The 56495-nt window shown below is 65.8% G+C and carries 52 protein-coding genes and 1 tRNA gene (2 of these 53 only partly in view); 34 read left to right on the forward strand and 19 right to left on the reverse strand.

The annotated features are described in order from the left end of the window. The 3 genes in view from ACOHWE_RS04250 to ACOHWE_RS04260 are tightly spaced (at most 4 nt apart) and all read right to left on the reverse strand, a layout consistent with a single transcriptional unit that may run on beyond the window. Positions 1-1181, reverse strand: the 5' portion of a protein-coding gene (locus ACOHWE_RS04250; RefSeq protein WP_420664363.1) for a phosphopentomutase. 31 nt of this gene lie to the left of the window's left edge; 1181 of the gene's 1212 nt are visible here — the first part of the coding sequence; it begins with the start codon at positions 1179-1181; the stop codon falls past the left edge of the window. Then, positions 1181-2482: a thymidine phosphorylase gene (locus ACOHWE_RS04255; protein ID WP_420664365.1), complete on the reverse strand. Its 1302-nt coding sequence runs from the start codon at positions 2480-2482 to the stop codon at positions 1181-1183. Before ACOHWE_RS04255 ends, ACOHWE_RS04250 begins: the two co-directional genes overlap by 1 nt. A gap of 4 nt (positions 2483-2486) precedes the next feature. Then, the gene (locus tag ACOHWE_RS04260) at positions 2487-2879 is read right to left on the reverse strand and encodes a cytidine deaminase (RefSeq protein WP_420664367.1); all 393 of its coding nucleotides are present in this window, start codon (positions 2877-2879) and stop codon (positions 2487-2489) included. A 217-nt stretch (positions 2880-3096) separates the two neighbouring features. Here ACOHWE_RS04260 and ACOHWE_RS04265 point away from each other — a divergent pair, with 217 nt between their 5' ends. The 4 genes from ACOHWE_RS04265 (at position 3097) to ACOHWE_RS04280 (ending at position 9569) form a co-directional block, all read left to right on the forward strand. Then, positions 3097-5370 carry an NADP-dependent malic enzyme gene (locus tag ACOHWE_RS04265; protein WP_420664369.1) on the forward strand — a complete coding sequence of 758 codons (2274 nt, stop codon included), beginning with the start codon at positions 3097-3099 and terminating at the stop codon, positions 5368-5370. Between the two features lie 64 nt (positions 5371-5434). Further along, positions 5435-5824 carry a GFA family protein gene (locus ACOHWE_RS04270; RefSeq protein ID WP_420664371.1) on the forward strand — a complete coding sequence of 130 codons (390 nt, stop codon included), beginning with the start codon at positions 5435-5437 and terminating at the stop codon, positions 5822-5824. A 288-nt stretch (positions 5825-6112) separates the two neighbouring features. Continuing rightward, the gene (gene prpE / locus ACOHWE_RS04275) at positions 6113-8002 is read left to right on the forward strand and encodes a propionate-CoA ligase PrpE (protein ID WP_420664373.1); all 1890 of its coding nucleotides are present in this window, start codon (positions 6113-6115) and stop codon (positions 8000-8002) included. Positions 8003-8138: 136 nt separating this feature from the next. Next, entirely contained in the window at positions 8139-9569 is a 1431-nt protein-coding gene (locus tag ACOHWE_RS04280) for an amidase family protein (protein ID WP_420664375.1), read from the forward strand. 833 nt (positions 9570-10402) lie between these two features. Here ACOHWE_RS04280 and ACOHWE_RS04285 read toward each other — a convergent pair. After that, positions 10403-11164: an NAD kinase gene (locus ACOHWE_RS04285; RefSeq protein WP_420664376.1), complete on the reverse strand. Its 762-nt coding sequence runs from the start codon at positions 11162-11164 to the stop codon at positions 10403-10405. A gap of 170 nt (positions 11165-11334) precedes the next feature. Between ACOHWE_RS04285 and glyA the strand changes: the two genes are divergently transcribed. Next, entirely contained in the window at positions 11335-12630 is a 1296-nt protein-coding gene (gene glyA / locus ACOHWE_RS04290; protein ID WP_420664378.1) for a serine hydroxymethyltransferase, read from the forward strand. Between the two features lie 154 nt (positions 12631-12784). Here the strand turns inward: glyA and ACOHWE_RS04295 are convergent, their stop codons facing one another. Further along, entirely contained in the window at positions 12785-13150 is a 366-nt protein-coding gene (locus ACOHWE_RS04295; RefSeq protein ID WP_420664379.1) for a hypothetical protein, read from the reverse strand. 116 nt (positions 13151-13266) lie between these two features. Here ACOHWE_RS04295 and ACOHWE_RS04300 point away from each other — a divergent pair, with 116 nt between their 5' ends. After that, positions 13267-14025: an alpha/beta fold hydrolase gene (locus ACOHWE_RS04300; RefSeq protein ID WP_420664381.1), complete on the forward strand. Its 759-nt coding sequence runs from the start codon at positions 13267-13269 to the stop codon at positions 14023-14025. A gap of 35 nt (positions 14026-14060) precedes the next feature. On the opposite strand, the gene ACOHWE_RS04305 is transcribed toward ACOHWE_RS04300, so the two are convergent. The 3 genes from ACOHWE_RS04305 to ACOHWE_RS04315 form a co-directional block, all read right to left on the reverse strand. Beyond that, the gene (locus tag ACOHWE_RS04305) at positions 14061-14249 is read right to left on the reverse strand and encodes a hypothetical protein (protein WP_420664382.1); all 189 of its coding nucleotides are present in this window, start codon (positions 14247-14249) and stop codon (positions 14061-14063) included. 111 nt (positions 14250-14360) lie between these two features. Beyond that, positions 14361-15389 (reverse strand): sterol desaturase family protein, encoded by a 1029-nt coding sequence (locus ACOHWE_RS04310; RefSeq protein ID WP_420664384.1) that lies wholly within the window; start codon positions 15387-15389, stop codon positions 14361-14363. Positions 15390-15424: 35 nt separating this feature from the next. After that, positions 15425-16183, reverse strand: coding sequence for a class II aldolase and adducin N-terminal domain-containing protein (locus ACOHWE_RS04315; protein ID WP_420664386.1), 759 nt, complete (start codon positions 16181-16183; stop codon positions 15425-15427). Positions 16184-16276: 93 nt separating this feature from the next. On the opposite strand from ACOHWE_RS04315, the gene ACOHWE_RS04320 reads away from it, so the two are divergent. The 5 genes from ACOHWE_RS04320 (at position 16277) to queF (ending at position 19852) form a co-directional block, all read left to right on the forward strand. Then, positions 16277-17167 carry a LysR family transcriptional regulator gene (locus tag ACOHWE_RS04320; RefSeq protein WP_420664388.1) on the forward strand — a complete coding sequence of 297 codons (891 nt, stop codon included), beginning with the start codon at positions 16277-16279 and terminating at the stop codon, positions 17165-17167. Between the two features lie 434 nt (positions 17168-17601). Then, positions 17602-18303, forward strand: coding sequence for a 7-cyano-7-deazaguanine synthase QueC (queC, locus tag ACOHWE_RS04325; protein WP_420664389.1), 702 nt, complete (start codon positions 17602-17604; stop codon positions 18301-18303). Further along, complete coding sequence (gene queD, locus ACOHWE_RS04330) at positions 18303-18668, forward strand: 6-carboxytetrahydropterin synthase QueD (RefSeq protein ID WP_420664391.1); 366 nt, start codon at positions 18303-18305, stop codon at positions 18666-18668. The genes queC and queD overlap by 1 nt, the downstream gene beginning before the upstream one ends. Continuing rightward, positions 18665-19372, forward strand: a complete 708-nt coding sequence (gene queE, locus ACOHWE_RS04335; protein WP_420664393.1) for a 7-carboxy-7-deazaguanine synthase QueE — start codon at positions 18665-18667, stop codon at positions 19370-19372. The genes queD and queE overlap by 4 nt, the downstream gene beginning before the upstream one ends. 15 nt (positions 19373-19387) lie before the next feature. Then, a complete protein-coding gene (gene queF / locus ACOHWE_RS04340) occupies positions 19388-19852 on the forward strand; it encodes a preQ(1) synthase (RefSeq protein WP_420664395.1) in 465 nt (154 codons plus the stop codon). 111 nt (positions 19853-19963) lie between these two features. Here queF and ACOHWE_RS04345 read toward each other — a convergent pair. From ACOHWE_RS04345 to ACOHWE_RS04355, 3 genes are all read right to left on the reverse strand, one after another. Continuing rightward, positions 19964-20048, reverse strand: a tRNA-Leu gene (locus ACOHWE_RS04345). 96 nt (positions 20049-20144) lie between these two features. After that, entirely contained in the window at positions 20145-20741 is a 597-nt protein-coding gene (locus ACOHWE_RS04350) for a tetratricopeptide repeat protein (RefSeq protein ID WP_420664397.1), read from the reverse strand. A gap of 67 nt (positions 20742-20808) precedes the next feature. Beyond that, on the reverse strand, positions 20809-21279 hold the full coding sequence (locus ACOHWE_RS04355; RefSeq protein WP_420664683.1) for an Lrp/AsnC family transcriptional regulator: 471 nt from the start codon (positions 21277-21279) through the stop codon (positions 20809-20811). 124 nt (positions 21280-21403) lie between these two features. Between ACOHWE_RS04355 and putA the strand changes: the two genes are divergently transcribed. The 3 genes from putA to ACOHWE_RS04370 are packed head-to-tail and all read left to right on the forward strand — an operon-like array spanning position 21404 to position 26048. After that, on the forward strand, positions 21404-24835 hold the full coding sequence (gene putA / locus ACOHWE_RS04360; protein WP_420664399.1) for a bifunctional proline dehydrogenase/L-glutamate gamma-semialdehyde dehydrogenase PutA: 3432 nt from the start codon (positions 21404-21406) through the stop codon (positions 24833-24835). Positions 24836-24883: 48 nt separating this feature from the next. After that, on the forward strand, positions 24884-25648 hold the full coding sequence (locus ACOHWE_RS04365; protein ID WP_420664401.1) for a rhomboid family intramembrane serine protease: 765 nt from the start codon (positions 24884-24886) through the stop codon (positions 25646-25648). Between the two features lie 22 nt (positions 25649-25670). Continuing rightward, entirely contained in the window at positions 25671-26048 is a 378-nt protein-coding gene (locus ACOHWE_RS04370; protein WP_420664403.1) for a GFA family protein, read from the forward strand. 257 nt (positions 26049-26305) lie between these two features. Here ACOHWE_RS04370 and ACOHWE_RS04375 read toward each other — a convergent pair whose 3' ends face one another. Further along, positions 26306-27091 (reverse strand): inositol monophosphatase family protein, encoded by a 786-nt coding sequence (locus ACOHWE_RS04375; protein WP_420664405.1) that lies wholly within the window; start codon positions 27089-27091, stop codon positions 26306-26308. Between the two features lie 198 nt (positions 27092-27289). Between ACOHWE_RS04375 and ACOHWE_RS04380 the strand changes: the two genes are divergently transcribed. Beyond that, positions 27290-28309, forward strand: a complete 1020-nt coding sequence (locus ACOHWE_RS04380; protein ID WP_420664407.1) for an NADP-dependent oxidoreductase — start codon at positions 27290-27292, stop codon at positions 28307-28309. Positions 28310-28354: 45 nt separating this feature from the next. On the opposite strand, the gene ACOHWE_RS04385 is transcribed toward ACOHWE_RS04380, so the two are convergent. Continuing rightward, positions 28355-29260 (reverse strand): LysR family transcriptional regulator, encoded by a 906-nt coding sequence (locus ACOHWE_RS04385; RefSeq protein WP_420664409.1) that lies wholly within the window; start codon positions 29258-29260, stop codon positions 28355-28357. Between the two features lie 98 nt (positions 29261-29358). Here ACOHWE_RS04385 and ACOHWE_RS04390 point away from each other — a divergent pair, with 98 nt between their 5' ends. The 3 genes from ACOHWE_RS04390 to ACOHWE_RS04400 all read left to right on the forward strand — a co-directional run bounded on the left by ACOHWE_RS04390 (position 29359) and on the right by ACOHWE_RS04400 (position 31386). After that, on the forward strand, positions 29359-30228 hold the full coding sequence (locus ACOHWE_RS04390; protein ID WP_420664411.1) for a methylenetetrahydrofolate reductase: 870 nt from the start codon (positions 29359-29361) through the stop codon (positions 30226-30228). A gap of 66 nt (positions 30229-30294) precedes the next feature. Next, positions 30295-30780 (forward strand): PaaI family thioesterase, encoded by a 486-nt coding sequence (locus ACOHWE_RS04395; protein WP_420664412.1) that lies wholly within the window; start codon positions 30295-30297, stop codon positions 30778-30780. Between the two features lie 84 nt (positions 30781-30864). Then, positions 30865-31386 (forward strand): DUF2867 domain-containing protein, encoded by a 522-nt coding sequence (locus tag ACOHWE_RS04400; RefSeq protein WP_420664413.1) that lies wholly within the window; start codon positions 30865-30867, stop codon positions 31384-31386. A 146-nt stretch (positions 31387-31532) separates the two neighbouring features. Here ACOHWE_RS04400 and ACOHWE_RS04405 read toward each other — a convergent pair whose 3' ends face one another. From ACOHWE_RS04405 to ACOHWE_RS04415, 3 genes are read right to left on the reverse strand one after another with little or no spacing between them, the layout of a single operon-like run. Then, entirely contained in the window at positions 31533-32630 is a 1098-nt protein-coding gene (locus ACOHWE_RS04405; protein WP_420664415.1) for a DUF2235 domain-containing protein, read from the reverse strand. Then, the gene (locus ACOHWE_RS04410) at positions 32608-34905 is read right to left on the reverse strand and encodes a xanthine dehydrogenase family protein molybdopterin-binding subunit (RefSeq protein WP_420664416.1); all 2298 of its coding nucleotides are present in this window, start codon (positions 34903-34905) and stop codon (positions 32608-32610) included. Before ACOHWE_RS04410 ends, ACOHWE_RS04405 begins: the two co-directional genes overlap by 23 nt. A gap of 49 nt (positions 34906-34954) precedes the next feature. Continuing rightward, positions 34955-36106, reverse strand: a complete 1152-nt coding sequence (locus tag ACOHWE_RS04415; protein ID WP_420664417.1) for a type III PLP-dependent enzyme — start codon at positions 36104-36106, stop codon at positions 34955-34957. A gap of 106 nt (positions 36107-36212) precedes the next feature. Between ACOHWE_RS04415 and ACOHWE_RS04420 the strand changes: the two genes are divergently transcribed. The 15 genes from ACOHWE_RS04420 (at position 36213) to ACOHWE_RS04490 (ending at position 52502) form a co-directional block, all read left to right on the forward strand. Next, positions 36213-36650 (forward strand): Lrp/AsnC family transcriptional regulator, encoded by a 438-nt coding sequence (locus ACOHWE_RS04420; protein WP_420664418.1) that lies wholly within the window; start codon positions 36213-36215, stop codon positions 36648-36650. A 552-nt stretch (positions 36651-37202) separates the two neighbouring features. Then, a complete protein-coding gene (locus ACOHWE_RS04425) occupies positions 37203-40271 on the forward strand; it encodes a valine--tRNA ligase (RefSeq protein WP_420664419.1) in 3069 nt (1022 codons plus the stop codon). Positions 40272-40557: 286 nt separating this feature from the next. After that, on the forward strand, positions 40558-40866 hold the full coding sequence (locus tag ACOHWE_RS04430) for a DUF1330 domain-containing protein (protein WP_420664421.1): 309 nt from the start codon (positions 40558-40560) through the stop codon (positions 40864-40866). A 42-nt stretch (positions 40867-40908) separates the two neighbouring features. Then, positions 40909-41373 carry a tellurite resistance TerB family protein gene (locus ACOHWE_RS04435; RefSeq protein WP_420664684.1) on the forward strand — a complete coding sequence of 155 codons (465 nt, stop codon included), beginning with the start codon at positions 40909-40911 and terminating at the stop codon, positions 41371-41373. Then, the gene (locus ACOHWE_RS04440; protein WP_420664422.1) at positions 41370-41810 is read left to right on the forward strand and encodes a tellurite resistance TerB family protein; all 441 of its coding nucleotides are present in this window, start codon (positions 41370-41372) and stop codon (positions 41808-41810) included. Before ACOHWE_RS04435 ends, ACOHWE_RS04440 begins: the two co-directional genes overlap by 4 nt. Continuing rightward, positions 41807-42580: a phosphate/phosphite/phosphonate ABC transporter substrate-binding protein gene (locus ACOHWE_RS04445; RefSeq protein ID WP_420664423.1), complete on the forward strand. Its 774-nt coding sequence runs from the start codon at positions 41807-41809 to the stop codon at positions 42578-42580. Before ACOHWE_RS04440 ends, ACOHWE_RS04445 begins: the two co-directional genes overlap by 4 nt. Before the next feature lie 133 nt (positions 42581-42713). Beyond that, complete coding sequence (locus tag ACOHWE_RS04450; protein WP_420664686.1) at positions 42714-43493, forward strand: ABC transporter ATP-binding protein; 780 nt, start codon at positions 42714-42716, stop codon at positions 43491-43493. Positions 43494-43533: 40 nt separating this feature from the next. Further along, positions 43534-44250, forward strand: coding sequence for a transporter substrate-binding domain-containing protein (locus tag ACOHWE_RS04455; RefSeq protein ID WP_420664425.1), 717 nt, complete (start codon positions 43534-43536; stop codon positions 44248-44250). Between the two features lie 110 nt (positions 44251-44360). Beyond that, positions 44361-45242 (forward strand): ABC transporter permease, encoded by an 882-nt coding sequence (locus ACOHWE_RS04460; protein ID WP_420664688.1) that lies wholly within the window; start codon positions 44361-44363, stop codon positions 45240-45242. After that, positions 45239-46051 (forward strand): ABC transporter permease, encoded by an 813-nt coding sequence (locus ACOHWE_RS04465; protein WP_420664427.1) that lies wholly within the window; start codon positions 45239-45241, stop codon positions 46049-46051. Before ACOHWE_RS04460 ends, ACOHWE_RS04465 begins: the two co-directional genes overlap by 4 nt. 207 nt (positions 46052-46258) lie before the next feature. Then, a complete protein-coding gene (locus ACOHWE_RS04470) occupies positions 46259-47578 on the forward strand; it encodes a glutamine synthetase family protein (RefSeq protein ID WP_420664429.1) in 1320 nt (439 codons plus the stop codon). Positions 47579-47663: 85 nt separating this feature from the next. Beyond that, positions 47664-48344 carry a type 1 glutamine amidotransferase gene (locus ACOHWE_RS04475; RefSeq protein WP_420664431.1) on the forward strand — a complete coding sequence of 227 codons (681 nt, stop codon included), beginning with the start codon at positions 47664-47666 and terminating at the stop codon, positions 48342-48344. Next, complete coding sequence (locus ACOHWE_RS04480) at positions 48344-49705, forward strand: glutamine synthetase family protein (RefSeq protein ID WP_420664433.1); 1362 nt, start codon at positions 48344-48346, stop codon at positions 49703-49705. The genes ACOHWE_RS04475 and ACOHWE_RS04480 overlap by 1 nt, the downstream gene beginning before the upstream one ends. Before the next feature lie 137 nt (positions 49706-49842). After that, complete coding sequence (locus tag ACOHWE_RS04485; protein WP_420664434.1) at positions 49843-51153, forward strand: NAD(P)/FAD-dependent oxidoreductase; 1311 nt, start codon at positions 49843-49845, stop codon at positions 51151-51153. 143 nt (positions 51154-51296) lie between these two features. Beyond that, positions 51297-52502, forward strand: a complete 1206-nt coding sequence (locus tag ACOHWE_RS04490; protein ID WP_420664436.1) for a DegT/DnrJ/EryC1/StrS family aminotransferase — start codon at positions 51297-51299, stop codon at positions 52500-52502. Positions 52503-52701: 199 nt separating this feature from the next. Here ACOHWE_RS04490 and phaR read toward each other — a convergent pair whose 3' ends face one another. After that, positions 52702-53241, reverse strand: coding sequence for a polyhydroxyalkanoate synthesis repressor PhaR (gene phaR, locus ACOHWE_RS04495; RefSeq protein ID WP_420664437.1), 540 nt, complete (start codon positions 53239-53241; stop codon positions 52702-52704). Between the two features lie 251 nt (positions 53242-53492). Between phaR and ACOHWE_RS04500 the strand changes: the two genes are divergently transcribed. Next, a complete protein-coding gene (locus tag ACOHWE_RS04500) occupies positions 53493-55232 on the forward strand; it encodes an adenylate cyclase Cya3 (RefSeq protein ID WP_420664438.1) in 1740 nt (579 codons plus the stop codon). Between the two features lie 398 nt (positions 55233-55630). Here the strand turns inward: ACOHWE_RS04500 and ACOHWE_RS04505 are convergent, their stop codons facing one another. Both ACOHWE_RS04505 and phaC read right to left on the reverse strand, forming a co-directional pair. Further along, a complete protein-coding gene (locus ACOHWE_RS04505) occupies positions 55631-56080 on the reverse strand; it encodes a phasin family protein (RefSeq protein ID WP_420664439.1) in 450 nt (149 codons plus the stop codon). Positions 56081-56212: 132 nt separating this feature from the next. Next, positions 56213-56495, reverse strand: the end of a protein-coding gene (gene phaC, locus ACOHWE_RS04510) for a class I poly(R)-hydroxyalkanoic acid synthase (RefSeq protein WP_420664441.1). It continues 1520 nt past the right edge of the window; the window shows 283 of its 1803 coding nt (coding positions 1521-1803); the start codon falls outside the window, past its right edge; its stop codon occupies positions 56213-56215.

The following is a 56495-nucleotide window of genomic DNA, read 5'->3' on the forward strand; positions in this document are numbered from 1 at the left end:
GGCACGCCGAGGTGCTTGGCGACCGAGGCCGCCACATCGGCGAATTTCACCGCGCCGATGGAGCCCGCACCAAGCCCCGCGATCAGCACCGGCACCTGCTCGCGGGTGTGGTCGGTGCCCGGCCAGGCGGGATCGTTGCCGTGATCGGCCGTGAGCAGCAGCATGTCGCCCGCGCGCAGGCGCGGCAGCAGGCGGCCTAGCTCGGCGTCGAACCATTCCAGCGCGCGAGCATAGCCGGAAATGTCGCGGCGGTGGCCGTAGAGGCTGTCGAACTCCACGAAGTTGGCAAAGGTCAGGCTGCCGTCCTCTGCCTCCTCCACCGCGTCGAAGAGGTGCTGCATGAGCTGATCGTCCGTGCCCTTCTTGAGCGTGTCGATGCCGGTCATGGTGAAGATGTCGCCGATCTTGCCGATAGCATGCACCCGGCCGCCTGCGTCCTGCACCCAATTGGTGAGCACCGGCGCGGGCGGCGCAATGGCATAGTCGCGGCGGTTGGCTGTGCGGGTGAAGCCCTCTTCCGCGGTGCCCGTGAAGGGGCGCGCGATGACGCGGCCGACCTTCATCGCGTGCAGTTCGGGCGCGAGGTCCTCGCAGAGTTTCAGCAGGCGGCCGAGGCCGAAGCTTTCCTCATGCGCGGCGATCTGGAAGACGCTGTCGGCCGAGGTGTAGCAGATCGGCTGGCCGGTCTGCATGTGCTCGGCGCCGTGGCGGGCGATGATCTCGGTCCCCGAGGCGTGGCAGTTGCCGAGGATGCCGTCCGTGCCCGCAAGCTCCGCCGCGCGGGCGGTGAGGCTTTCGGGAAAGGCGGGCGTGGTGTCGGGGAAGTAGTGCCAGTCCCAGGGCACCGGCAGGCCCGCCAGCTCCCAATGGCCCGAGGGCGTGTCCTTGCCCGGGCTCAGCTCATGGGCGCAGCCCCAGCGGCCCTCGGGGTCCGCGTCTAGCCCCGGAAACGGCACCGAAGACGCGAGCCGCATCGCCGCGCCAAGGCCAAGGCGGGCGAGGTTCGGCAGATTGAGCGGGCCGCTGCGGCCCTCCTCCGCCTCTCCGCCGGCGCAGGCCTGGGCGATATGGGCAAGCGTATTGGCGCCGAGGTCGGGCAGCTCGCCATTGAAGAAGCGCCCGGCATCCGGCGCGCCGCCGATGCCAACCGAATCCATCACCACGAGGAAGGCGCGGGGCATCAGGAGATCCTTTCGTGTACGAGCGGCAGCGGGTCCGGCGCGGTGCCGAGCGTGAAGGCGGCGAGCACGGCGGCCTCGGCTTCCCCGGCCGCGGCGTCAGTGGCGGCGTGAATGCGGGCAAGCGGGTCGCCCGGCTCCACCGGCTGGCCGAGGCGGGCGATATCCGAGATGCCGACGCCCGGGTGGATGCGGTCGCTTTCCACCATGCGGCCGCCGCCAAGGCGCACCACGGCCAGCCCCAGCGCCTCGCCGTCGATGGCGGCGACGTGGCCGCCCGCGGGGGCCTTCACCACGCGGGTGACTTCCGCCCGCGGCAGGTGATCGCGCCAGCGCTCGGCAAAATCCGCAGGCCCGCCAAGGGCCGCGATCATGCGGGCAAAGCGGTCCGCGGCGCGGCCGTCCGTGAGGGTTTCGGTGATCTTGGCTTCGCCTGCCGCGGCATCCGCCGCCAGACCGCCGTGGGCCAGCAGCACACCGCCGAGGGCGGCGGTCAGTTCGGCCAGCGGGCCGGCGGCAGCGCCGGAAAGCACGCGCATCACCTCCGCCACCTCCAAAGCGTTGCCAAGCGCAGGCGCAAGCGGCTGGTTCATGTCGGTGATCAGCGCCGAAGTGGTGCAGCCCGCCGCATTGGCGGTATCGCAGAGCGAGCGGGCCAGCGCGCGGGCGTCCTCGGCCGTCTTCATGAAGGCGCCGGAGCCGATCTTCACGTCGAGCACCAGAGCGCCGGGGCTGGCGGCGAGCTTCTTGGAGAGGATCGAGGCGGTGATGAGGTCGAGGCTCTCCACCGTCGCGGTCACGTCACGGATGGCGTAGAGCCGCTTGTCGGCCGGGGCGATCTCCGCCGTGGCGCTGACGATGGCGCAGCCCACGTCCTTGACCATGGCGCGCAGGGCGCCCTCGCTGACCGCGGTGGAGAGGCCGGGGATGGCCTCCAGCTTGTCCAGCGTGCCGCCGGTGTGGCCCAGCCCGCGGCCGGAGATCATCGGCACGTAGGCGCCGCAGGCCGCAAGCGCAGGCGCGAGCAGAAGCGAGGCGCAGTCCCCCACCCCGCCGGTCGAATGCTTGTCGAGTACCGGCCCGTCCAGATCCCAAGTGAGCACATCGCCGGTGTCGCGCATCGCCAGCGTCAGCGCGCTGCGCGCGTCTGTCGGCAGGCCGCGCAGGCAGACCGCCATGGCAAAAGCCCCGGCCTGCGCGTCAGAGACGGCACCACTGGCAAGGCCTTCGGCAAACCAGCGCAGCTCGCCTTCGGAAGGCGCGCTGCCGCGGCGCAGTTTTGCGATAATGGCGCGGGCGTCCATGGGCTCAGCTCCGGTCCATGTGGGCGGTGTCAAAGGCCGCGGGCAGCAGGTCGGCTATCGTCAGCACCGCTTCCTGGCCGTCGACCGTACCCATGGTGATCTTCACGTCGCCCTTGCCGAATTCCTTCAGTTTCTGGCGGCAGCCGCCGCAGGGCGGGATCGGCGCCGGGCAGTCGGCGACCACGTAGGCCTCGGTCAGTTCGGTTTCACCCGCTGCGACCATTGCCGCGATCGCGCCCGCCTCGGCGCAGGTGCCTTCCGGGTAGGCCACGTTCTCCACGTTGCAGCCGACATAGACCCGGCCCGAGGCGGCGCGGATGGCAGCGCCGACCTTGAAATTGGAATAGGGGGCGTGCGCGTTGTCCCGCACGGCGAGAGCGGCGTTCTTCAGGCTCATGACGATTCCCTGGCTGCTTTATCATTCGGACAAGATGCCGCAGGATAGCGGAAACCCTTGGGGGAGCGGAAGCCCCTGCCCCGGGGAATTGCCGCTGCGGCACCTCTCTGCAGAAAGCCGCCGGTGTGAAGCTGCCCGGAACCGTCCGCGGTTTTCCCTGTTCCCCCGCCGCGGGAAATGGTTTAATGCTAAACTAAATTGTTTTCAGGAGCGCCACATGTCCGATTCACAGAACCTGCGCCAGGCGGCCTTGCACTATCACGAGTATCCGCAGCCCGGGAAACTGGAGATCCGCGCCACCAAGCCGATGGCCAACGGCCGCGACCTGGCGCGGGCCTATTCGCCCGGCGTGGCGGAAGCCTGCACCGAGATCCAGGCCGATGCCGCCAATGCCGCGCGCTATACCTCGCGCGGGAACCTGGTGGCTGTAGTGTCGAACGGCTCCGCCGTGCTGGGCTTGGGCAACATCGGCGCGCTGGCCTCCAAGCCGGTGATGGAGGGCAAGGCGGTCCTGTTCAAGAACTTCGCAGGGATAGACTGTTTCGATATCGAGGTGAACGAGAGCGATCCGGAAAAGCTCGCCGACATCGTCTGCGCGCTCGAGCCGACCTTTGGCGCCATCAACCTTGAGGACATCAAGGCGCCGGATTGCTTTGTGGTGGAAAAGCTCTGCCGCGAGCGGATGAACATCCCGGTTTTTCACGACGACCAGCACGGCACCGCCATCGTGGTCGGTGCTGCGGCCAAGAATGCGCTGCATGTGGCGGGCAAGCGGTTCGAGGACATCAAGATCGTCTCCACCGGCGGCGGCGCTGCCGGGATTGCCTGTCTCAATATGCTGGTGAAGCTGGGCGTGAAGCGCGAGAACATCTGGCTCTGCGACATTCACGGTCTGGTCTATGAGGGCCGCGAAGCGGACATGAACCCGCAAAAGGCGGCCTTTGCCCAGGCGTCGGACAAGCGCACGCTGGACGAGGTGATCGAGGGTGCGGACCTGTTCCTTGGCCTCTCCGGGCCCAATGTGCTGAAGCCGGAGCTGGTGAAGCAGATGGCGGCGCGGCCGATCATCTTTGCGCTCGCGAACCCGAACCCCGAGATCATGCCGGATGCCGCCCGGAAGGTGGCACCGGATGCCATCATTGCCACCGGGCGCAGCGACTTCCCAAACCAGGTCAACAACGTTTTGTGCTTCCCATTCATCTTCCGGGGAGCGCTGGACGTGGGTGCAACCGAAATCAACGATGAGATGCAGATCGCTTGCGTCGATGGCATCGCTGAGCTGGCCCGCGCCACCACCAGCGCCGAGGCAGCTGCCGCCTACCAGGGCGAGGAGATGAACTTCGGCGCTGACTACCTGATCCCCAAGCCGTTTGACCCGCGGCTGGTTGCGGTTGTCTCCTCCTCGGTTGCAAAGGCCGCGATGGAGAGCGGCGTTGCGACGCGGCCGATCCCGGACCTCGAAGCCTATAAGCAGAAGCTGAACCAGACCGTGTTCAAATCGGCGCTGCTGATGCGGCCGGTGTTCGAAGCCGCCCGTGCCGCCGCCCGCCGCATCGTGTTTTCCGAGGGTGAGGACGAACGGGTGCTGCGCGCCGCTCAGGCGGTGCTGGAGGAGACCACGGAAACGCCGATCCTCATCGGCCGTCCCGAGGTGATCGAGGCGCGCTGCGAGAAGCTGGGGCTGGACGTGCGCCCGGGCCGCGACTTCCAGCTGGTGAACCCGGAAAACGATCCGCGCTACTACGACTACTGGAACAGCTATCACCGGCTGATGCAGCGCCAGGGCGTGACCCCGGATCTGGCAAAGGCCATCATGCGCACCAATACCACAGCGATCGGCGCCATCATGGTGCAGCGCGGGGAAGCCGACAGCCTGATCTGCGGCACCTTCGGCGAATACCGCTGGCATCTGAACTATGTTGTGCAGGTGCTGGGCGGCGGCACCTATACGCCGCACGGGGCGCTGTCGATGATGATCCTGAAGGACGGGCCGCTGTTCATCGCCGACACCCATGTGCATGTGGAGCCGACACCGGAACAGATCGCGCAAACGGTGCTCGGAGCCGCCCGCCACGTGCGCCGCTTTGGTCTGGAGCCGAAGATTGCCCTGTGCTCGCAATCGCAGTTCGGCACTATCAACTGCGACACCGGCGCGCGGCTGCGCGCCGCGATCGAAATCCTCGACGGCAAGCCCCGCGACTTCGTCTACGAGGGCGAGATGAACATCGACACCGCGCTCGACCCCGAGCTGCGGGCGCGGATCTTCCCGAACTCGCGGCTGCAGGATGCCGCAAACGTGCTGATCTTTGCCCATGCCGATGCGGCCTCGGGCGTGCGCAACATCCTGAAGATGCGCGCCGACGGGCTGGAAGTGGGTCCAATCCTCATGGGGATGGGCAACCGCGCGCATATCGTCTCGCCTGCGATCACCCCGCGCGGGCTTCTGAACATGGCCGCCATTGCCGGCACCCCGGTGGCGCACTACGGTTAAGTCCGGGCGGCCGCGCTGGCTGGCCGCCCAAAGCGAGTGCGGAGCGGCCAGCGGGGAGGACGGCATGAAGGGACAATGCAGCTGCGGTGAAGTGGTTTGGGAGAGCGAAGCCGCGGTGGCCTGGAGCTGTTACTGCCATTGCGCCGATTGCCGCCGCGCCTGCGCGGCGCCGGTTACCGCATTTTTCGGACTGCCGCATGAGGCGGTGAACTGGGGCGGTACAGAACCGCGCATTTACCGCTCCTCCGAAGGGGTGGAGCGGCTGTTCTGCGGCACCTGCGGCACCCAGATGGCCTACCGCACCGCCCGCGACCCGGTGAATATTCACCTCTACACGGCGACGCTGGAAGATCCGGGCGCGGTGCCGCCGCGCTTCCATGTCTTCCACAGCGAGCACCTGACCTGGCTGCACCTGCAGGACGGCCTCCCTCGCTACGCCAAGACCGCCGGCTGATCGAGGGACCGCGGAAAGCGGGTGATTCTCCGCGGCTGCCCCGCGCCGGACCCTAATTTCCCGCGCAGCCCCCCCAGACTTTGCAAAGCCGGCAGCGCTTTGAGGAATATTCCAGCGCAAAGCCGGCTTTGCAAAGTCACCCCGGAACCGGGGTGTAAATTCTGTAAACCCTCGCGCGGAAACGCCCCGTCCCCTGTAATTTTCTTCACCAATCTGCCTCCCGCGCTTGTCAAAACTTGCCCGGGAGCGGCGTTCTCGCCTAGGCAATTGGCAGGAGGAGTAAGACACATGGCATATCAGGACATCTACGCCCGCTGGCAGCAGGACCCGGAAGGCTTCTGGATGGAGGCAGCCGGTGCGATCAGCTGGGACCGGGCGCCCTCGAAAGCACTTTTCGACAAGGGGAACGGCTTGCACGAGTGGTTTGCCGACGCGCGCGTCAACACCTGCTACAACGCGGTGGACCGGCATGTGGAGGCGGGCCGCGGCGGGCAGGCTGCGATCATCCATGACAGCCCGGTGACCGGCACCAAAAAGGTGATCTCCTATGCCGAGCTGAAGGACCGGGTGGCCTCGCTGGCCGGGGCCCTGCGCGCCAAGGGCGTGGAGAAAGGCGACCGCGTCATTATCTACATGCCAATGGTGCCCGAGGCGCTGGAGGCGATGCTGGCCTGCGCCCGGCTGGGGGCGGTGCATTCCGTGGTGTTTGGCGGCTTTGCCGCGAACGAACTGGCGGTGCGCATTGACGATGCCACCCCCAAGGCGATCATCGCCGCCTCCTGCGGCATCGAGCCGGGCCGCACCGTGCGCTACAAGCCGCTGCTGGACGGCGCGATCGAACAGGCGGCGCACAAGCCCGCGTTCTGCGTGATCCTCCAGCGCGAACAGGAGGTGGCGGAACTGGTTGAGGGGCGCGATGCCGACTGGCACGGCTTCCAGGAAGGTGAGGCGCCCGCGGACTGCGTGCCCGTCGAAGGCAACCACCCCTCCTATATCCTCTATACCTCCGGCACCACTGGAGCGCCCAAGGGGGTGATCCGCCACACCGCGGGACAGCTGGTGGCGCTGAATTGGACAATGAAGAACATCTACAACGTCGATCCGGGCGATGTGTTCTGGGCGGCCTCGGACGTGGGCTGGGTCGTGGGGCACAGCTACATCTGCTACGGGCCGCTGATCCACGGCAACACCACCATCGTGTTCGAAGGCAAGCCTGTGGGCACGCCCGATGCCGGCACCTTCTGGCGGGTGATCTCTGAACACAAGGTCAAGAGCTTCTTTACCGCCCCCACCGCCTTCCGCGCGGTGAAGCGGGAGGACCCCAAAGGCGAGTTTGTCGGCAAATACGACCTCAGCTGCCTGGAGCAGGTCTATCTTGCCGGAGAGCGCGCCGATCCCGACACCATCGCCTGGGCCGAGGAGCAGCTCAAGGTGCCGGTAATCGACCATTGGTGGCAGACCGAGACCGGCTGGGCGATCGCCGCGAACCCGCTTGGCATCGAGGCGCTGCCGGTCAAGCGCGGCTCACCCGCGGTGGCGATGCCCGGCTACGAGGTGGAGATTCTCGACGAAGGCGGCCACCCGGTGGCGCCGGGCGAATTGGGCGCAATTGCGGTGAAGCTGCCGCTGCCGCCTGGCACGCTGCCGACGCTGTGGAATGCCGGGGAACGCTACCGCAAGAGCTACCTCACCACCTTCCCCGGCTATTACGAGACCGGCGATGCGGGCATGAAGGACGAGGACGGCTATCTCTACATCATGGCGCGCACCGATGACGTGATCAATGTGGCGGGCCACCGGCTCTCGACCGGCGCGATGGAGGAGGTGCTGGCGAGCCACCCGGATGTCGCCGAATGCGCGGTGGTCGGCGCAGCGGATGCGCTGAAGGGGCAGATGCCGGTCGGTTTCCTCTGCCTCAACGCTGGCTGCAGCCGCCCGCCCGCCGAGGTGGTTGACGAGGTGGTAAAGCTGGTGCGGGAGAAGATCGGCCCCGTGGCGGCCTTCAAACGCGCGGCAGTGGTGGAGCGGCTGCCAAAGACCCGCTCGGGCAAGATCCTGCGCGGCACAATGGTGAACATCGCCGATGGCACGCCCTGGAAGATGCCCGCCACCATCGACGACCCGGCGATCCTTGACGAAATCACGGCAGCGCTGCAGAGCCTCGGTTACGCCCGGTAGCAGGTCCGCTCTCCGGCGCGGCAACCGGCCATGAAACCACGTGATTTCATGGCCGGAGTTCCCATGGAATTCCGGTAGCCCGTTTTCCCTTGCAAGTCTTCCCTGCCCGCCTAACCTGCGGCGGGGAGGCTTGAGCATGACACATGACGACATCTGGCGGCTGAGCGCCACGGAGCTGGCAGAACGGACCCGCGCGGGCGATTTGAGCGCAGAGGCCGCCGTGCAGGCCTCGCTGGCCCGTATGGAGGCGGTGAACCCGGGCCTGAACGCGGTAGTCGAGGACCTGGGCACGGAGGCGCTGGAGCGCGCGCGGTTGCTCGACAAGGCGCGCGCGGGCGGCGCCGTGCCGGGGCCGCTGCACGGGGTGCCTGTCACCATCAAGATCAACGTGGACCAGGCGGGCCATGCCACGTCAAACGGGGTGGCGGCATTGAAGGACCTCATCGCCCCCGCCGATGCGCCGGTGGTGGAAAATCTGCAGAAGGCGGGCGCAGTGGTGATCGGGCGGACCAATACGCCGGAGTTTTCTTTCCGCGCCGACACTGACAACCCGCTGTTCGGGCGGACGCATAATCCCTGGGGGGATCATGTCTCGCCCGGCGGTTCCTCAGGCGGCGCCGGGGCTGCGGTGATGGCGGGGATCGGAGCGCTGGCGCACGGCAATGACATCGGCGGCAGCTTGCGCTTCCCGGCCGCCGCCAATGGCGCGGTCACGGTAAAGCCGGGTCTGGGCCGGGTGCCTGCCTGGAACCCCAGTCAATCGGACGAACGCGGTCTGCTGGCGCAGCTGATGTCGGTGCAGGGGCTGCTGGTGCGGGCGGCGGAAGACCTGCACCTGGCGATGCCGAGCCTGATTGCGCCCGATCCGCGCGACCCGTTCCATGTGCCTCTGCCCTGGCGCGGCGCGGCGCTTGAGGGGCCCGTCAAGGTGGCCTTTACCCGCGAAACATTCGGCTATGATCTCCACCCCGAGGTTGAGGCGGCGCTGCTCACTGCCCGCGACGCCCTTTGCGATGCAGGCTATGTGGTCGAGGAGGTCGCGCTGCCCGATGCCTTCGAGGCCGGGCGCGTGGGCTACCGTGCGCTGATGGGCGAAGTGTATGCGCTGATGAAGGAGGACGTGGAGACTGCGGGTTCGCAAACCGTGCGCGATATCTTCGCCGTCTACTTCGAGGAGTTTCCGCCGTTTACCGGCGATGAACTGCTGCGGATGATGGCAAGGCGCAGCCATTTCGCGCGGCAGTGGTCGCTGTTCATGGAGGAGTACCCGCTGGTGCTCTCGCCATTCCTTCCGCAGCCTTTTTTCCGGCCCGGCCGCGATACCGAAGGCACAGAGGGGGTGCAGGAGGTATTGGGCAGTGCGGTCTACTCCTACGCGATGAACTTCATGGGACTTCCCGCGGCGTCGGTTCCGGCGCGGCTGGCGGCATTGCCCGCGGGGGTGCAGCCCGTCAATGTGCAAATCGCGGCGCGGCGCTGGCGCGAGGACCTGGCGGTGGAGGCCTGCGCCGCCATTGAGGCTCGCGCCGGGCGGATGTGCACGGAGCTATGGGAGAGGATGGGCTAGCGGCCGTATACAGGGCCGCATTCAGGCAGGTGGATCATCAAAACGGAAACGGGCACGGCTTGTTCGCCGGAAGAACGGGAACTGTGTGAGGCTGCTGGAGCGATGAGGCCTGCGGAAGTTTGAGGCCGATGGGAATTTCCCCGCCGCGGCAAACGGAAGCTGCGTTCATTGCCTTTGTCCCAGTGCTCCGGGTCACATTGCTCTGGACGGCAGGTGCCATAGCTGCCCCGGACGTCACGCTTCTGCGGCGTCACACCTCTGCGGCACCGGGTGGTCGCACCTCGTCACACCCCTTCGGCACTGGGTGCCGGAGGAGCGCCCGAATTGCAGAGTCGCAAGACACCGGGGGCACGGCATAAACCGCCCCCGGGGCCTTCCAAACAAGGATACTCGTCACAGACACACCGTTTGCGGCGTGCCGCATTCAAATACATTGTCGCGTTTACATTGTCGCGTTTTATCGCGCTGCAAGGACAAGCGGTCTGACCGACGACCCGCGCTGCCGCCTGCATTTCACCCAATATTTGCCTTGCCCGGCCGTTCACCAGAACCAGCCGGCCCGGCACGGCGATCGCCGCAATCATGTCGCGGCAACCGCCATTTTCCGCAGCTTCTGCCGAAGGCACCGGTACCCAACTTCAACTCGTCAACACGCCCTCTTTAATACACGCACTTTTAAGTGCTTGAGGGCAAACTTCAGCGGCTTACCAGTGGCAGAGCAACAACTCTCTGCCCATGGGTAAAGGATGGCATGGATTTCCTACCCGATCCTTCACAAGTCCGTGAAACAAGCGTAAACACCGGTAATATAGCGCAAAACCGGAAAAACCGGGTCAGGTGAATTGCTCCGAGATCAGCCGTTCCTCCAGCCCGTGGCCGGGGTCAAACAGGATCTTGTGGCGGATTCGCGGCTCGGTTTGGATTTCCACCCAGTCGATGTCGGCGACCGAAATCGAATCCGCATCCGCCATCACCGGGCGTTTTTCGGCCTCCAGCACATCGAAACGCACCTTGGCATTGCTCGGCAGCAGCGCGCCGCGCCAGCGGCGGGGACGGAAAGCTGCAATTGCGGTGAGCGCGAGCACGTCGGCGCCGATCGGCAGGATCGGCCCATGCGCCGAATAATTGTAGGCAGTGGAGCCCGCGGGCGTGGAAACCAGCGCGCCGTCGCAGACCAGCTCCGCCAGCCGCTGCCGCCCGTCGACCGAGATTTTCAGCCGCGCCGCCTGCGGCCCGGCCCGCAGCAGCGAAACCTCGTTGATCGCCAGTGCCCGGTGGGTCACGCCGCTGCGGTCCATCGCGGTCATCGACAGCGGGTTGATGATCTCCAGTTCCGCATCCTCCAGCCGCTCGATCAGCCCTTCCTCGCGGTAGGTGTTCATCAGGAAGCCGACGGTGCCGCAGTTCATGCCGTAGACCGGCGCCGGGTGGTCCACCATGGAATGCAGCGTGCGAAGCATGAAGCCATCGCCGCCAAGCGCAACGATGACATCTGCCTCCTGAGGCACGACGTGGCCGTAGCGGGCGCTGAGCGCGGCCAGTGCCGCCTGGGCGACATCGGTGCGGCCGGCCAGAAATGCGATTCTCAGAGGCATGCGGTCTGTTTCCGGTGGTGGTCAGCTGGTTCCGAAACAAGCACAGCTTTTCCCCGAAGGCCAGACTTGCCGTTCTCCCAAGCGCATATGTCGCTTTACAGGCTTTCGATCGCGCCATGTTTCCTATAGGAAATCGCTCACCACTGTTCCTCTACTGACATGGAGCCATCATGACTGAAGCGACCCGCGACCCCGGCTTTTTCACCCAGCCGCTTGCCGAGCGCGACCCCGAGCTGTTCGGCGCGATCACCGATGAGCTGGGCCGCCAGCGCGACGAGATCGAGCTGATTGCCAGCGAGAACATCGTCTCCGCCGCGGTGATGGAGGCGCAGGGCTCCGTCCTGACCAACAAATATGCCGAGGGCTACCCCGGGCGGCGTTATTATGGCGGCTGCCAGTATGTCGATGTGGCGGAGAACCTGGCCATCGACCGCGCCAAGCAGCTGTTCAACTGCGAATTCGCCAACGTGCAGCCGAACTCCGGCAGCCAGGCGAACCAGGGCGTGTTCCAGGCGCTGATCAAGCCGGGCGACACCATCCTCGGGATGGACCTGGCTTCCGGCGGGCACCTGACCCATGGTGCTGCGCCGAACCAGTCCGGCAAGTGGTTCAATGCCGTGCACTACGGCGTGCGCCGCGAGGACAGCCTGATCGACTACGACCAGGTGGAGGCGCTCGCGAAGGAGCACCAGCCCAAGCTGATCATCGCCGGCGGCTCGGCCGTGCCGCGGGTCATCGACTTTGCCCGCTTCCGCGAGATCGCCGACATGGTGGGCGCCTACCTGCATGTGGATATGGCTCATTTTGCGGGGCTCGTGGCGGCCGGCGAGCATCCCTCGCCCTTCCCGCATGCGCATGTTGCGACCACCACCACCCACAAAACCCTGCGCGGCCCCCGCGGCGGCATGATCCTCACCAACGACGCGGATATCGCAAAGAAGGTGAACTCGGCGATCTTCCCCGGCATCCAGGGCGGCCCGCTGATGCATGTGATCGCTGCGAAGGCGGTGGCTTTCGGCGAAGCGCTGAAGCCCGAATTCAAGGCCTATCAGAAGCAGGTGCGGGCAAACGCCGTGGCGCTGGCGGACCAGCTGATCAAGGGCGGGCTCGACATCGTGACCGGCGGCACCGACACCCATGTTATGCTGGTCGATCTGCGCCCCAAGGGCGTGACCGGCAACATCGTCGACAAGGCACTGGGACGCGCGCATATCACCACCAACAAGAACGGCATCCCCTTTGACCCCGAAAAGCCGACGGTGACCTCCGGCATCCGCCTGGGCACCCCGGCGGGCACCACCCGCGGCTTCAAGGAAGAAGAGTTCCGCGAGATCGCCGATCTGATCGTCGAGGTGGTCGACGGTCTGGCTGCCAACGGTGAAGACGGCAACGGCGCAGTGGAAGCCGCGGTGCGCGAGAAGGTTGCCGCCCTCTGCGCCCGCTTCCCGCTCTACCAGAACCTGTAAGCGCCTGTCTCAGGACAGTATCCAGCCGCCGCGGCCCGCAAGCCGCGGCGGCTTTTCCGTATCAGTGTTGTTTACCGCAGCAGGCCGGGAGGCCGCCGCGCCGTGCCGGGCGCGCCGTTAGGGCGCGGCAATTGCCCCCGGAAAACGACGCCATTCAAACGAAGCCGCGCCAGCGCAGCACGATTACCAGAAGCGCAAACACTGTGAGCAGTGAGAATGCCATGCTGCCAAGGATGCTGAGAACAAGCGTCTTGCGGCGGCCATAGAGGTCGATCTTCTGCAGATGCGCCTTCACCTCCTCTGCCGCGGCCCGCAAGGGCTTTTCCTCGACTGTCAGCCGCAGCCGGGGGTGTTCCAGGAGCGGCAGCGCGCGGGCAAGCTTCATCCCTTGCCGGTAGATCCGCCGAGGCAGGCGGCGGCGGGCGCGGATAAGTGCGGCGGCAAGGTCGCCCGATGCATGCTCGCGCTGCTTCAGCAACTGGCGGATCGCGGCGATCTCCTGCTCGAGGCTGGCGGCCATGACGGCTGTATCCCGTGAAGGTGGCGGATGGTGCCAGACTAACGGTAATACCGTGGCAGCTCAATCCGGAGCGATCGGGGCTGGCAAGGCGCCGTCTGCCCAGCTATCACAGGGCCATGCTGAACACCATCACACATGGCTCCGCAACGGAGCAGCCGCCGCTCCTGATCGCACACGGGCTTTACGGCTCTGCCCGCAACTGGGGTGTCATTGCCAAGCGCTTGTCCGACCAGCGTCAGGTGGTGGCCGTCGACATGCGCAACCACGGCCAGAGCCATTGGCACGACAGCCACAGCTACCCCGACCTGGCCGCCGATTTGGCCGAGGTGATTGACGCCTATGGCGGGCAGATGGACGTGATTGGCCATTCGATGGGCGGCAAGGCGGCGATGACGCTGGCCTTGCAGCACCCGGCCGCAGTGCGGCGGCTTCTGGTGGCCGATATCGCGCCGGTTGCCTATGGCCACAGCCAGATTCAGTATATCGAGGCGATGCGGCAGGTCGATCTCTCCACTCTGGAGCGGCGGCCCGAGGCAGAGGCGCAATTGGCCCAGGCCGGGGTGGAGCCCGCGCTGCAGAGCTTCTTCACCCAGTCGCTGGACGTGGCCAACCGGCGCTGGCGGCTGAACCTCGACGCGCTGGCGGACCAGATGCCGGACATCATGTCCTTCCCCGACATCGACGCCGCCTGGGAAGGCCGCGCGCTGTTTCTGGCGGGCGCCGAGTCGGACTACGTGCTGCCGGAGCACCGGGACCGGATCCGGGCGCTGTTCCCCAATGCGCGTTTCGCCAAGCTGCCAGGCGCGGGCCATTGGCTGCATGCCGAGAAGCCGCGCGAGTTCGAGGCGGCGGCGCGGGTGTTCCTGAACGCCTGAGCCTCTGGGCGGCGCGCGACCCTGCCGCCCCTGGCTCAGGCGCCGCGGGCGTAAAGCGCGCGGGCGACCATCCACGCGGCCGGCAGGCCCAGCGCCGCACCCGCCGCTGCGGCCCCCAGGATCGCCGGGACTGTCGCAAGCCCGGCCACCAGCACCGCAATCACCCCGGCACCGGCCAGGCTGGTGCCGATCAGCGAATAGAGAAGAGAAGCAAGGCGCAGCATCGGTGTCTCCTATGGTCTGCCATCATAGCTCTGCCCTGTCCTACGCCGCCCAGCACGGCCCGGCGTTGATCAGGATCAGATTGCGCGCCCTGGTTCCGCCTGCCCCCTCCGTCAGCGCGTGTACATTTGTTTCTTGAACGCCCGGGTGCGCTTTGTCGCGGCCGCGCTGCCGTCGTGATAGGTGCCGAACCACTTGTCGAAGGGGATCTCGGAGGTGCCGTAGTTGCACTCGAAATAACGGTGGTGCAGCTGGTGGAAGAAGTCCCCCGCCTTGGCCGCCTCCCGATCGCATGCGATCACCCGCTCGAATCCGGAGTGCGACAGCACCGGGCTCACCTGCTGGAACATGGCGTGGAACAGCAGGTGCAGCGGGTGCGACGGCACGGCGAGGTGGACGAAATAGGTGGTGAAGTAGAGCAGGTTCTCGAACCAGTGGTTGGAAATGCCGGACCAGGGGCCCGTGTTGACATTCCGGTGATGCACCGCGTGGACATGGCGGTAGAGCCGCGGGTGATGTTCCAGCCGGTGCACCCAGTAGAAATGCAGCCCCGACCACATCGGGATCAGCAGCAGCCACAGGATTGCCCAGACCGGCGCTTCGGAAAAGGTGATGACAGGCGCCCAGCCGTTGGCCATCGCCCAGAATATCCCCCATTGGTAGACAGTGGCGACGGTGATAGCGCTGCCCAGGGTCCACCAGATGTTGTCGAGCACCTGGTTGCGGAAGGCGAAGGTGCCGTTGCCGCGGGAGAGCTCGCGGGCGTCGAACTTCTTGCGCGTCCCCTGCCCCTTGCGGATGTAGAGCCACCAGTGCAGCCCGCCCGCCACCAGCACCTGCGGCAGCAGGTTCGTCAGCCAGACGCGCAGCATCCAGCCGGGGCGGAAGCTGGTCATCTCTGCCAAAGGCGGCAGCAGCCAGAAATAGAGCGCCACAGCCAGCAGAAAGGTCACGGTGAGCGCGGTGATCTCTGCCCAGGCACTCCGGTACCAGGCCAGCACTGCACGCGGCCGGGGCGGCCAGGAAAACAGCGGGTTGAGCGGAACCGGGCCGTCGGGGCGGTAGTTCCAGCGCTGGCTTTCGGGGTCCAGGGCGCTGGCGGCCACGGTCTCGGTCATCGGGGTCATTCCGGGCGCGGTCATGGGGGTGCCTCCGGGCTGCGGTTTCCGTCGGGGTGTCAGGTAGCGTAAGCCGAGCCTTCCTCGTCGAGGATGGCTTTCAGCTCGGCGAGGTGGCGTTCAGCCTGGCTCGGGTACTCTTCCAGCTCGCGGGCGGTCTTCTCGGCGATTTCATCGCTCAGCACCCGCAGCCTCTGCCCGGTCTGCAGGGCCCGGATATAGGTCTCCGCCGCGCGCTCGAAGTAGTAGAGGCGGTTGAAGGTGTCGGCCACATCGGCGCCGAGGACCAGCACGCCGTGGTTTCCCATGATCATCACCTTCTTCCGCGGATCCGACAGCAGAGCGGCGCAGCGTTCGCCCTCGCTTTCGAAGGCAAGCCCGCCATAGCCCTCGTCCACCACATGACGGTTGTAGAATGTAGCGGTGTTCTGGTCGATCGGCGGCAGGGAGCTGTCGGCGAGGCAGGCCAGGACGGTGGCGTGGATCGAATGCACGTGCATCACGCAGCGCGCATGCGGGCAGAGCCGGTGCAGCGCGCCGTGCAGCCCCCAGGCGGTGGGATCGGGGGCGTCGGGCCGGTCCATCGTGGAGGGGTCATTGGCATCGAGCAGCAGGAGGTCCGATGCCTTCACCCGGGCAAAATGCACCTGGTTCGGATTCATCAGGAAACGGCTGCCGTCGTCGCTCACCGCGAGGCTGAAGTGGTTGGCGACGCCTTCGTGCATATTGAGCCGCGCGGTCCAGCGGAACGCGGCGGCCAGGTCGACGCGCGCGGTCCAGTGGGTGAGGTTCTCGCGGGGCGCGGGTTGCAGGTTCATCGGGGTCTCCATCGCTGTTTCCCAAGGGATGCCAGCGCGCCCAGGGGCTGACAAACGATGGATTCCGCGCTAATGCATCAGAAAAGCTTATGCATGGATCATGCACCGATGCCCGCGCCCTCCCTGCCTCCGCTGACCTGGCTGCGCGCCTTCGAGGCAAGCGCGCGGCATCTGTCGTTTACCCGCGCGGCGGCCGAGTTGAACCTCACCCAGCCCGCGATCAGCCAGCATGTGCGCAGCCTGGAAAATTTCCTCGGCCGGGAACTGTTTGTGCGCAAGACCCGGGCGCTGGACCTGACCGAGGCGGGTGCGAACTACCTGCCGGTGGTGCGCGAGGCTTTCGACCTGATCGCGGCCGGCACCCGCGCCTTTACCGGCGGCGACCAGGGTCGGCATCTGGTGTTGCAGTGCAATATGGCGTTTTCGGTGTTTTGGCTGGCGCCGCGTCTGCAGCGGCTTTATGCGCGGTTTCCCTGGCTGGTGCTGAATATCGTGACGCCGATCTGGGACCCGGAGCGCCATGCGGCCAATGCCGGGACCGAGATCCGCTTTGGCCGCCCCAACGACATGTCGCCAACGGCAGTACGTCTGACGCGGAACCGCTTCTACCCGGTCTGCGCCCCCGGCTATCAGGGCGGGAGGGTCGATTTTTCTTCGGCCACTTTGCTGGATTGTGCTGGAGTCACGGGGTCTTGGGGGGCGTGGTTTAAGTCACAGGGACTGGCGTTTACGCGCGGTGATGAGGTGAACCTCGGCTCCACCTATGTGATCGCGATGACCGCGGCGCTGCATGGTGCAGGCGTTGCGATGTCGCATGACACGCTTGCGGCGGGACTCCTGGCGGGCGGCCAGCTGGTGCGTGCAGGGGAACACTCGGCGGAACTCTTGGAAAACTACTTCCTGCTGCCACCGCCCAGCCATGCCAGTACCCCGGCCTCGCGGGCGTTTCTGGAATGGCTGGGGGAAGAGCTGCCGCAAGCGTAACTCACAGCGGGGAACGGGGCTGAGCTGGCGGAACCAGGGACTGCCTGCGTGTGTGGGAGATCAGGCCCGCACAGACACTTGCTGTCTGCCGAGCCCGGCCAAGTGGCGGGCAGCGCCGGAGCCCCTCCCCGTCAACCCAGCGTTTTGCCTTAGGTATGACAGCGGGCACTTCGCTTTCATTGTTCTGCCCCTGCAACCGCAACGCCGCCGCTCCCACCCAGACGGCCGATGCGCTTCAAGGACTGCGCATTCTGTCAATGAGAAGGCCGGGCGCAGTCTCCAGCAAGCAAACTGCAATCTGGGCAGTTTCAAAATTTCCCAGCAAGACCCTCAGGAAGTGCGCATTGCGCCCAACCCTTGCGCGCTTGGACCCGCGGCGCTATACGCGCAGAACCGGTCGCAGCCTACCCGGTCACCAAAACAAGGGTTCGAAAATGAAAACTATCGTTATCTGCTCGGGCGGGCTCGATTCCGTGTCGCTCGCGCACATGGTTGCTGAAGAACAGCAGCTCACCCGTCTTGTCTCCTTCGACTACGGCCAGCGCCACAGGAAGGAACTCGACTTTGCCGCCGCCGCAGCTGAACGGCTGGGCGTGCCGCATGACATCATCAACATGCGCAACATCGGCGCCGCGCTTTCGGGCTCTGCGCTGACCGATGACATTGACGTGCCGGACGGTCACTACGAGGAAGAGACCATGAAGGTCACCGTGGTGCCGAACCGCAATGCCATCATGCTGACCATCGCCTACGGCATCGCTGCCGCCAACGGGGACGAGGCCGTAGCGGCAGCAGTGCATGGCGGCGACCACTTCATCTACCCCGACTGCCGCCCGGCCTTTACCGAGGCGTTTGACGCGATGCAGCGCGCCGCGCTGGACGGCTACGCCGACGTGCGGCTCTACACGCCCTTCGTGCACCGCTCCAAGGCAGACATCGTGACCGCGGGCGCCAAGCACGGCACCCCGTTTGCGGAGACCTGGTCCTGCTACAAGGGCGGCGAGAAGCACTGCGGCCGCTGCGGCACCTGTGTGGAGCGGCGCGAAGCGTTCCACTTGGCGGGTGTCGAGGATCCGACAGACTATGCAGACCCCGATTTCTGGCAGAAGGCTGTTGCCGGTAAGGACGGTGGCTGATGTACCGGATCACAAAGGAGTTCCACTTCTCCGCTTCGCACCAGCTGTCGCATCTGCCGCCGGAGCACCAATGCGCGCGGCTGCACGGGCACAATTACGTGGTGGTGGTGGAGCTGGCGGCGCAAGCGCTGAACCGGGATGGCTTCGTGCGTGACTATCACGAGCTGAAGCCTCTCAAGTCCTATATCGACGAGTGTTTCGACCACCGGCATCTGAACGACGTCCTGGACGGGCCGTCGACGGCCGAGAACATGGCCAAGCACTTCTACGACTGGTGCCGCGCGCGCTGGCCCGAAGTGGCGGCAGTAAAGGTCTCGGAAACGCCGAAGACATGGGCGGAATACCGGCCGGAGATCGGGCCATGACCCTTCGTATCGCAGAAATTTTCGGCCCCACGATCCAGGGCGAAGGCGCGCTGATCGGCGAGCCCACGGTGTTCGTGCGCGCGGGCGGCTGCGATTACCGCTGTTCCTGGTGCGACAGCATGCACGCGGTCGACAGCGCCTACCGCCACGACTGGGCGCCGATGAGCGCGGAAGAGGTAATGGATGAGGTGCGCCGCCTGTCGGGCGGCCGGCCGCTCACCGTGTCGATCTCCGGCGGCAACCCGGCGATCCAGGACTTCGGTGCCCTGATCGCGCTCGGCAAGGCCGAGGGCTACCGCTTTGCCTGCGAAACGCAAGGCTCGCTGGCGCAGCCATGGTTTGCGGAGCTGGACACGCTGGTCCTCAGCCCCAAGCCGCCCTCCAGCGGCGAGAAGACCGACTGGCACAAGTTCACCCGTTGCCTGCACATGGCCGAGGGCTGCGGCCAGGTGGTGATTAAGATCGTGGTGTTCGACGGCACCGACTACAATTGGGCCAAAGACGCGGCCGAGCGCCACCCCGGCCTGCCGCTTTACCTGCAGCCGGGCAATCCGGACGTGGACCCGGAACAGCCGGTGGACCTGCAGCAAGCCACCGACCGGCTGCTGTGGCTGATCGAAAAAGTGACCGGCGACGGCTGGTTTGCCCCGCGTGTCCTGCCCCAGCTGCACGTGCTGGTCTGGGGCAACAAGCGCGGTGTGTGAAAGGAAAAACCTGACATGACTGACGACATCTATAGCAACCTGAAGCAGCTGGGCGGCGCCACCGTATTGCCCAACAGCCCGGAAGAGGCCGAGCTGGAGCGGGTTCAGAACCCGCAGGCAGATGTGGCCTACAACGTGCGCTTTACCGCGCCGGAGTTCACCTCGCTTTGCCCGATGACCGGCCAGCCGGACTTTGCCCATCTGGTGATCGACTACGTGCCCGGCAAATGGCTGGTTGAGAGCAAGTCGCTGAAGCTGTATCTCACCTCCTTTCGCAACCACGGCGCCTTTCACGAAGATTGCACGGTATCGATCGCGCGCCGCCTGGCGGATTTCCTGGAGCCGCAGTGGCTCAGGATCGGCGGCTACTGGTATCCGCGCGGCGGCATCCCGATCGACGTGTTCTGGCAGACCGGTCCCCTGCCCGAGGGCGTCTGGATCCCGGATCAGGGCGTGCCCCCCTACCGCGGCCGCGGGTAGCCGGTATCCGGCGCGAGATCGGGCCCGGAAATCCCGTGATTTCCGGGCCGTATTGCTTGGGAATACGGTTGCCGGTCATGGGATTTCGATACCAGGGTGCCTTGCCGGGGGTGGTACGGGCGGCGGGACTCGAACCCGCACGGCCTAAGGCCTAGGGATTTTAAGTCCCTTGTGTCTACCATTCCACCACGCCCGCACGCAGCTGGGCTGCACGCCTTGGTCTAGCGGCATGGCCCGCTGGGGACAATCTATATTCAACCCGGTGCGGCTGATTTTCCCGGTTGCCGGTCGCTCAGAGGGCGCGTTCGGGTATGGCCCCTGACACCGGCGCCAGCGGACCGCCCGGAGCGGCAAGACTGCGTTCGGGAAGCCAGGGGTTCAGCAACAGTGCTGCGGCCAGCGCCGCTCGCGCCTCCTCGATATGCGATAGGGCGTAGAGCGATAGCGCCCGGCCGCTCAGCGCTGCCACATGGCGCGGGGACAGTGCCAAAGCATGGTCGAGATCGTTCAGCGCCGACGCGAAATCGCGGCGCAGGTAGTGCACGAAGGCGCGCTGGTTGTAGCCCTCGGCATACTCAGGGCAGTAGGCGATCAGCGCGTCGAAATCCGCAAGCGCCCCCAGGAGGTCCAAGCCTGCGCGCCGGACCATTCCACGGTCGAGGATCTCCTGCGCCCGCGCATCAGGCGCATCGGCCCAGTATTGCCACATGCGGTTGGAGATCAGGCGTGCTTCCCGCTCGCTGGGCGCTGCCTGAACTTCGGCCAGGAGCTGCTCCAATGCGTCCGAGTGGTCGGGCGCGGGCGGGCAGCTTGCCGCGGCGCTGACGGGCAAGGCAGCAGCCAGAAGCAGGGCGGGGAAGCGGGAGCATGCAACAGAAATACCAGACATGCCCTTAATGCTGGCGCAGTTGCCGCCGGGATCAAGTTCGGGTCAGCCCCCTGCCCCGTGAGGCAGCTCACAGCGGACCGGGCGCTGCCTCCTCCTTCACCGCCTGCATCGCCACATAGGTGGAGGTCGAGGAGACGTGCGGCAGCGAGGAAATCTTCTCGCCAAGCACCGCACGGTAGTCGCTCATGGAGCGGGTGCGCACCTTCAGCAGGTAATCGAAATGCGAGGCCAGCATGTGCGCCTGCTCGATCTCGGGCACCCGGATCACCGCGGCGTTGAACTTCGCGAGTGCCGCCTCGCGGGTATCGTCCAGCTTCACCTCGACAAAGGCCACGTGGTCGAGCCCCAGCCGGATCGGGTCCACCAGGGCGCGGTAGCCGGTGATGATGCCGCCGGTTTCCAGACGTTTCAGCCGGGTCTGGGTCGGCGATTTCGACAGGCCGATGCGGCGCGCGAGATCGGCGATGGAGATACGGCCGTCCTCGGCCAGGACGTTCAGAATCGCCCGGTCGAACCGGTCCAGATCGGAGAAGTTCATTTGACCCGTCATGTCGCCCCACTTTCTTCAATCGTACTGTACTTGCCACATCTTCGGGCGGTTGTCCCGAAGAATTGGGTGTAATCTGGTTATCAGACTTCTTCGTCCAGCGGAGCACGAGCACATGAACACATCCCGGAAACTGCGGCACCGTATCGATGCCGGAACCTACGCGAATGAGACCGCCATGTGCGGCAAGCTGATCGACCAGGCAGCCCTCAGCAGTGAGGACCGGCAGCGGATCAGCGCCAATGCGGCAGCCCTTGTGCGCGACATCCGCGGCCATTCCGCGCCGGGGCTGATGGAGGTGTTCCTGGCGGAATACGGGCTTTCGACCGAAGAGGGCGTCGCGCTGATGTGCCTCGCGGAGGCGCTCCTGCGGGTGCCGGATGCCGACACCATCGACGCGCTGATCGAGGACAAGATCGCGCCGTCGGACTGGAGCAAGCACCTGGGCAAATCCTCCTCGCCACTGGTCAACGCCTCGACCTGGGCGCTGATGCTGACCGGCAAGGTGCTGGACGAGGACAAGCCAAGCCCGGTGCGCGCTCTGCGCGGCGCCGTGAAGCGGCTGGGCGAGCCGGTGATCCGCACCGCCGTGGGCCGCGCGATGAAAGAGATGGGCCGCCAGTTCGTGCTGGGCGAAACCATCGAGGGCGCGATGCGGCGGGCCGAGGGGATGGAGGCCAAGGGCTATACCTATTCCTATGACATGCTGGGCGAAGCGGCGCGCACCGAAGGCGATGCCTCGCGCTATCACCTGGCCTATTCGCGGGCGATCTCGGCGATCGCGGCCGCCTGCCACAGCGACGATATCCGCAAGAACCCCGGCATCTCGGTAAAGCTGTCGGCGCTGCATCCGCGTTACGAGCTGGCGCAGGACGCCAGTGTGATGGAGGCGCTGGTACCGCGGCTGAAGGCGCTGGCGCTGCTCGCGAAGGCCGCGAAAATGGGCCTCAACGTCGACGCCGAGGAAGCCGACCGGCTGTCGCTGTCGCTGGAGGTGATCGAGGCCGTGGTCTCGGACCCGGCGCTGGCGGGCTGGGACGGCTTTGGCGTGGTGGTGCAGGCCTACGGCCCGCGCACCGGGCTGGCGATCGACGCGCTGCATGAGATGGCCGAGAAATACGACCGCCGCTTCATGGTGCGGCTGGTGAAGGGCGCCTATTGGGACACCGAGATCAAGCGCGCCCAGGCCGAGGGCGTCGATGGCTTCCCGGTCTATACCCACAAGGCGCTGACCGATGTGTCCTACATCGCCAATGCCCGCAAACTGCTCGGCCTGACGGACCGGATCTACCCGCAATTCGCCACCCACAACGCCCATACCGTCGCCGCGATCCTGCATATGGCGGAAGGCAAGGACAAGGCGGCCTACGAATTCCAGCGCCTGCATGGCATGGGCGAGACACTGCACCAGATGGTGCTGGAGCAGAACAAGACCAACTGCCGGATCTACGCCCCCGTGGGCGCGCACCGCGACCTGCTGGCCTACCTGGTGCGCCGCCTTCTGGAGAACGGCGCCAACAGCTCCTTCGTGAACCAGATCGTGGATGAGAACGTGCCGCCGGAGGTGGTTGCCGCCGACCCGTTCGAGGCGGTGGATGATCTCACCCGGCAGATCCCCACGGGGCCGGAGCTGTTCCTGCCGGAGCGGATGAACTCCAAGGGGTTCGACCTGGGCCATGCGCCGACGCTGGCGCGGATCGACGAGGCGCGCGCGCCCTGGCGGGACCACCAGTGGGACGCAGGCCCGCTGCTCGCCGGTGAGGCCCGGCCGGAAACGCCGAAAGACGTGACCAGCCCGACCGACCTCAGCGTCGTGGGCCGCATTGCCCAGTGCAGCAGCGATGATATCGAGCTGGCACTGGCCTCGGCCAACCCGTGGGACGCGCCCGCAGCCGACCGCGCGGCGGTGCTGAACAAGGCCGCGGATCTCTATGAGGAGAATTTCGGCGAGCTGTTTGCGATCCTTGCGCGCGAAGCGGGCAAGACCATTCCCGACGCGGTGGCAGAGCTGCGCGAGGCGGTGGATTTCCTGCGCTACTACGCCGCCCGCATTCCGGACGCGGAACCGGCAGGCGTCTTCTCCTGCATCTCGCCCTGGAACTTCCCGCTGGCGATTTTCACCGGGCAGATCTCGGCAGCCCTTGCCGCGGGCAACGCGGTGCTGGCAAAGCCCGCCGACCAGACGCCGCTGATCGCGCACCGTGCCGTGCAGCTTCTGCACGAGGCCGGGGTGCCGCGCGCCGCGCTGCAGCTGGTGCCGGGCCGCGGCAGCGTTGTCGGTGCCGCGATCACCTCGGATGCCCGCGTGAACGGCGTCGCCTTCACCGGCTCCACCGCCACCGCGCTGCGCATCCGCAAGGCGATGGCCGAGAACCTGCAGCCGGGCTCGCCGCTGATTGCGGAAACCGGCGGGCTCAACGCGATGATCGTCGACTCCACCGCGCTGCCGGAACAGGCGGTGCAGGCGGTGATCGAAAGCGCCTTCCAGTCCGCGGGCCAGCGCTGCTCGGCGCTGCGCTGCCTGTATCTGCAGGAGGACGTGGCCGATACCGTGCTCACCATGCTGAAGGGCGCAATGGACTGCCTGCGGCTGGATGATCCCTGGCACTTGTTTACCGACAGCGGCCCGGTGATCGACGAGGCCGCGCGTGCGGGCATCCTCGCCCATATCGACAAGGCTCGTGCCGAGGGCCGGGTACTGAAGGAGCTGCGCACGCCGCAGGGCGGCACCTTTGTAGCGCCGACGCTGATCGGGGTGCCGGGCATCGAGGCGCTCGAGGAAGAAATCTTTGGCCCCGTGCTGCATGTCGCGCGGTTCCGCGCACAGGATCTGGACAAGGTGATTTCCGACATCAATGCAACCGGTTACGGGCTGACCTTCGGGCTGCACACCCGGATCGACGACCGTGTGCAGCATGTCTGCGACCGGGTGCACGCGGGCAACATCTACGTGAACCGCAACCAGATCGGCGCCATCGTCGGCAGCCAGCCGTTCGGCGGCGAGGGCCTGTCGGGCACCGGCCCTAAGGCGGGCGGCCCGAACTACCTCGCCCGCTTCTGCGCGCCGGACCGGCGGCAGAGCGGCGCCGGGACTGTGCCAGGCACAGTGGGCCAGGGCACGGCCGCGCTGCCCCCTGCCAGCGGGGTGCCGGCGCAGGCGGTCACCACCACTTTGCCCGGTCCGACCGGTGAATCGAACCGGCTCACCATGCTGCCGCGTCAGCCGCTCCTCTGCATGGGTCCCGGCGCCGAAACCGCGGAGGCGCAGGCCGAGGCGGTAATCAGCCTGGGCGGTACCGCGATCAAGGCGCATGGCCTTCTGGGCATCCGTCAGCTGGAGACCGTGGAGGGCATCGCTGGCGTGCTCTGGTGGGGCGACGAGGCCACCGGCCGCGAGATCGAGCAGGCGCTGTCGCGCCGTGACGGACCGATCCTGCCTCTGATCCCCGGCCTGCCCGACCGCACCCGCGTGCTGGCCGAGCGCCATGTCTGCGTTGACACCACCGCCGCCGGCGGCAACGCGGCGCTGCTCGGCGGCATGAGCTGAGAGCGATAGCCCCTTGACGCTGGGCCGCAACCGGCCCAGCGTCTGCGCATGTTTCCCTTGCGCGACCACAACCCCTCAGGCCGGACGCCCTATGTCGTCTACGCGCTGATGGCGGCGAATATCCTCGCTTACATCTATTATTCCGCCACCTACGCCTCGCCCCGGGCGCTGGCCTATTTCTACGACGCCTTTGCGGTGGTTCCGGCCGAGATCAGCCAGGGCTTTGGCTTCGCAACCCTGTTTACTTCCCTGTTCATCCACGGCGGGCTGATCCACCTGGGCGGCAACATGCTGTTCCTGTGGATCTTCGGCGATAACCTGGAAGACGAGATGGGGCACCTGCCTTTCCTCCTGTTCTACCTCGCCTGCGGCATCGGTGCGGGGGTAATCCACGTCGCGTCGGCCCCCTGGTCGCAGGTCCCGACGGTGGGGGCATCGGGCGCCATCGCCGGGGTGATGGGAGGGTATCTGCTGATGTTCCCGAAGGCGCGGGTCGATATCCTGCTGGTGCTGATCATCTACTTCCGCATTTTCTCCATCCCCGCCTTCATCATGCTGGCGGCCTGGCTGGGGATGCAGTTCCTCGGCGGCATCGGCGCCGATCCGGATCAGGGCGGCGTTGCCTACTGGGCCCATGCCGGCGGCTTCATCGTGGGGCTCGCGCTCTGCGTGCCGCTCTGGATCAGGCGCGGCGGCCCGGCCTTCTGGAACCGCACCCACGGCCACCCGCCGCATCCCGAGAGCGAATACTCTGCCAGCCGCATCCCCAAGCTGCCGCGCCGCAAGCGCAATCCGGGGCCTTGGGGGAAGTAATTTGAAAAGCGAGGAGAGACTGATGCAACGCTTGAAAGCCACCTGCCACTGCGGTGCCATCGAGATCGAGGCCGAGTTTCCCGACGGACTCGCCTCCGCCGCGCGCTGCGATTGCTCCTTCTGCCGCCGCCGCGGGGCTGCGGCGGTGACGGCAGTGGCCGATACGCTGAAGGTGCTGAAGGGAGCGGAGAACCTGTCCTTGTACACCTGGGGCACCCATACGGCGAAGCATTACTTCTGCAGGACCTGCGGCATCTACACCCACCATCGGCGCCGGTCGAACCCGGCGGAATGCGGGGTGAACCTCGGCTGCATCGAGGGCGCCAATCCTCGCACGCACCCCGAGAGCTATGGCGAGATCCCCTGGAGCGACGGGGTTAACCATCCGTCGGACCGGTAAGCGGCCATCCACGAAGCCGCGCATCGCCGGCGCGCGCGGGGGCGATCCTGACGGGTGTGTCTGGCAATTTATCCCGGCCAAGTCCGTACGACTTATCGAGGGACCACCCAGCATCAACCAAATCGCCGCCGCGTTGGGGCGCGCCGGCGATACGCGGCGGCCTTCGGCCTTGTTCCGCGCTGGCGGCAGTGGGCGCCTTGAGAAAAAAAAACGCGGCCCCGGGGCCGCGTTTCGAAGTCTCGGGTATCCGCGCCAGATCAGCCGCGGATCACCTTGGAGAAGCTGTCGAAGATCGGCTCGTTCGAGCAGAGCACGCTGCCGCTGTCGATGATGCCCGCCTCAGGGTCGATGGCTTCGGCAAAGCCGCCGGCTTCCTTCACCAGGATGATGCCTGCCGCGAGGTCCCAAGCGTTCAGGCGGCGTTCCCAGAAGCCCTCGTAGCGGCCCGAGGCGACATAGGCCATGTCGAGCGCCGCCGAGCCCCAGCGGCGCACGCCGGCACAGGCGGGCATCAGACGGGCCAGGTCCTGCAGGGTCAGCGGCAGGTCGGAGCGGCCGCCGAAAGGCACGCCGGTGGCAAACACCGACTCGATCATCCGGTGGCGGCCGGAGACGCGGATGCGGCTTTCGTTCATCCAGGCGCCCGCGCCTTTCTCGGCAAAGAACATCTCGTCCTTGGCGGCGTCATAGATCACGCCGGCCACCACCTGCCCCTTGTGCTCCAGCGCGATCGACACCGCCCAATGCGGCAGGCCGTGCAGGAAGTTGGTGGTGCCGTCGAGAGGATCGACGATCCAGCGCCGGGTCGGGTCCTCGCCCGGCTCCTCACCGCCCTCTTCGGCCAGCCAGCCATAGGTCGGGCGGGCCCCCCGCAGTTCGTCCTTCAGGATCTTCTCGGCGGCGATGTCGGCCTTGGAGACGAAGTCACCGGCGCCCTTCATCGAGACCTGAAGGTTCTCCACCTCGCGGAAGTCCTTCACCAGGGAACGGCCTGCCTTGCGGGCGGCCTTGATCATCACGTTGAGGTTTGCGCTGCCAATCATGTCTGCGTTTCCTGTGCCGGTCGGGGGAGGTGCGGGTCAAACCGTGCCTATACGCCTCAAGCCGGAGCTTGCCAAGGGGGCAATGCGCACCGGCAGGGCGCCGCCTGACGCCGGGTCAAATCCCCGCCAGTGCTTGAAATCGGCCGGTATGGCACACAGAGTTCTGCGCACAACAGATTGATCAGGAAGGACGATCCCATGAGCGAAGAGATGCAGCGCATCGTGTTGGCGAGCCGCCCCGAAGGCGAGGCCACGGAGGAGAACTTCCGTCTGGAAACCGCCCCCCTGCCCGAGCCGGGCGAGGGCGAAGTGCTTGTGAAGCTTCACTACATGTCGTTGGACCCCTACATGCGCGGGCGCATGAACGATGCCAAGTCCTATGCCGCCCCGGTGCCCGTGGGCGGCACCATGGAAGCGGGCGGCGTGGGGGAGGTGATTGCCTCGAACAGCCCGGCGTACCAGCCCGGCGACTTTGCGCTAGGACAGTTCGGGTGGGCCAGCCACGCTTGCCTGCCCGCGGACCAGATCCGCAAGCTGGATCCGGATATGGCACCGCTTACAACTGCGCTTGGCGTGCTCGGCATGCCGGGGTTTACCGCTTGGCATGGCTTGCAGGCCTATGGCCGGCCCAAGGCGGGCGAGACGCTGGTGGTGGCCGCCGCAACCGGGCCGGTTGGCTCGATGGTGGGGCAGCTTGCGAAACAGGCGGGTTTGCGCGTGGTCGGCATCGCTGGCGGGGCCGAGAAATGCAAGCTGGCGGAGGAAACCTTCGGCTTTGACGCCTGCCTCGACCACCGCGCGCTGGGATCGGCGGAGGCGCTGAGTGCGGCGCTGGCGGCGGCCTGCCCGGGCGGCATCGACATCTATTACGAGAACGTCGGCGGCAAGGTGCTGGAAGCGGTGCTGCCTTTGATGAACAACTTCGGCCGCATCCCGGTCTGCGGCATGATCGCCTGGTACAACAGCGCCGAAACCGATCTCACGGCCCCGGCAATCTGGCGCACGGTGCTGACGAAGTTCCTGTCGGTGAACGGCTTCATCATTTTCAATCACTACGGCCGCTACCCGGAGTTTCTGAAAGAAGTCGCTCCCAAGGTGGCAGACGGCTCGATCAAATACCTGGAGGATATTGCAGAGGGACTGGAGAACGCGCCCAAGGCTTTCCTGTCCATGATGAAGGGCGGCAATACCGGCAAACAGATCGTCAAACTGGCCTGACCGGGCTTGTTTGCGCCCGGCCCCGGCGGGGCCGGGCGCAAATATCTATTGCTGCTGCAGCTTGCGCGCCTCGATTTTCGCGAGGCGGATCAGCTCCTGCGTATAGGGCTTCTCACGGTCTTCGCTGCGGATCGCGGCATAGAGCCTGCGGGTGATTCCGGCCTTGGTCAGCGGCCGCGTCACGTAGTCGGACGAGTATTTCACCTCCCGTACCACCCAGTCCGGCAGGACCGAAACGCCGCGGTTGGAGGCGACGAGCAACAGGATCACCGCGGTCAGCTCCACCTGGCGGATCGAGGCGGGCTCGACCCCGGCGGGCGTCAGCAGCTGGCTGAAGACGTCGAGCCGGGACTTTTCCACCGGGTAGGTGATGAGCACCTGGCCGAGGAAGTCCTCCGCCTCCACATAGGGTTTTTCCGCCAGCGGGTGGTGGGAGGAGGCAACGAAAACAGCGTTGTAGTCGAACAGTTCGATGAATTCGACGCCGGGAATGTTCTCGGGATCAGAGGAGACCACGAGATCCACCTCCTCCTTCTGCAGTGCAGGCAGCGCGTCAAAGGCAAGGCCGGGGCGGATATCGACATCGACATCGCCCCAGCTCTTGCGGAAAGCCTCCAGCACCGGGAACAGCCACTCGAAACAGGCGTGGCATTCGATGGCGATGTGCATCCGCCCCGCGTGGCCGTCCCGCAACGAGGAAAACTCGGCTTGCGCCGCCTCCACCTGCGGCAGCACCTGCTCGGCCAGGCGCAGGAGCCGCAGGCCCGCGGGCGAGAGTTTCATCGGCTTGGAGCGGCGGATGAACAGCTCGACGCCGGCCTGCTCTTCCAGACCCTTTACCTGATGGCTGAGCGCGCTTTGGGTGATGTTCAGCTGATCCGCAGCCCGGGCCAGCCCGCCGGCCTCGTGGATGGCCTTGATGGTGCGGAGATGGCGGAATTCGATATGCATCCTATGATGTCGCTCATGTTGTTCTTGAGAATTATGAAATTGTCTCACAGTGCTGCGCGTGCAACAAGAGACGAAATCAACACAGCGAGAGACCTGAAATGACGACGCCAGAGATTTCCTTCGAATTCTTCCCGCCGCAGACTCTCGAAGCCTCCTTCCGGCTTTGGGACACGGTGCAGGTGCTCGCTCCGATGGATCCGCGCTTTGTCTCGGTAACCTATGGCGCCGGCGGCACCACCCGCTCGCTCACCCGCGATGCGGTGGCGACGCTGCATAATTCGTCCGGCCTGAACGTTGCCGCGCATCTGACCTGTGTCAACGCCTCCAAGGCGGAAACCCTGGAGATCGCGGACCAGTTTGCCGAAGCCGGTGTGCGCGAGATCGTCGCCCTGCGCGGCGACCCGCCGAAGGGCGAAGGCAAGTTCACCCCGCATCCCGAAGGTTTTGCCGACTCGGTCGCACTGATCGAAGGGCTGGCGGCGCGCGGCGGCTTCACCATCCGTGTCGGCGCCTACCCGGACCGCCACCCGGAGGCCGCCGACCAGGCCGCCGATGTCGAGTGGCTGAAGCGCAAGCTGGATGCCGGCGCCGACGAAGCGCTGACTCAGTTCTTCTTCGAGGCGGAGACCTTCTTCCGCTTCCGCGATGCCTGCGAGAAGGCAGGGATCGACGGCAGCAAGCTCACCCCAGGGATCCTGCCGATCGAAAACTGGAAGGGCGCGCGCAACTTCGCCCGCCGCTGCGGCACCATCATTCCACAATGGGTTGAGGATGCCTTTGACAAGGCGGTGCGCGACGACCGCGAGGATTTGCTGGCGACAGCGATCTGCACCGAGCTTTGCTCGGACCTGCTGGAGGGCGGTGTGGACAAGCTGCATTTCTACACGCTGAACCGGCCCGAACTGACCCGCGATGTCTGCTTTGCGCTGGGGATCACGCCGAAGGTGGTGCTCGAAAACGTAGCGTAAAGCTTGCAGGCAAGATGGCGCGCTTTCTAAGTGGGGCAAATCTCCCTGCCTGGAAAGACGCGCGCCATGTTCTATGCCCAACAGCCCTCCGACCTTTTGACGATGCAGCAGATCACCGAGATGTCCGGGCTGGAATTCATGCAGGGCATCCTGGAGGGCCGTCTGCCCGGCCCGCCGATCGCCAAGACGCTGGGCTACCGCCTTTCCGAGGTCGAGGAGGGCCGCGTGGTGTTCCGCGGCACGCCGGAGTTTGCCTTTACCAACCCGATGGGCACGGTCCATGGCGGCTGGTACGGGACGCTGCTGGACAGCGCCATGGCCTGCGCGGTGATGACCCGGGTACCAAGGGGCTCGGCCTACACAACGCTGGAATACAAGATCAACATTCTGCGGCCGATCCCGCTGGGGGTGACGGTGGATTGCACCGGCCTCACCGATCACGCAGGCCGCTCCACCGGCGTCGCGCACGGCGAGATCCGCGGGGTGGAGGACGGCAGGCTCTATGCCACCGGCTCGACCACTTGCATCGTGATGAATATCGCAGGCCGGTAGCCTTCAGCTCTTTCCGGGATTGCTGCCCGCGGCGGTTGGTTTAAGCTCCGGGTCAGCGTTTTGCCTGCCCCGAAAGGATTTCTGATGCCACCGGACAGTCTGGCCCGCGCCGCCACGGCCCGCATTCAGGTTCTGGCCCCCGCCGGGGAACTGGATTTCCTGGACACGCAATCCGTTGTTCTGCCCGCGCCCATCACTCCGCTGGACGCCTGGAGGCTGATGCACGCCCGGCCGCTGCCCGGCATGAAGCTGGCGTTCCGGCTCCGCGACGCGATTTGCGCCCCTTTCGGCGTGAAGCGCATCGGCGGTATCTCGGGCCAGCCGAAAGGGGGTGTCAGACCCGGCGGCAAGCTGGATTTCTTCACGGTGGCGAAGCTGACGGAGGAGGTCCTGACCCTCACCGTGCGGGATCGGCATCTGGACGTGATGACCTGCGTGACCTGCAACAGCGGAGTGCTGTCCGTGACCTCGTCCGTGAAAACCCACAGCCTGTTCGGCCGCCTCTACATGCTGGTGGTACGCCCGGCCCACAAGCTGATCGTCGCACTGTCGCTGAAACGGCTTCTGCAGGAGATGGACCGGGGCAGCAGCGCTACACGCCGGTGAGGCTCGCAGGCTCCCGGCCGCCCTGGGTATTTCATGCCATCGATCGCCGGAACGCTGCGGCGCAGCGCAACACCAAGGCGTTTACAAACGCCTTCGCCGCCCGTGCGGGCGACGGCTCTTCGCGCCATTCACCACCCAGCCGACCGTCAGGTCTTGGAAAACATCGCCAGCCAGCCACCGCTGCCGCCGCCGCTGCTTCCCGCTGCCGCCTCGGCCTGTTTACCGGCCTCGACACTGCTGTGCAGCCGCTCGCTGGCATCGAGCCCGACCCGGCGGCGGCTTCGCAAGAGGAAGATCTTGCCCCAGCCGCGCCAGGTGCCTACTGAGGGCGCGCAGGGGTCGACCGGGAAGCGCATGCGCCAATCCGTCGGCAGCGGCAGCCCGCGGTCCTCGGCTTTTTCCAGCATCCAGATCAGCGGAATATTCGCCAGGGGCCGTGCGGCCTCAAACCCGCCGAGCTGGCCGCCGACATCGCCATGGGCGCCGCGGAACCAGACCTGCTCGATATGGCCGCCCCAGCCCTCGGGGCAGTCCCAGAGCACCGGCTTAAAAACCTCCCGGGTTTCCTCCAGCGCCAGCGCGTGGTAGCCGCTGCGGATATGCGGACCCAACTCATGGTTGTGAAAACTGTGCCGGTTTTCGGCCCAGCGCCACAGCAGCGGCAGCCGCAGGCCGAGTGCCTTCACCGTGTCCCAGACACCCAGCATCTCGATCTCCACCGCCTCGTGGCAGTAAGCCCGGGAGAACGCCGCGCCGGTTTTGGAGCGTCCGTTCAGACGGTAATGGCGGTAGGCAGTGCGGATATTGCGCACGGTGGCGTGTTCCGCCTTGAGCAGGCCGATGCGGTCGATCACTCCCGCCAGCGAACGCACCGCATAGGCACCACGGGAGTAACCGAAGAGATAGATCCGGTCGCCGGGGCGGTAGCGGGAGGCGAGGTAGCCGTAGGCGCGGCGGATCTGGCGGTTGATGCCCCGACCCATCATCACGTCGGGCGCGCTGCCCCAGCCCTTCCATTGCACCCCGGATTCATAGAAGACCGAGACCTGCCCGCTCATCTCGCGGCACAGCCGGAAGGTCTGGCCCGCGTTGGTCTCATGGCCCCGGTCGAGCGTCGACATGGTGCCATCGAGGATGATCACATGGGCCTGCGGCCCGCGCAGCTTCGTTTCGCCGGAATGTTCCGATCGCAGGGGCCGTCCCAGCCACCCTAGTACCCGCCTACTCAGCTGCGTCAGAAACATCCCTCAACACTTCCCACATTCTGTGCGGTGTAAACGGCATGTCGACCTGCCGCACACCGCGGTCCCAGACCGCGTCCTGCACCCCGTTGGCCAGCGCCGCAAGCGCGCCGACGGTGCCCGCCTCGCCGCAGCCCTTCATCCCCATTGGATTCCGGGTCGAAGGCACCGGCTCGGAGGTGAATCCGATCATCGGAAGGCTGCCGGCCCGCGGCAGGGCATAGTCCATGAAAGAGGCCGTGAGCAGCTGCCCGTCTTCATCGTAGACAACCCGCTCCAGCATGGCCTGTCCCAGCCCCTGCGCCACCCCGCCGTGCACCTGGCCCTCGGCCAGCATCGGGTTGATCAGATTACCGAAATCGTCAACTACAGTATAGCGCGCCACCTCCGATTGCCCAGTTTCCGGATCGATCGAAACCTCGGCGACATGGGCGCCGTTCGGAAACGAGCGCCCCGGCAGCCGGGCCCGCGCCGTGTGACGAAGCAGGTCAGTACGGCCTTGCGCGCGGGCCATCTCCGCTGCCTCCAGCATCGAAGGCGTGAGGTTGGAGCCGGGCGCCCGGAAAGTTTCGCCGTCAAAGCGCAGATCGGCCTCTTCCACGCCCATCTGCTCCGCGAGGAAGGGCGTGAAGGCAGCAATCATCGCGTCCACCGTGGCAAGCGTCGCATTGGCCTGCGTGGTGACCGAGCGCGAGCCGCCGGTGCCGCCGCCCTGGGCGATGCGGTCGCTGTCGCCCTGCACCACCTGAATTTTCTCTGCCGGGATGCCGGACTGATCCGCGAGGAAACGGGCATAGACGGTTTCATGCCCCTGCCCGTTGCTTTGCGTTCCGACACAGATATTCACACGGCCGCCCTCCAGAAACTCGACTTCCGCACCTTCCGAAGGATCGCCCAAAATGCTTTCGATATAGTAACACAGCCCGATCCCGCGCAGCTTGCCGTCTTTACTGTCCGCTTCACGGCGGGCGGGGAAGCCTGCGAGATCCGCCTCTTCGGCGGCCCGGGACAATATGCGGCTGAAGTCGCCCACGTCGTATGCCTCTCCGGTGACGGTCTGATAGGGGAACGCTTCCGGCGCGATAAAGTTTCGCCGCCTGAGCTCCCACGGATCCACCCCCAGCTCGCGCGCCGCCCGGTCCATCACCCGCTCCAGCACATAGATCGCCTCGGGACGGCCGGCGCCGCGGTAGGCATCCACCTGCACGGTGTTGGTGTAATACCCCTCGACCTGCAGCCAGGCGGTTTGAATGTCGTAGACGCCCGCCAGAACCCGGCTGAAAAGCTGGGTTTGGATCGGCTGGCCGAAGGGCGCGTTATACGCGCCGAGGTTGCAGCGGGTGCGCACGCGGTAAGCTGTGATCTTCAGATCAGCGTCAAAGGCCAGCTCCGCCAGCGAGGTGAGGTCGCGGCCGCCATTATCGCTCAGCATCGACTCGCCGCGGTCGGCGATCCAGAACACTGCGCGGTTCAGCGTGCGGGCGGCATGGGCGACCACGAAATACTCGGGATAAGGCGAGGCCTTCATGCCGAAGCCACCGCCGACATCCGGGGTGGTGACGCGCACGGCGCCCTCGTCGAGGTTCAGCCGCTCAGCCAGCTGCGTCTTCATCCCCCAGACGCCCTGCCCGCCAAAGGCAAAATGCAGCCTGCCGTCCTGCCATTCGGCAAAGCAGCCGCGCGGCTCCATCGCGCTCACGATGATGCGGTTGTCCCCGACGTGGAGCGACACGGTATGAGCCGCGCCGGCAAAGGCCGCTTCCGTCGCCGCCTCGTCGCCCATGCCCCAGTCGAACGCGCGGTTGTCCGGCGCGGCCGCGTGCAGCGGTTCGCCGCCGGGGGCGAGGTCGAGTTTCACCGGAAGATCCTCGATCTCCAGCTGGATCAGCTCTGCCGCATCGCGCGCCTGTTCCAGCGTATCGGCAATCACTACCGCCACCGGCTCCCCGACATAGCGGACCCGGCCGCGCGCCAGAACCGGGCGTTCGGGGGCGGCGCCGTTGCTGCCATCGCGGTTCTTCACCGTGGTGGCATCCATCGACACGCCGACACCTGCGTTTTCCAGATCCTCCAGCGTGAACACCGCATGCACGCCTTCTGCCGTGCGCGCGTCCGCCACTTCCAGCGCGGTGATCTCCCCGTGCGCCACGGGACTGCGCAGCACATGGGCCCGAAGCGCGCCCGCCGGCGCCGCATCCTCAATGTAGCGCCCCTGCCCGGTCAGAAAGCGGACGTCCTCCACCCGCTTCGCGGGCTGGCTCTTGCCGAACTTTTCCATGCTTGCCCCTCTTTTTCTGCGGGCATGCAGCCCGGGGGCGAGACTAGGCTCAGATCCGGGAATGTCCAGTGAGCTCGATCACCGTCGCCACGTCGCTGAGGCCATAGCCATTGAATTGTGTGCTCATCGCCGAAGAATAGGCACCAAGGCCGGGAAACAGCACGTAATCGCCCGCAACCGTGTCCTCCGGCAATGGCAGCCCGTCGGGCAGCCGGTCGAGGCTGTCGCAGGTCGGCCCGAACACCACCCGGGGCTTACGCGCGCCGGTGCGGCGGCTGCCGCAGGCGCCCACCACCTCGACCCGGCCGGGGAGGCCCATATCGCGGATATCGACCAGTCCCCCGTAGATGCCATCGTTCAGGAAGACCACGCCGCCGCCGCCGCGCATCCCCTTGATGCGGGCAGCCAGGGTGAAACTCTCTGACACCATCGCCCGGCCCGGCTCGCAGATCAGCAGCGGTCCGTCCGGCCCAAACGCCTGTTCCGCGGCCCGGCCGATGGCGGCAAAGACGCGCTCCAGGTCCGGCGCCTCCCCATTGCGGTTGGCGGCAAAACCGCCGCCCACGTTAAGCCGCGCGATGCGCACGCCCGCGGCATCGGTGATGCGGCGCGCGGCGTGAATATATTCGACCCAGGCGGTCTCGTCCTCGCACTGGGTTCCGGGGTGGAAGCAGAGCGAAGGCGTCCAGCCGCCTTCGGCCACCTGTTTCAGCAGCGTTACCGCATCCTCGGGAGCGGCGCCGAACTTGCTGCCGAAGTCATAGGCCGCGCCCTTCACCGGCAGCGCGAACCGCACCGCGATCTCGCAGCTGCGCGGCACGGCGGTGAGTTTCTCCAGCTCCCCCGCCTCGTCTACCGACCAGCTGGCGACGCCATGGTCTATCCCGGCCGCGATCTCAGCGTCCGAGCGCATCGGGTTGTTGTAATGCATAACCGCATCGGGTCCCGCTGCGCGCACCGCCGTCATCTCCGCAGGCGACGCCACGTCAAAAGCAGTGATCCCCGCCGCCACCAGGTTGGACAGCACCGCCGGATGCGGGTTGGCCTTCACCGCGTAGGTCACCAGCCCCGGGAAGCCGGCCTGAAACCGCGCCGCCACCTCATGCAGCACCCGTGGCGCAAAGTAGAGGATCGGGTGATCCGGCGTGCTGCGGGCCAGGTGAGTTTCGGGGGAGAGCCAGAGCGGCGGAATCTGCTGCATCAGAAGGAACCTCGTTCGTTTTTGCTATTTTCCGCCGGTGAGGCGTCGATTTTAATCGTCACTTCGCCTATAGTGACGGAGATAGACGGCAGATCGCAGGCACCTCATGCAAAGTGACGAAATTGATCAGCGCCTTGTGGCGCTTCTGCGCGAGAACGCCCGCCGCCCGGTGGCCGAACTCGCCCGGCGGCTGGGTCTCGCGCGCACCACGGTACAGGCGCGGATCGAGCGGCTGGAGGCGGTGGGGGCGATCTCGGGCTACACGCTGAAACCCTCCGCCGCGGCACGCCCGCCCCTGCAGGCCACGGTGCTGATGTCGATCGAACCGCGCTCCGGCCCGGCTGTGCTGGCGCGGCTCAAGGGGCTGAGCGGGGTTGAAGTGGTGCATACCACCTCCGGTCGTTTCGATCTGCTCGCCCAGGTGGTGGCGCAAAGCACGGCGGAGCTGGACGACACCATCGACCGCATTGCCGACGCCCGCGGGGTGCGTTCCTCCGAAAGCCTGATCCATCTCGCCACCAAACTGGACCGCACCGGGCAGTGAGGCCGTGGCGAAGCGCTTGCACCTTTGCAAATCCGTGGCGCTGCTCTCAGTTCCCGCTCGGTGCCGCCGTGCGCCGGCACCGGAAGATGGGAAGTGAACCGTTCGACGCAAAATCTAGCCAAAGTCATAGGCTTCGAAGGAAAACTTCGAGCCAGCTGCACGGCCTGTTCAAACACACAGGGTGAAACGCCCGCGGCCGCTGCGGTTTCCCGGCAGAGCCGCCGGAGGCGCAATCGGGCACTTCCGGTCGAAAAGCAGGAGAAATTGCGTGCCAATGCCGACGGGCCGTCCGTCCTCAAAGGGACATTCCTGCCCGCCAGCAAAGGCCGCTACTTCCTGACGCGATCCTTGGCTCCCCAGCCTGTACCGCATAAGTAGAGTGGCACGAGTCAGGTTAAGAAATCTTTACCGCTACTTTCTGACGGCAAACACCTAGAATTCCCCGGCCTGCCCCAGCCGGCACCGCCCGCGGGAGAAGAAATCCCACATCCGCCTTCCCCTTCGCGCTGCCATTCGGTATGGGAACGGCCAATTGCAAGAGGGATCGTGACGATGGCGATGGAAAAGACCTTCAACGCGGCGGACGCCGAAAACCGCCTTTACGAGGCCTGGGAGAAGGCCGGCTGCTTCAAGGCAGGCGCACATGCCAAGCCCGAAGCTTCTGCCTATTGCATCATGATCCCGCCGCCGAACGTGACCGGCGTTCTGCACATGGGCCATGCCTTCAACAACACGCTGCAGGACATCCTGATCCGATGGAAGCGGATGCAGGGTTTCGACACGCTGTGGCAGCCGGGCACAGACCATGCGGGCATCGCCACCCAGATGGTGGTGGAGCGCGAGCTTGCCAAAGAAGGCAAGAAGCGCACCGATTTCACCCGTCCCGCGTTCCTGGAGAAGGTCTGGGAGTGGAAGGAGAAATCCGGCGGCACCATCGTCGAGCAGCTCAAGCGTCTTGGCGCCTCCTGCGACTTCTCGCGCACCGCGTTCACCATGGCCGGCGCGCAAGGCGACACCCGGGTGGGCCACGAGAACTCTCCCAACTTCCACGATGCCGTCATCAAGGTCTTCGTGGAAATGTACGAGAAGGGCTACATCTACCGCGGCAAGCGGCTGGTGAACTGGGACCCGCATTTCGAGACCGCGATCTCCGACCTTGAGGTGGAAAACATCGAGGTTGCGGGCCACATGTGGCACTTCAAGTACCCGCTCGCGAATGGCGCCACCTACACCTATGTGGAGAAGGACGCGGACGGCAACGTGATCCTCGAGGAGGAGCGCGACTACATCTCCATCGCCACCACCCGGCCCGAAACCATGCTGGGCGACGGCGCGGTGGCCGTGCATCCCTCGGACGAGCGCTATGCCCCCATCGTCGGCAAGCTGTGCGAGATCCCGGTGGGCCCGAAAGAGCACCGCCGCCTGATCCCGATCATCACCGATGAATACCCGGATCCGGATTTCGGCTCCGGCGCGGTGAAGATCACCGGCGCGCATGATTTCAATGACTACCAGGTCGCCAAGCGTGGCGGTATCCCGATGTACCGGCTGATGGACACCCGCGGCCGGATGCGGGCCGATGGCGCGCCTTACGCCGAGGACGCGGAACTGGCGATGGCGGTGGCCAAGGGGGAGAAGACCCTCACCGAGGCTGAGGCCGACGCGGTCAACCTGGTGCCGGATGAGCTGCGCGGGCTGGACCGGTTCGAAGCCCGCAAACTGGTGGTCGAGCAGATCACCGGCGAAGGCCTTGCCGTGATGGTCACCGAGACCCGCACGGACGCAGAGGGCAACGACACCGAGGCTCTGGTGCCTTACGTCGAGAATAAGCCGATCATGCAGCCCTTCGGCGACCGTTCCAAGGTGGTGATCGAACCGATGCTGACCGACCAGTGGTTCGTGGACGCCGAGAAGGTCGTCGGCCCGGCGCTGGATGCTGTGCGCAACGGCAAGGTGAAGATCATCCCCGAGTCCGGCGAAAAGACTTACTACCACTGGCTGGAGAACATCGAGCCCTGGTGCATCTCGCGCCAGCTCTGGTGGGGCCACCAGATCCCGGTCTGGTACATCCCCGGCGAGGAGGACTGGTACCCGATCTGCGCCGCCACCGAAGAGGAAGCGGTGGAGAAGGCGCGCCTGCAGTCGGCCGAAGGGACCGAATTCCGGATCGTCGCCGACCAGCAGGAAGCGGTGGAAATCCTGGCTGAGCAGCGCAAGCTGCTGGACACCCGCGACGAGGGCACGATCCAGAGCTTCGAAGGCCCGATGCAGGTGCCGATGTTCCGCGAGCCCGACGTGCTGGACACCTGGTTCTCTTCCGGCCTGTGGCCGATCGGCACGCTGGGCTGGCCGGACGAGACGCCGGAGATGGCGAGGTACTTCCCGACTTCGACCCTGGTAACCGGGCAGGACATCCTGTTCTTCTGGGTGGCGCGGATGATGATGATGCAGCTGGCTGTCGTGGATCAGATCCCGTTTGACACCGTCTACCTGCATGGCCTCGTGCGCGACGCCAAGGGCAAGAAGATGTCGAAGTCCACGGGCAACGTCATCGACCCCTTGGAGATCATCGGCGAATACGGCGCCGACGCGCTGCGCTTCACCAACGCGGCAATGGGCTCGCTCGGCGGGGTGCTGAAGCTCGACATGAAGCGGATCGAGGGCTACCGCAACTTCGTCACCAAAATCTGGCAGGCCTGCTCCTACGGCGACAACGTGATCGACGCCTTCAGCGCCGAGCGCGGGGCGGAGCCGCCCGCGGCCAGCCTGCCGCTCAACCGCTGGATCATCGGCGAGGTTGCCAAGCTGCGCGAGGATGTGGATGCGGCCTTTGAGGCCTTCCGCTTCAACGATGCGGCCAGCGCGATGTATGCCTTCTTCTGGGGCACCTTCTGCGACCGTTACCTGGAATTCACCAAGCCGGTCTTCCAGACCGGCGATGCGGCGGCGCAGGAAGAAACCCGCAAGGTCTTTGCCTGGGCGGTGGATCAAAGCTTGATCCTGATGCACCCGGTGATGCCGTTCGTGACCGAAGAGCTGTGGAACGTGACTGCGGGCCGCGGCTACGGGACTGGCGATGCGGCAAAGATGCTTGTGCATGCGGACTGGCCCGCCTACTCGGCCGCCGATCTGGTGGACCCGGAAGCCGAGCGCGAAATGAACTGGGTGATCTCGGTGATCGACAGCACCCGCTCGGCGCGGGCGCAGATGAACGTGCCCGCGGGCGCCAAGGTGCAGATGCTGGTAACCGAAATCGACGATTTCGGCCGCGCCGCCTGGGCGCGCAACGAAGCGCTAATCAAGCGGCTGGCGCGGATCGAGGACCTGCAGGAGGCGGACAGCCTGCCCAAAGGCTCGGTGGTGATCGCGGTGCCGGGCGCCTCCTTCGGGATGCCGCTGGCGGATCTGATCGACGTCGATGCCGAAAAGGCGCGGCTGGAGAAGACCCTTGGCAAGCTCGCTAAGGAGCTCGGCGGCCTGCGCGGGCGGCTGAACAACCCGAAGTTCGTGGCTTCGGCCCCGGAGGAGGTGGTGGCGGAAGCCAAGGAAAACCTCGCCGCGCGCGAGGAAGAGGAAGCCAAGCTCACGGAGGCGCTGGCGCGCCTGGCCGAGATCGCCTGAGCCCCTGCCCCTCATTTTTTAGTCGAAACGCCCGCCTTTCCGGCGGGCGTTTTTATTATGGCGCGGAACAAGGCCGAAGGCCGCCGCGCATCGCCGGCGCGCACCCGGGCGGCGGCGTTGCTCGGTCTTCATCGCATCTTTCGCAGAGGAGAAGCCACAGGTGCGGTCTAACTCGCCGTCAGCGTTAAATCCGGCACGGCGGGGAAAATCCTTGGTACTGCGCCATTGTCTTCGCTGTTAAATTGTACGAGCCTGACGAAAAGTTAACAAAAAACGGGAGGCTCCCATGCCCGAAGGATCGAAGCCCAAAGGCTATTGGGTGGCGCATGTGGATGTGGACGATATGGAGCGCTACAAGGAGTATATCGCCGCCAATGCCGCGCCTTTCGCGGAATACGGCGCGCGTTTCCTGGTCCGCGGCGGCCCGCGCGAGCTGCGTGAGGGCGCGTTGCGCGCACGCACCGTGGTGATCGAGTTTCCCGATTTCGAAACCGCCAAGGCCTGCTATGATTCAATTGCCTATCAGGACGCGAAAGCCTTGCGCGACCCGGTGTCGACAGGCGATATGGCGATTATCGAAGGCTACGGCGGCTAGCTCTGCCGGGCCGGCTGCACGACCTCAGGAGGCCCCATGCCGCTGCTCAAGAAATTTTTCCAGGCGTTCCGCCCCTCCGAACCGCCAGCGCTGCCGGATCCGGATGCAGAACTGGCGCTTGGCGCGCTTTTGGTGCGGGTGGCGCAGTCGGACCGGGATTATCAGCTTGAGGAGATCAGCCTGATCGACCGCATCCTGGCCCGGCTCTATCAGCACAACGCGATCGAGGCTGCCAAGGTGCGCGCTACCTGCGAAAAGCTGCATGCGGCAGCGCCGGAGACCGACACCTTCGGCCGGCTGATCCGCGAGACCACCGGCCTCGAGGAGCGCCTCGCAGCGCTGGATGCGCTGTGGGAAGTGGTACTGGCCGACGGCGAGGAACACGCAGGCGAAGTCACGATCCTGGAGGATGCGCGCAAGGCGATGGGGCTCTCTTATGCCGACAGCCAGGCAGCGCGCGCCCGGGCAATGGAGAAGATGGACCCCGCACCGGAGACGGGCCAGTGATCGCGGCGCTGCTGCAGCGGCTCCTGGAGCCCGCCCCCGCACCGCTGGGCGATGCCGATGCGCGGCTGGCGCTGACCGCGCTGCTGGTGCGCATCGCGCGGTCGGATCACAATTACGCCGAAGTTGAAAAGGACCGGATCGACCGCATCCTCGGCACCCGTTACGGGCTGGAGACGGGCGAGGCGATCCTCCTGCGCGAACAGGCGGAGGCGCTGGAGGCGGAGGCGCCGGACACCGTGCGCTTCACCCGCGCCATCAAGGAAGCGGTTCCCTTCGAGGACCGCATCGCGGTGATCGAGGCGCTGTGGCAGGTGGCGCTGGCCGACGGACGCCGCGACGCGGGCGAGGACGCGCTGCTGCGGCTGTCTTCCAATCTCCTCGGAATTTCCGATGTGGAAAGCGCCAGGGCGCGCAAACGGGCGGAGGCTTCCCTTTGATTGCTCATCTTGCAATGTACGACCGGCCGGAGACAGCGGCCGCAAACGACACGCTATGGGGCCTGGTGCGGGCCCGGCTGGGCGGCGGCCCGGAGCGGCTGACACGGGATGCGGATATGTGGGAGGTCTGGCAATCGCCAGACCTTTTGCTTTCCCAGACCTGCGGCTGCCCGTACCGCACCCGGCTATATGGCCATGTGCAGCTGGTGGGCACGCCTGACTACGGCCTGCCGGGGTGTCCCCCGGGGTATTACAACAGCGTGTTCATTGCCCGGAAGGCGGACGCCGGCCAGCCGCTGAGCGCCTTTGCCGGGCGCACGTTTGCCTATAACGAGGGGCTGTCGCAGTCTGGCTGGGCGGCGCCGATGGTGCATTTGCATGACCGCAGCATCCTGCCCGGCGCGCTGGCGGAGACCGGCGGGCACCGCGCTTCGGCGCGAGCGGTGGCGGAAGGGCGCGCGGATTTTGCATCCCTTGATGCGCTGAGCTGGGAGCTGATCCGCCGCTACGACGGCTTTGCCGGCGATCTCTGCGAAGTCGAGCGCAGTGTGCCGACCCCCGCCCTGCCCTACATCACCGCGCTGGGACAGGACGCGGAGGCGCTGTTTTCAGCGCTGGAAGCGGCGGTCCGCGGGCTGGATGAAGAGAGCCGCGGGATCCTGCATTTGAAGGGTGTGGTGCGGATCCCGGCGGCCGACTACCTGGCGGTTCCGACCCCGCCCGGCCCGGTTCTGACAGGCCAGAAAATCCGCGCTGCGGAATTGACCTGATCAAACCGCCCAAATGGACGCCCGCCTGTGCATTTCGGAAGGGCGGCGGCAAGGTTACGCGGTTTGAACATTGCATTCGGTCTTTTTTTCGGTCCAATAAGAACGAATTTCTCACCAGATGGACGACGACACCTTGACCGATTCAACGCCTGTTCTGCAAATCCGCGGCCTCCATAAATCCTATGGGGAGCTGGAAGTGATCAAAGGCGTGGACATCACCGCCCGGCGCGGGGATGTGGTGTCCCTGATCGGCTCTTCCGGATCGGGCAAGTCGACGCTCCTGCGCTGCTGCAACCTATTGGAGGACAGCCAGGACGGCGACATCCTCTTCAAAGGCGAACCGATCACCTGGACCGGCAAGGGCCTGAACCGGCGTCCCTCGGACGCCCGCCAGGTGCTGCGCATCCGCACCAATCTGTCGATGGTGTTCCAGCAGTTCAACCTCTGGTCCCACATGACCATCCTGCAGAACGTGATGGAGGCGCCCGTCACCGTGCTCGGCCGCGACCGCACCGAAGTCGAGGAGGAGGCGCGGCACTATCTGGCAAAGGTCGGCATCGGCGATAAATGCGATGTCTACCCGGCGCAGCTGTCGGGCGGCCAGCAGCAGCGGGCGGCGATTGCACGGGCGCTTTGCATGGAGCCCGAGGCGCTCCTGTTTGACGAGCCGACATCCGCACTCGACCCGGAGCTGGAACAGGAGGTGGTGAAGGTGATCAGGGACCTTGCCGCCGAGGGCCGCACCATGCTGATCGTGACCCATGACATGAACATGGCCGCAGATGTCTCCAATCACGTGGTATTTCTGCATCAGGGCCTCATCGAGGAAGAGGGCAGCCCGGACGAGGTTTTTGGGAATACGCGATCCGAACGCCTGCGCGGGTTCTTGTCCTCCACCCGCCACGCGCAATAATAAAACCAATACCATAACCAACCATAACGGGAGTTAATCCATGAAATCTTTGATCCTTGGCACCGCCGTGCTGGCGCTGACCGCAGGCATGGGCCTGGCCCAGACCGTCCGGCTTGGCACCGAAGGCGCCTACCCTCCGTACAACTTCCTGAATGACGCAGGCGAAGTCGATGGGTTCGAGCGCGAGCTGGGCGACGAGCTGTGCGCGCGTGCCGAGCTGACCTGCGAGTGGGTCACCAACGATTGGGATTCGATCATCCCGAACCTGGTATCCGGCAACTACGACGCCATCATCGCCGGCATGTCGATCACGGACGAACGTGAAGAGGTGGTGGACTTCTCGCAGAACTACACCCCGCCGTCTGCCTCCGCCTATGCGGCGCTGTCCGAGGATGTGGACCTGAACGGCGGCGTGATTGCGGCGCAGACCGGCACCATCCAGGCCAACCACGTTGTGGACACCGGCGCCACCCTGCTGGAATTCCCGACCCCGGACGAAACCATTGCCGCTGTAAAGGCCGGCGAAGCTGACGCGGTGATGGCCGACAAGGACTTCCTGGTGCCTGAAGTCGAAGGTTCCGACCTGATCTTTGTTGGCGATGACGTGCCGCTGGGCGGCGGCATCGGCATGGCCTTCCGCGAGTCCGACCCGGAACTGCGCGGCAAGTTCGACGCGGCGATCCAGTCCATGAAGGATGACGGCACCCTGAACGAGCTGATCATCAAATGGCTGGGCGAGGAAAGCCCGCGCTTCTGATTGCAAGTTCCTGAGGGGGCGGCGGCCGCCCCCTCTCCCCTTTGCGCCGCCGCCTGCGGCTTGTGCGCAGCTTGCCTCCAAGACAACACGCCAATACGACGAGGCCCGTCATTTTCGGATACTGCTCAGACCCCGCCACGCTTGATGGGCTCACGTGGCTTTCCTGCTACCTGACCACAGGCAAGCACATGTCCTTTTATCAGTCGTTCGGCACGGTGCTGCTGCTTCTGGCGGTGACGGCGCCCACGGCGCTGCTGTTCGGCTTTGGCGGCGCGATAGCGGCGCGGGCGCGGATTGCGCCGCTGGCCTGGCTCGGCAAGGGCTATATCGCCATCGTGCGCGGCGTGCCGGACATCGCCTTCTTCCTGTTCTTCGTGATCGCGCTCGACCAGGGCATCGAATGGCTGCGCCACAAGGTGAAATGCCCGGATTGGGACGCGCCGGTGCGCCAGGGCAGCGATTTCATCGTCTGTTCCGTCGCCAAGATGCCGCTTGGCACCTCGCCGCAATGGGTGCACGAAGCCTATGGCTTCGCGCTGGCGGTGCTGACCTTCGCCATCGTGTTTGGCGCCTTCGCCGCCAACGTGCTGTTCGGCGCCATGCGGGCGGTGCCGCGGGCGCAGATGGAAACCGCCGAGGCCTATGGCATGACCCACCGCCAGGCGTTCTGGCGCATCCTGGTGCCGCAGATGTGGATCTATGCCCTGCCCGGGCTTTCGAACCTGTGGATGGTGCTGATCAAGGCGACGCCGCTGCTGTTCCTGCTTGGGGTCGAGGACATCGTCTACTGGGCACGGGAGCTGGGTGAATCGAAAACGCCGCGGTTCACCGATTACCCGCATGGCGACTGGCGGATGTGGTACTTCCTCGCACTGCTGATTTTCTACCTCGCCTTTACCAAAGTTTCCGAGGTGGTGCTGGCGCGGATCACCCGGCGCCTGTCCCACGGCCAAGCCACGGTGGCCGGTGAAGCACAAAGGAAAGCGGCATGAGCTGTCTTGAGACTATCCAGGATTACGCCCTCCGCTCGATCGGCTTCGGCGAACGGCTGCTGCCGCGCAGCGACTTCACCCTGTGCGAGCAGTTCACCCTGATCGGCTCGGGGATGCTGTGGAACATTTACTTCGGCACTCTGGCGGTGCTCAGCGGCTTCGTGCTGGCCAATGCGCTGGCGCTGGCGAAGAACGCCGCCAGCCCGCTCTGGCGCAAGCCTGCGGAGTGGTTCATCTTCATCTTCCGCGGCTCGCCGCTGTTCATCCAGTTCTTCTTCGCCTACTTCCTGTTCCTGAACCTGAAAAGCGTCTCGCCTGCGTTCAACGCCTTTTCCTCGGCGTGGCTGGGCGCGCTGATCGTCCTGTTCCTGAATACTGCCGCCTACACCGGCGAGATCTTCTATGGCGCACTGCGCTCGATCCCCAAGGGCGACATCGAGGCGGCCGATGCCTATGGCTTCACCGGCTGGATGCGGTTCCGCAAGATCTTGTGGCCGACCATGATGCGGCTGGCCTGGCCCGCCTACACCAACGAGGCGATCTTCCTGTTCCATGCGACCACGCTGGTGTTTTTCTCGGGGTTTCCGGTTTGGCGCCAAAAAGGCGATGCGCTCTATTACGCGAACTATTTCGCCGACAAGACCTTCAACCCCTTCATTCCCTACCCGATCCTGGCCTTCTACTTCATCCTGCTGACACTGGCGATCATCGCGCTGTTCGGGATGATCAACCGCTACCTGAACCGGCACCTGCCGCAGGAGCGCCGCGCCAAGATGAAGCTGCGCTTCCGCCCCGGCCTGATACGCTGAAGGACGAACAATACGAGAATGGCTCCCTCCGGGGGGCCATTTTTTTTTGCGCTGCTGATCTCCAGCGCGGCGGATTGGCAGAAGGCGGGGCTTCTCCTTCGGTCCGCGTCCCCTCGGTGCAGGATCATTCTCAGTTTTTGATCAAATTTCTTGGCGAACCAAAATCTCTGCGCTAGGGTTGGCGCATTGATACTAGGGAGCCCTTAAATGGACCTGTCCGGACTGAGAACCATCCGCATTGCCGCCTGCGACATGAACGGCCAGATGCGCGGCAAGCGCCTGCCCGTCGGCATGGCCGCAAAGCTGGGCGGCGGCGCCGCGCGGATGCCGGTATCCACCCTCAACGTCGACCTTTGGGGCCGCGACGTGGAGGACAACCCGCTGGTCTTCGCGACCGGCGACGCCGACGGCATCATGCTGCCCACCGAGCGCGGCGCGGTGCCGATGCCCTGGCTGAAGAACGCCTCCGCGCTGGTGCCAATGGCGATGTACTGGGAAGACGGCTCTGCCTTTCTCGGCGACCCGCGCCATGTGCTGGCCGAGGTACTGTCACGCTATGCAGCGCGCGGCTGGACGGTGCAGGCGGCAACCGAGATGGAGTTCAGCCTGATCGACGACAGCGGCCCGGAGCCGGCTCCGCCGATCGACCCGCTGACCGGGCGCCCGCTGGATCAGCAGTCGGTTCTGTCGGTGGCTGAGCTAGACGCCTTCGACAGCTTCTTCAGCGACCTCTACGAGGGTGCCGAGATGATGGGAATTCCGGCGCAATCTGCGATCTCAGAAGGCGGTCTGGGGCAGTTTGAGATCAACCTCGACCACCAGGAAGCGATGCGCGCCGCGGATGATGCCTGGCTGTTCAAGGCGCTGGTGAGAGGGCTTGCGCGCAAGCATGGCTTTGCCGCGACCTTCATGGCGAAACCCTATGCGGAAGAGGCCGGCAACGGTATGCACGTGCATTTCTCGGTCGAGGACCGGGAGGGGCGCAACGTATTCGACGATGGCGGCGAAAGGGGCTCGGACCTGCTTTTGAATGCGGTCGCCGGGTGTCTCGCGGCGATGCCCGCCAGCACGCTGATCTTCGCGCCGCACGGCAATTCCTATGACCGGCTGGTGCCCGGCGCCCATGCGCCCGTGAGCGCTGCCTGGGCCTATGAGAACCGCACCGCCGCGCTGCGCATTCCCGGCGGCAGCCCCAAGGCGCGCCGGATCGAACACCGCGTCGCGGGCGGCGACATCAACCCCTACCTGATGCTGGCGACGGTATTGGGTTCGGCAATGGCGGGGATCGAGGACAATATGCAGCCGCCTCCCCCGTCCAGCGGCAACATTTACGAGATCAAAGGCCTGCCGCAGCTCGCCGAGGACTGGCAGACCGCGATCGACTGGTTCGAGACCGACCCGCTGATCGCCCGGGTGCTTCCGGAGCTCGCAATCCGCAACTTGGTAATGGTCAAGCGGCAGGAGCTGAAAGGCTTTGCCGAACGCCCCGAAGCCTCGCATTGGCTGTCCTGGCTGGAAGCGGTATAGCGGCCCAGTAAATCAGGACTGGGCAGCGGGCCTTGCCGCGGGCTTTGGCCTCGGCTAGGCTCAATTTGATCAAATCAGGTGAACCATGAAAATCGGAATTTTGCAGACCGGGCACGCGCCTGAAGACCTGATCGGCACCTCCGGCAATTACGATGGGATGTTCCGTGACCTGCTGGCAGGCCACGGCTTTGAATTCGAGACCTGGGCCGTGGTCGACGGCAGCTTCCCCGAAGGCCCCGAGGCCGCGGACGGCTGGCTCATCACCGGCTCCAAGCACGGGGTTTATGAGGATCACGCCTGGATCCCGCCGCTGGAGGAGCTGATCCGGAAGATCGATGCCCGCCAACAGCCCCTCGCCGGGATCTGCTTCGGCCACCAGATCATCGCCCAGGCGCTTGGCGGCACCGTCGGCAAGTTCGAGGGCGGCTGGGCCGTGGGCCGGGTCACCTACATGCAGGACGGCAAGCCGCTGGTGCTCAACGCCTGGCACCAGGACCAGGTGCTGGAGCCGCCCGCGGGCGCGCGGGTGCTGGCGGGCGATGCCTTCTGCAGGAACGGCATCCTTGCCTATGGCGACCACATCTGGACGCTGCAGCCTCACCCTGAATTTTCCACCGGATTTGTCGCCGGCCTGATCGAGAAGCGCGGCCGCGGCGTGGTGCCGGACGACATTCTGGAAGCCGCCGCCGCCCACCTCGAAGGGCCGCTTCACAACGCCGATATTGCCGCATTCCTTGCAGAATTTTTCAAGAAAGAGAGGACCTGATGTCCGCCGCCTGGCTCGACGTGCTGCCCGATGCAGCCAAAACCTACCTTGAGGGCCGCCGGCTCGACGAAGTGGAATGCATCATCTCGGACCTGCCCGGCATCGCCCGCGGCAAGGCGGTGCCCGCGTCGAAGTTCGCCAAGCAGGACTACTTCCACCTGCCCGACAGCATCTTCTACCAGACCATCACCGGCGACTGGGGCGAAGCGGCGGATGACGATGGCTTCATCGAGAAGGACATGATCCTGAAGCCCGACATGACGACCGCCTCGGCTGCGCCCTGGACGGCGGACTGGACGCTGCAGGTGATCCACGATGCCTACGACCGGCACGGCCGGCCGATCCCATATTCGCCGCGCAACGTGCTTCGGCGCGTGGTGCAGCTTTACCACGACCGCGGCTGGAAACCGGTGGTGGCGCCGGAGATGGAGTTCTTCCTGGTTGCCCGCAACATCGATCCGGCCAAGGAGATCGAGCCGATGATGGGCCGCTCGGGGCGTCCGGCAGCGGCGCGGCAGGCCTATTCGATGACGGCCGTGGACGAATTCGGCCCCGTCATCGACGATATCTACGACTTTGCCGAGGCGCAGGGCTTCGAGATCGACGGCATTACCCAGGAGGGCGGCGCCGGGCAGCTCGAAATCAACCTGCGGCACGGCAACCCGGTCAAGCTGGCGGATGAGGTGTTCTACTTCAAGCGGCTGATCCGGGAGGCCGCACTCCGGCACGACTGCTTTGCCACCTTCATGGCCAAACCGATCGAAACCGAACCCGGTTCGGCCATGCACATTCACCACTCGGTGATCGACATGGAAACCGGGGAGAACATCTTCTCCGGCCCCCAGGGCGGCGAGACCGATGCTTTCTACCATTTCATCGCCGGGCTTCAGAACCACCTGCCGTCGGGGCTTGCGGTGATGGCTCCCTATGTGAACTCCTACCGCCGCTACGTGAAGGACCACGCCGCGCCGATCAATCTGGAATGGGGCCGCGACAACCGCACCACCGGCATCCGGGTGCCGCTGTCAGGGCCTGCCGCGCGGCGGGTGGAGAACCGCATCGCGGGGATGGATTGCAACCCCTACCTCGGCATTGCCCTGTCGCTGGCCTGCGGCTACCTGGGACTGGTCGAAGAGCGCCGCCCGCGCAAGCAGTTCAAGGGTGATGCCTATGAAGGCGAAGGCGATATCCCGCAGGTGATGGGTCAGGCGCTGGACTTGTTCGATGAGGCCAGCGCCCTGCACGAGGTGCTGGGACCGGAGTTTGCCCGGGTCTATTCCATCGTGAAGCGCGCGGAATACGAGGAGTTCCTGCAGGTGATCTCGCCCTGGGAGCGCGAGCATCTGCTGCTGAACGTCTGAGGGCGTTCGGGGGCGTGTGCGGCGTCCGGAAACCGGGCGCCGCGTCCGGCCGCAACGCTCCGGCAAGTGAGTATTTATGGAAAGATGATGAGCGGACGCGCCTTCACGCGGCGCCCCGCTTCCGGGAGAGCTGTGTTATGGCGATGAACCTGCTTTATGCCAATGACCGCAAGGGGGCCTACCCCGAGAGCTGGTACGCGGCCACCGCCGTGCCGATGGACCCGTTCCCGGCGCTGTCGGCAGAGGTGACGGCCGATGTCTGCGTCGTCGGCGCAGGCTACACCGGGCTCTCGGCGGCGCTGCATCTCGCGGAAGCCGGGATGAAGGTCGTCCTCCTGGAGGCGCAGCGGGTGGGTTTCGGCGCCTCCGGGCGCAATGGCGGGCAGCTGGGCAGCGGCCAGCGCATGGACCAGCAGGGACTGGAAGCGCTGATGGGCCGGCCCGAGGCGGAAAAGCTGTGGCAGCTGGGCGAGGAAGCCAAGGACCTGGTCAAGTCGCTGATCGCGAAGCACGGGGCCGACTGCCACCTGAAGCCCGGCGTCGCATGGACCGGTTTCACCGCAAAGGAGGCAGCGGAACTGCACGGATACGGCCGCCACCTGCAGGAGCGCTACGGCTACGGCGGGATTGAGCTGCTGGATGCCGAGGCCTGCCACGCCATGTGCCCCTCCCCCGCCTACAAGGGCGGCATCCTGGATCACGGCGCCGCGCATCTGCATCCGCTGAATTTCGCGCTGAGCCTTGCCCGCGCCGCCGCCAAGGCCGGGGTGCAAATCTGCGAGCAGAGCGAGGTGCTGGAGGTCGAGGAAGGCGCCCGTGTCCGGGTCCGCACGGCGGGCGGGCGGGTGACGGCGGATCACCTGATTCTTGCCTGCAATGGCTACCTTGGCGGGCTCAACAGAAAGGTCGCGGCGCGGGTGATGCCGATTAACAACTTCATCGTCGCGACCGAACCGCTGGGAGACGCGGCCGCACGGGTGCTGACCCGCGATGTCGCCGTGGCAGACAGCAAATTTGTGGTGAACTACTTCCGCCTGAGCCACGACAAGCGGCTGCTGTTTGGCGGCGGCGAGAGCTACGGCTACCGCTTCCCTGCCGACATCGAAGCGGTGGTGCGCAAGCCGATGCATGAAATCTTCCCGCATATGAAGGACGTGCGGGTGGACTATGCCTGGGGCGGCACGCTCGGCATCACCATGAAGCGGATGCCTTACCTCGCGCGGCTGGCGCCCAACGTGCTGTCGGCCTCGGGCTATTCGGGCCACGGCGTCGGCACTGCCACCCACGCGGGCCAACTGATGGCGCTGGCGGTGCAGGGCCAGGCCGAAGGGTTCGACACCATGGCCCGCGTGCCCGCGCCGCGCTTTCCGGGCGGGCCGCGGATGCGCCCGCCCCTTCTGGTGCTGGCGATGACCTGGTTTGCCCTGCGCGACCGGCTCGGGATCTGAGCGCAGCGGGGCTGCTTTCCCGGCCTCCTTCGCAACACTTCTGTGAAATTCCGCCACCGGGTGCCCGCAAAGGCGCCTCAGCCCTTGGCAAGCGCGCGCTGTCCTTTTAGGTTTCTGGAAGTAACAGTTCAGGAATTTGAAATATGCCGCTTCCCCCCAATGTGCATGACGCCGAACCCATCCCCGCCGCCGCCCGCGAAGCGATCGACGCGCTGATGCAATCGGGGGACCTGTTCCGCTACACTGCGCCGGAGAACGCGCCGGTGACGCTGCTGGAGCAGGAGTTCGCAGCCCTCCTCGGCAGCAAATATGCGCTTGCCGTCTCTTCCTGCTCGGCGGCGCTGTTCCTGTCGCTGAAGGCGCTTGGCCTGCCGCGCGACGCGCGGGTGCTGATCCCGGGCTTCACCTTTGCCGCAGTGCCGTCGGCGGTGGTGCATGCGGATTGCGTGCCGGTACTCTGCGAGGTCGGCGGGAACTACCGGATCGACATGGCCGACTTCGAGGCCAGGCTGGACGGTGTGCAAGCGGTGATCATCAGCCACATGCGCGGCCATACCTCGGACATGGACGCGATCCTGGCCCTGTGCGACGCGCGCTCTATCCCGGTGGTTGAAGATGCGGCGCATTCGCTGGGCACCACCTGGCATGGGCGCAACATCGGCACCCTGGGGCGGGTGGGCTGCTTCTCCTTCCAGTCCTACAAGATGGTGAACGCGGGCGAAGGCGGCATCCTGGTCACCGATGACGCCGATCTCGTGGCCCGTGCAGTGATCATGTCGGGCGCCTACGAACATAACTGGCAGAAGCACCAGGCGGCGGACGGCGCTCCCTGCCCCGCGCTGGCCGCCGCCTTCGAGCGCTGGCAGAACCGGCTGCCGCTGTACAATCTGCGCATGAGCAACCTGTCGGCCGCGGTCATCCGCCCGCAACTGCCGGAACTTGCACGCCGGGTGCGCGACGGGCTGGCCAATCACGACTACGTGGCGGCGCGGCTCAATGCCTGCGCCTGGTTCGACGTGCCCGCGCCGCTGACGCCGGAACGCCGGGCGCCGGATTCGATCCAGTTCAACCTCGTGGGCATGAATGAGGCCGCTATCCGCCGCTTTGCAGCAGCGGCGGCTGCCAAAGGTGTGAAGGTGCAGGTCTTCGGCCTGTCGGCAGACAATGCGCGGGCTTACTGGAACTGGCAATTCCTCCCCGAGAAACAGGAGCTGCCGCAGACCCGCGCTATGCTGATGAAGGCCTGTGACGTGCGCCTGCCGGTGCGGCTCAGCCGCGAGGAACTGGACGTGATTGCCGGCATCCTGCTGGCCGCAGCGGAAGAGACGATGAACCAGGCCGCCGCCTGACCCCCTGGGCCGCTATAGACAACGAGATGTCTCGCCTCGGACCGCGGTGAGGCCGGAGCTGCTTCCGCGCCGGGAGGCTTGCACCCATGGTATAGCCGCTGCTGGCATAGCCCCTGCAAAAGCAATAAGCCCCGCCGGATTTCCTAGCGGGGCTTTTCCGTTAGTGAGGTTGCACCCCGGCTGGCCGCAGCCGGGCGGGTCACTTCATCTTGGAGAGTTTTTCCTGCAGCGCGGCGAGCTGCTTCTTGATCTCATCCAGCTCCTCGCCGCCGCTTTCGGACTTGCCGCTCTGCTCGGCTGAAGGCCAGGCTCCAGTCATCGCTTTCAGGAAGGCTTCCTGCTGCGCCTTCACCGCCTCGAACCCCGGCATCTTGGACATCGGGTTCATGGCGCTCATGTTCTCCATCATCTTTGCCTGGCTCTCACGCAGCATGTCGAAGGAGGTCTGCAGGAACTGCGGCATCACACCGCCTCCCGGCACCATGTAACTGCGAACCAGGTCGTTGAGAACATTAACCGGTAGCACGTTTTCACCGCGGCTTTCGTGTTCGGCGATGATCTGCAGCAGGTACTGCCGTGTGAGGTCGTCACCGGTCTTCAGGTCCACGATCTGCACTTCGCGGCCGTCGCGGATGAAGCCCGCGATATCCTCCAGCGTGACGTAATCGCTGGTCTCAGTGTTATACAGCCGGCGGCTCGCATAGCGTTTTATCAGCAGTGGCTTGTTCTGTTCCGCCATTGGTTTCCTCCCCGGCCATGATGCAACGCAGCAAAGCCTATGCCAGTGCAGAACAAAAGAAAAGCCTGACGCGGCGCGGCGCAGGTTTTGTGCGCGGCAAGATCGTTGGTGCCGTTTGGCGTACCTCGGACTGGCGCGGGATACTCAAATCGGAACACCCCCGGCGCGGAGAGTGTCCGCCGTGGTATAGTGAGGCATTGGCCCCGTGAGTCTTTGGCGGGGTCCTTGGTGGGGTCCTTGGTGGCGGAAGAATGGCTGACCAAAGGGACAGAAGGCGCGCGGCCGCGATCCTGGTTGCGGCGCCGGCAGCAGAGCAGAGCGCGCCAGCCGGCGGAAGTCCGGAGGGCTGGCCCGAAGAGATGGACGCGCGGCTGAGGGCGCTGGCCCGCCAGCATGGCGGACATTTGCTCGCACCCGGCGGGCCGGAACTCGCGGCCGCCTTCGCGAGCGCGCGGCACGCCGTGGACGCAGCGCTGGCAATGCTCAGCCTGACTGAAGCACCGGGGGAGGGCAGCAAAGGAACCCTTTGCGCCATTGCCATTCGCAGCGCCGCGCGCCGTGCCAGGGCCGGCGAGGCGGGCGCGCCGGCCCCCCTGCGCACGACACGCACGCTGCAGAGACAGGCGGCGCCCGGCGAGGTCCTGGTTTCAGACGCGGTTCGGCAGCAGGCTGAAGGTGAATGCAACGCGGTCTTCGAGCCGCGGCTGCCTGTCCAAGGGCCTGCCGGAGAACGCCTGTGGCGCGCGGCTATGGTCCCGGAACCGCAGCATTTCGCCACTCCGCCCGGGATGGAGATGTCTGTGGCAGTACTGCCCTTCACCGACGAGGCGGGCATGCACGGTCCAGAGGAAGCGGCAGGCGGCGGACTGGCCGCCGGGCTCGCCGAGGACGTCATCATCGGCTTGTCCAGGTTCCGCCAGCTGCGGGTGATCGCGCACAGCGCCGCCGCCGCCCGGGTGCCACGGCCGCTGCCTGCAGCGCTGGCGGCGTTTCAGCTCGGGGTGCGGTATGTAGTGGAGGGACGGGTGCGGCGCGCGCCCGGGCAGCTGCGCGTCACCATCGGGCTGGCCGACGGCAGGAACGGCATCACTCTGTGGAACGGTCATTACGACCGTGCCGAGGGCGATGGTTTCGAGACGCAGGACGAATTGGCGGGCGCGATCGTGCAGACCCTCGCCTGGCAGCTCGACCAGCTGGACGGGCAACGGGTGCGGGGGCGCGGCGGCGGCCTTGCCGGTCTCAGCGCGCAGGAGCTGGGGGCGATGGCGAGATCGATCGTGCTGGATTCACCGCAGGCGCTGCGGCGCTGCCGAACGCTCTACCAGCGCGCTTGCCAGGCCGATCCCGACAATGCGGCGGCCCTGGCGGGGGCGGCGCTCACCTATCTTGTGGAGTGGATGAGCGGCTGGGGCCGATCACGCCGTGAGACCCTGGGGCGCGCGCTGCCGCTCCTGCGCCGGGCCGCCGGGCTGGATCCCTTGGATGCAGTGGTGCAGCGGCGGCTGGGGGTGCTCTCTCTGTTCGAGGGCGATCCGGCGCTGGCGCAGGCCTACCTGAAGCGGGCGCTGATGCTGAACCCGAACGATGGCGACACCCACGCCTTCCACGCGCTCTTCCACATCTGCCGCGGCAATCCGGGCCGGGGGCTGGAGGAACTGGCGGAGGCGGTGGCGGCCAATCCCTTCCATCCCAGCTACTACTACTGGTTCATCGGGCTCGCCCACTACATGCAGCGGCGCTATGCGGACGGGCTGCTGCCGCTGAGGAAGGCGATCGGGCTCTACCCGAACTTCCCCGCGCCGCATTGGCACGCGGCGGCCTGCCACGGCCAGCTTGGCCATGCGGCGGAGGCGGCCGGGGAGCGGCGGCGCATCCTGGAGGCCGCGCCGGGCGCCACCATCCGGCGCATCACCCGCGCCCTGCCCTTCGAAAGGGCCAGCGACCTTGCGCATTACTGCGACGGGCTGCGCCGGGCCGGACTGCCGGAGTAGCCTGCGCCGGAGGGTCGGGTGGCACAAACAAGTTGAGGGGATTGCCAGGGGCGAGTTGCACGGCGCCAGGCGGGGAGCAGCGCATCTCCGGCGCGCGCGGGGGCGATCCGAAGAGTCGTGACCGGCAGTTTATGTCCGCCAAGTCCGTACGCCCTCCCGGGGGACCGCAAAGCCTTAGCCAAATCGCCACCGCGTGGGGGCGCGGCGGCGATGCGCGGCGGTCTTCGGCCTTGTTCCGCGCGGGGGCTCTTTGACCCGGCGCAGGCTAAAGCCAACCGTTATGCAGCGGGGTGCGCCGCAAATACGAAAGGACAGGCCTCGCGGCCTGCCCCTCTTCACGATCCGGCTCCAAAGGGAGGAGAGCGAAAGCCGGACCGTGGACGTTTCTTGCTGGCGCCTTACTTGGCTGCAGCAGCGGCCTTGTTGGCGGCCGCGCTCACCTCGGTGGTGGCTTTCTTGACTGCGGCGGACGCTTCTTCGCTGAAGTCCTTGCCGGCAGCCATCATCAGCTCAACGGTGTCCATCTGCACCTTCTTCGCCACTTCAGCGAAGGCGGCCATGTTTTCGGCTGCCACTTCGGCGGAGGCCGAAGCGAAGTCGGTCGCGGCCTTGGCGTAATCTGCCGGGTCTTCCTTGACCTTGGAAACGTCGCCCAGCTTGGCCAGGGTTTCCTTGGTCCACTTGTTGGAGATCTCAGCCGACTTGCCGGCCGCGTCCAGAGCCACTGCAGAGAGTTTCTCGTTCAGGGCGGCGGTGTTCTTGAACACATCTTCCATTGCCTTGGTATCGACCGGGAAGGCGCCCATGAAGTCTTTCATCATTGCGGTGAAGTCTTGGGTCTTTGCCATAGTTCTAATTCCTCAGAAAGCTGCAGCAGGACCATCCTGCTTTTGTCGTCTGAAGTGAATATGCGCGCTGCACCGCAGCATTTCAAGAAATTTGTTGCTGCGGCGCAGAAAAACTTCGCAAACTAAGCGAAATCAGCGGCTTGCCTTCACCTTCACATAGCTGCCGGGAGCCGGCTCCAGCGAGGGCAAGCCAGAATCACCGGCCTCGCGGGCGGGCACCTGCTTGCCGGAGCGCTTCTTCAGCCAGGCCTCCCAGCGCGGCCACCAGGAGCCTTCGTGGAACTCCGCTCCCTCCTGCCAGGCGGCGGGATCGGCGCCGAGGTCGGCGTTGGTGAAATGGCCGTATTTGTTGCGGCTGGGCGGGTTTACGATACCCGCGATATGGCCCGACTGCGACAGAATGAAGGTCTTGCTG

Source organism: Cribrihabitans neustonicus (genome assembly GCF_048820895.1).
GTDB classification, from domain to species: Bacteria; Pseudomonadota; Alphaproteobacteria; order Rhodobacterales; family Rhodobacteraceae; genus Cribrihabitans_A; species Cribrihabitans_A neustonicus.

Coding starts and splice junctions, on each gene's coding strand:
- ACOHWE_RS04255 (WP_420664365.1), bottom strand. CDS start 2,482: ATGGACGCCCGCGCCATTATCGCAAAACTGCGCCGCGGCAGCGCGCCT.
- ACOHWE_RS04260 (WP_420664367.1), bottom strand. CDS start 2,879: ATGAGCCTGAAGAACGCCGCTCTCGCCGTGCGGGACAACGCGCACGCC.
- ACOHWE_RS04265 (WP_420664369.1), top strand. CDS start 3,097: ATGTCCGATTCACAGAACCTGCGCCAGGCGGCCTTGCACTATCACGAG.
- ACOHWE_RS04270 (WP_420664371.1), top strand. CDS start 5,435: ATGAAGGGACAATGCAGCTGCGGTGAAGTGGTTTGGGAGAGCGAAGCC.
- prpE (WP_420664373.1), top strand. CDS start 6,113: ATGGCATATCAGGACATCTACGCCCGCTGGCAGCAGGACCCGGAAGGC.
- ACOHWE_RS04280 (WP_420664375.1), top strand. CDS start 8,139: ATGACACATGACGACATCTGGCGGCTGAGCGCCACGGAGCTGGCAGAA.
- ACOHWE_RS04285 (WP_420664376.1), bottom strand. CDS start 11,164: ATGCCTCTGAGAATCGCATTTCTGGCCGGCCGCACCGATGTCGCCCAG.
- glyA (WP_420664378.1), top strand. CDS start 11,335: ATGACTGAAGCGACCCGCGACCCCGGCTTTTTCACCCAGCCGCTTGCC.
- ACOHWE_RS04295 (WP_420664379.1), bottom strand. CDS start 13,150: ATGGCCGCCAGCCTCGAGCAGGAGATCGCCGCGATCCGCCAGTTGCTG.
- ACOHWE_RS04300 (WP_420664381.1), top strand. CDS start 13,267: ATGCTGAACACCATCACACATGGCTCCGCAACGGAGCAGCCGCCGCTC.
- ACOHWE_RS04305 (WP_420664382.1), bottom strand. CDS start 14,249: ATGCTGCGCCTTGCTTCTCTTCTCTATTCGCTGATCGGCACCAGCCTG.
- ACOHWE_RS04310 (WP_420664384.1), bottom strand. CDS start 15,389: ATGACCGCGCCCGGAATGACCCCGATGACCGAGACCGTGGCCGCCAGC.
- ACOHWE_RS04315 (WP_420664386.1), bottom strand. CDS start 16,183: ATGAACCTGCAACCCGCGCCCCGCGAGAACCTCACCCACTGGACCGCG.
- ACOHWE_RS04320 (WP_420664388.1), top strand. CDS start 16,277: ATGGATCATGCACCGATGCCCGCGCCCTCCCTGCCTCCGCTGACCTGG.
- queC (WP_420664389.1), top strand. CDS start 17,602: ATGAAAACTATCGTTATCTGCTCGGGCGGGCTCGATTCCGTGTCGCTC.
- queD (WP_420664391.1), top strand. CDS start 18,303: ATGTACCGGATCACAAAGGAGTTCCACTTCTCCGCTTCGCACCAGCTG.
- queE (WP_420664393.1), top strand. CDS start 18,665: ATGACCCTTCGTATCGCAGAAATTTTCGGCCCCACGATCCAGGGCGAA.
- queF (WP_420664395.1), top strand. CDS start 19,388: ATGACTGACGACATCTATAGCAACCTGAAGCAGCTGGGCGGCGCCACC.
- ACOHWE_RS04350 (WP_420664397.1), bottom strand. CDS start 20,741: ATGTCTGGTATTTCTGTTGCATGCTCCCGCTTCCCCGCCCTGCTTCTG.
- ACOHWE_RS04355 (WP_420664683.1), bottom strand. CDS start 21,279: ATGAACTTCTCCGATCTGGACCGGTTCGACCGGGCGATTCTGAACGTC.
- putA (WP_420664399.1), top strand. CDS start 21,404: ATGAACACATCCCGGAAACTGCGGCACCGTATCGATGCCGGAACCTAC.
- ACOHWE_RS04365 (WP_420664401.1), top strand. CDS start 24,884: ATGTTTCCCTTGCGCGACCACAACCCCTCAGGCCGGACGCCCTATGTC.
- ACOHWE_RS04370 (WP_420664403.1), top strand. CDS start 25,671: ATGCAACGCTTGAAAGCCACCTGCCACTGCGGTGCCATCGAGATCGAG.
- ACOHWE_RS04375 (WP_420664405.1), bottom strand. CDS start 27,091: ATGATTGGCAGCGCAAACCTCAACGTGATGATCAAGGCCGCCCGCAAG.
- ACOHWE_RS04380 (WP_420664407.1), top strand. CDS start 27,290: ATGAGCGAAGAGATGCAGCGCATCGTGTTGGCGAGCCGCCCCGAAGGC.
- ACOHWE_RS04385 (WP_420664409.1), bottom strand. CDS start 29,260: ATGCATATCGAATTCCGCCATCTCCGCACCATCAAGGCCATCCACGAG.
- ACOHWE_RS04390 (WP_420664411.1), top strand. CDS start 29,359: ATGACGACGCCAGAGATTTCCTTCGAATTCTTCCCGCCGCAGACTCTC.
- ACOHWE_RS04395 (WP_420664412.1), top strand. CDS start 30,295: ATGTTCTATGCCCAACAGCCCTCCGACCTTTTGACGATGCAGCAGATC.
- ACOHWE_RS04400 (WP_420664413.1), top strand. CDS start 30,865: ATGCCACCGGACAGTCTGGCCCGCGCCGCCACGGCCCGCATTCAGGTT.
- ACOHWE_RS04405 (WP_420664415.1), bottom strand. CDS start 32,630: ATGTTTCTGACGCAGCTGAGTAGGCGGGTACTAGGGTGGCTGGGACGG.
- ACOHWE_RS04410 (WP_420664416.1), bottom strand. CDS start 34,905: ATGGAAAAGTTCGGCAAGAGCCAGCCCGCGAAGCGGGTGGAGGACGTC.
- ACOHWE_RS04415 (WP_420664417.1), bottom strand. CDS start 36,106: ATGCAGCAGATTCCGCCGCTCTGGCTCTCCCCCGAAACTCACCTGGCC.
- ACOHWE_RS04420 (WP_420664418.1), top strand. CDS start 36,213: ATGCAAAGTGACGAAATTGATCAGCGCCTTGTGGCGCTTCTGCGCGAG.
- ACOHWE_RS04425 (WP_420664419.1), top strand. CDS start 37,203: ATGGCGATGGAAAAGACCTTCAACGCGGCGGACGCCGAAAACCGCCTT.
- ACOHWE_RS04430 (WP_420664421.1), top strand. CDS start 40,558: ATGCCCGAAGGATCGAAGCCCAAAGGCTATTGGGTGGCGCATGTGGAT.
- ACOHWE_RS04455 (WP_420664425.1), top strand. CDS start 43,534: ATGAAATCTTTGATCCTTGGCACCGCCGTGCTGGCGCTGACCGCAGGC.
- ACOHWE_RS04465 (WP_420664427.1), top strand. CDS start 45,239: ATGAGCTGTCTTGAGACTATCCAGGATTACGCCCTCCGCTCGATCGGC.
- ACOHWE_RS04470 (WP_420664429.1), top strand. CDS start 46,259: ATGGACCTGTCCGGACTGAGAACCATCCGCATTGCCGCCTGCGACATG.
- ACOHWE_RS04475 (WP_420664431.1), top strand. CDS start 47,664: ATGAAAATCGGAATTTTGCAGACCGGGCACGCGCCTGAAGACCTGATC.
- ACOHWE_RS04480 (WP_420664433.1), top strand. CDS start 48,344: ATGTCCGCCGCCTGGCTCGACGTGCTGCCCGATGCAGCCAAAACCTAC.
- ACOHWE_RS04485 (WP_420664434.1), top strand. CDS start 49,843: ATGGCGATGAACCTGCTTTATGCCAATGACCGCAAGGGGGCCTACCCC.
- ACOHWE_RS04490 (WP_420664436.1), top strand. CDS start 51,297: ATGCCGCTTCCCCCCAATGTGCATGACGCCGAACCCATCCCCGCCGCC.
- phaR (WP_420664437.1), bottom strand. CDS start 53,241: ATGGCGGAACAGAACAAGCCACTGCTGATAAAACGCTATGCGAGCCGC.
- ACOHWE_RS04500 (WP_420664438.1), top strand. CDS start 53,493: ATGGCTGACCAAAGGGACAGAAGGCGCGCGGCCGCGATCCTGGTTGCG.
- ACOHWE_RS04505 (WP_420664439.1), bottom strand. CDS start 56,080: ATGGCAAAGACCCAAGACTTCACCGCAATGATGAAAGACTTCATGGGC.